The organism is Elusimicrobiota bacterium (genome assembly GCA_041658405.1).
Taxonomy (GTDB): domain Bacteria; phylum Elusimicrobiota; class UBA5214; order JBBAAG01; family JBBAAG01; genus JBBAAG01.
This window is the reverse complement of sequence record JBBAAG010000014.1, coordinates 1-46,212: the sequence shown is the minus strand read 5'-3', so window position 1 is coordinate 46,212 and position 46,212 is coordinate 1. Positions and strand designations below refer to the sequence as shown.

Here is a 46,212-nt window from a genome sequence, read left to right as displayed (position 1 = left end):
AAGCGTTGTTGCTACACTGATTGAATCTCTGAAAGATGCGAGGTGGCAGGTACGCGCAGCTGTGATCAATACCCTGGGAACGTTCTCGGATTATGAGGATACCTGCGGGATTATTGTTAAGTCGTTAGAGAAAATGATTAATGATGAAGCCAGTGAAGTACGGCTCGCTACGATTACTAACCTCGCGAATTTTTATAGTTCTAAGTACACAAAAAAAATTACTGAAATTCTTAAACTAAAAACTGAGGACCCGTTACCCGTTGTAGCGCTGGTAGCGAAGAAACTTGAGAAAGCGTATAACCAAAAGGCGGTGTTATTAAGCAGGAACTCGTCAAAACTCGCTGCCATAGGGTTTGTGATAACTACAGTGCTCGCGGGGATCGGGATTTCAGCTGCGTCATATCTTTTCCTCGCAAGTAAACAAGCAGGGAAGGAAAATGTTGCCACTGTAAAACGGCTGGAGTTACTTTCAAAATACGCGAATCTCGCTGCTACAAATATGAATGCTGATCTTGAGAGAATGTCTAGGTCTCCCCAGGATATGCTGACGAAGTACCTTTTTGATGATGCGGTTAAGGGGTTTAAGGCAAATCTCGGGGGTTCTGATGAACAGTCAAAACTGCGGATGGTGTATTATTACACCGCTGCCTGTAAAGCGTTCCAGAGTAATATGGATGAAGCTGAGAACTATATGGATACTGCCAAGGGTTTGAAGTAACTTAACCGCGGATATATGTGAAAAAAAACACAGTTGACTAAACCACAGGGAATGGCTATACTTAATCTTAAATATTATAAATTTCAAGTTAGGTTTTTTTTGTGAGAAGGAGGTGGGGAAAAGGTAATATCAGAAACGTGTAGTCAGGTGGGTTAGTTTAGTGTAGTTGTAGTAGTATAGTTAAGTAAATATGGTATACAGTAGAAAGAACATAAAAAAGGAGTGAAAGAAGCTAAGATGAAAAAAGCACTATTGGCAGCAGTAGGGTTAGCGTTAGTAGTGACAGCTTTTGGTTGCGGCGGGACAAAGATTAATGTAAAAGAAACACCGAAACAGGAACGCGGGATACCGAACTGGGTACCGCTGCCCGGTGCAGTAACTATCCCGGATCCGCAGATACAGTCCGGTAAGGTTATGCAGGGTGTTGGTATGGCAGAAAAACGTGCGTCATTCCAGGCACAGATGCAAACCGCAGCGGTCCGTGCAAAAGCTGACCTCGCGGGTAATATTAAGACAAAAGTTGAAAGCGTTGTGAAGAACACGTTTGGTGACTGGCAGGAACAAGGCGGAGTTAACCCGTCAGAGAACGTCAGTACCGCGATTGACCGTACAGAAGGGTTAATCAAGAACTTAGTGGATACCGAAATATCGGGACCGTTTGTGCAGCAGACTTATATCGATAAAGATACAGGGCAAATATGGATCCGTGTACTTCTTTCTGCCGATATGGTAGAACGCTGGACAAAAGAAAAACTAAGGGCACAGAAGGAAATCCGTGCGTTAATGGTAGACGCGAAGGCTGATATGATAGCTGATAAGCTTGATAAAGATATTGAAAAATCGCGTGAAGCTGAGAAGGCAACGAATGATGATATCTATAAGATGATGGGCGTTGGCGCAGGACAGTAAGGTATAGTAAAATTGTAATAAACCAATTAATCCTCCCCTCGTTATGCGGGGGGAGGATTTTGGTAAAATATAATAAATACTGTGGCTTAGGATATAATTGTACGTACTGAAATATTTTCTTTTTTATCGTGGAAACATTTGAGTAGGTATAGTTAAGTTTATTTACAGAACTTTTTATTTAAGGAGGAGTTTGAGAAATGTTAAAAAAGTTGTGGGTTTTAGTATTGTCAATGGTTGCGGGGACTGTATTATTATCATCCTGCGGGCCCTCACGCCCGGTACCGGAGTGGATGACAAAACTGCAGAATAAGCCGGATATAATCGAAGGTAAAGGTTTTGCTGTGGTGAATAGTGATTCCGAGAAAAAAGCTGCACGCGATATGGCATTCGCTGATGCAATGCAGAAACTGTTTATGGCAGCGGAAGCACAGGCCGAAGGCGTTATAGAAACGCGTACATCGTTCTCACGTGAGATCGGCGGGGATGATAAGGGTAAAGCACCGGCGGGTAAGGGTTTGGAAGAACTTGATAACCTTAATATGGTAAGTTATAAGAATGAAATGAAACAGCGCGTATTCTCTGAAGAATATTTTGACCGCGGAAATAAGGAGTATTGGGTATACATTTACCTTCCCGCAGCTAAGTTTTCGCAGGTAATGAATGAAGGACGGTTGAAGGCTATCAAAGCAATGCCACCGGAGAAAAAGGCTGAGTATAAAGAAATTGAAAGCAGTCTTGAAGCTGACTTACAGAAGTATAAGGATACACAGGCTAAGTAAGTAAAGCGGAAGTAGGAGATACATGATAATATGAAAAAAATAGTGGCAGTATTTACGTCAGTAGCGTTCATTCTTGCGCTCAGCGGGATGCTTACGTTGTCATACGCTGCGGATAAAATGTTGGAAGGCGCGGTGACTAAGGTTACGGGGAAGGTTAGTGTTAGACACTCAAAGGTTAAAACATGGGAGCCGGTAGAAGTTAATATGCCGGTAAAAGCTGGGGATACTATTGTCACCACCCCGGAGAGCGAAGTTGAAATTATTATGGATGACGGTACGGTTTTACGGTTGGAACAACGCACCGCGATTGTTATTGAAGAATCTTCAATCAACAAAACTACGGGTAAGAAAAGTGTGGATATCAACCTAAAAAGCGGGAAGTTATTGAATAATATTGAGAAACTTATTAAACGCGAGTCTAAGTACCGCGTAAAAACGCCAACCGCAGTTATAGGTGTCCGCGGGACGGAATTCGCAACGGAAGTTTCTACCTCCAATAAGACCACAGTGGCGGTATACGGCGGGACCGTAGCGGTTAAGGCGTCGGAGTCTGAGGATGAAGATGATGACGCGGAGATCGCGGTTGGGACTGAACAGGAAACTTCAATTGAAGCCGGGCAGAAGAAGCCGGCAGAGCCTACGGGGCTTAGTGAAGAATCAAAGAATTATTATGCGGATAAAGTCGCTGAGTTTGAGAAACGCGTACAGGCAAACCGTGAACGGTTAGAAGAAATTATTGCTGCAAAACAGGCGTATATCGAGAATAAAGTAAAAGAAAAATCGCAGAAAATAGAAGACCGTAAGAAAAAGTTTGAAGATATGCAGAAGAAAATGGAACAAGGGACTGAAGAGTAAGGGTTTCATTAATTAATAGGCTATAATAGTGCGGGGTGGGAAATACTTTTAAGTTTAACTGCCTCGCACTATGTTTTTATGGTTTAAGGAGTAACACAGCGGTATGCACGAACTAGGTATGGCAAAAGGGTTGTGGGAGAGTATCAAAGTTGCAACGGAAAAAAATAAGTTGTCAAAGGTTACGAAGATAAAACTCGCAGTCGGGCAGTTTTCGGGGATTGACCCGCATTTTTTGGAGCATAGCTTGAAGGATCATGTCCTGACAGGGACTATAGCGGCAACTGCGGTGATTGAAATATTTGTTGACCCCGTGAAGCTTAGATGTAAATCCTGTGGGAAAGTATGGGGGGATACCGGTAAGGCTGTGATGCCGGTGGTTAGCTGTACTGCATGTAAGTCGTATGATATTGAGATAATGTCCGGGAAAGATGTGGTGGTAACAAGTATAGAAGGTGTTTGACTTTACCTCGGGGATTTGGTATAAAAATACAACATATTTGGTGGGTTATTGATTAAGGGAGGATTTTTACACAAGATGTCTAAAATTAATGAAATTATTGCACGTGAAATTCTGGATTCCCGCGGGAATCCTACGGTTGAAGTTGATATAATCCTGGAAGACGGGTGTATCGGCCGTGCGGCGGTACCTTCCGGTGCGTCAACGGGTGAGCATGAAGCGCTTGAACTACGGGATGGCGATAAAGCTCGGTACCTTGGGAAAGGCGTGAGTAAGGCTGTTAATAACGTTAATAAAGTCATTGCGCCGGCACTTAAAGGGCAGGATGCACGGGAACAGGAAAGTATTGACCGCAGGATGATTGAGATGGATGGTACTGAGAATAAGGGCGTCCTCGGGGCGAATGCTATACTCGGAGTATCACTCGCAGCGGCACGTGCATCAGCAAATTCGATTAAGATTCCGTTGTATAAGTACCTTAAGTCATTGTATAAAATTGAGGGTGAAGGCGGGATTTTGCCGGTGCCATTAATGAATATTGTTAACGGCGGTGCGCATGCGGATAATAAGCTTGATATCCAGGAATTTATGATTGTACCTGCCGGAGCAGGCACGTTTGCGGATGCGTTACGTATGGGCGCGGAAGTGTTTCATAACCTAAAAAAGATATTGAAGGCAAAGAAGCAGTCAGTGAATGTAGGAGATGAAGGCGGGTTTGCGCCGAACCTGCACTCAACGGATGAAGCTTTGGATACTATCATTGAAGCTATTAAAGCAGCGGGGTATGAACCCGGTAAACATGTTATGATTGCGTTGGATGTAGCTTCCAGCGGGCTGTACAATGATGGTTCTTATACAATTGAAGGTAAGAAGCTGGATATTGACCAGATGATTGAGATGTACTCAAAACTTAGGTCTAAGTATCCGGTGGTATCTATAGAAGACGGGTTAGCGGAAGATGATTGGGATGGATGGAAAAAACTTACCGCCAAACTCGGGGATAAACTGCAGTTAGTCGGTGATGACTTGTTTGTAACCAACGTTAAACGGTTACAGCGCGGGATTAACGAAAAGTCGGCAAATTCTATATTGATTAAGGTAAACCAAATCGGTTCGTTGAGCGAGACTGTTGCCTCAATCAAGCTTGCGCATGCGAATGGGTTCACATCAGTGATTAGCCATCGTTCAGGTGAGACCGAAGACAGTTTTATCGCGGATCTATCCGTAGCGATGAACACCGGCCAGATTAAGACCGGGTCGTTGTCACGGAGTGAACGCCTGGCGAAGTATAACCAGTTGTTAAGGATTGAAGAAGAACTCGGCCGTGATGCGCGGTATGGCGGGATTACGGCGTTTAAGAAGGCGTAAGAGTAGATAATGGCAATAAAAGGCAGGACACAGTTTTCAGCAGGGGTTTATATTATATTCGCGATTGCTGTGTTCATAGCAATATTTTCCGCACCGGCTGTACGTACAATTATAGCGCATCGCCAGAGGTTGCCGGTCCTGCGGGTGGAGTATAGTAAGCTTGAACAAGAAAATATTGCATTACGGCAGAAAATGTGTGATTTACAGAATAACGGTTTTGTGATTGAGTGCCATGCGCGGGAGCTTGGGTTAGTGAAACCCGGTGAAAAAGTTTACCGCGTATCAGTTGAAACGAATTAATAAAAGGGAAACAAATCTTATTGCCACTGTGGCGGAATTGGCAGACGCACGGGACTTAAAATCCCGCGATCTTCATCGGTCGTATCGGTTCGACTCCGATCAGTGGCAATTTAAGCTAACCGCAGATACTTCAGTATTTTTTGGAGGAAAGACAACTTCCTGGAATGTTTTATAACAATAACGTTTTTATGCAGGTTTTCTTCTGCCCAGCCTGTGATCCCCGGTGCGAGCCGTGTAACGACCCTAACCTTATTCTCGCTTAGTTCAACAGTTTCAATCTTTATGGTGACCGGTTGGAGTACGCCCTGGCTGCGGCCTCCGAGTAAGTGCGCAACATACTGCGCGATATCACGGCCGTCAGTGAAGATACACATAACCTGGTCCCCGGGGACGAGTTTGTCTGCGCGTGTACCGGTTTGGTCATCACTGATGAGTTCAAGTTGAATATTCAGTCCCTGGCCATTATGCACAGTTGAATCACGGGGATGTTCATTCACACTTTTTTGCCAGTACTTGTACTGGTTAAGGTTTAAAGCTTCCCGGGAAAACTGGCTGTCTACCTGCTCACATTTTAGCTGTGGTTGAAGTATACCCGTGAGTATGCTTTCCATCCATTTAGTCCCGCGGTATTCCTGCCGAAGGTATGTATAAATTTCATTATTCCCCGGGTCAGTCAGTGATGCGTGGGTGTACTTCTCAAACTCCTGGGTTACTGCCTGCATACTGCCTTCCTGTAAACGGTAGGAGTATAGTTGTTTCTCAAACTCGTACCAGTGCGCGTTAAGTTGTGTTTCATAAACCAGCGGGTTATAGGAGATCACCGAGCGGATACGTACAGGTACTTTCTCACGGAGGTCAAATATTATTATGAGTAAACCGTATAACGATTGAGGTTTAATTATAAACTTACTCTTGATAACAATAATATGGTTTGATATATTACCGACCAAATGTAACGCTTTCTCAACGTCATACTTAGCGATCTCCAACGCAAGAAGCGCTTCTTTCGGGTCGCACTTAGTTTCTTCTACTATTAAATGAATTTTTTCGTTCATATATAAATACTACACAATACCCACTAGTTATTTAAGGGTTTTATTATACATCAAAAAAATGTTTTTGTCTATCACGCTCGGGGATGTGTTTTTTCATAAACTTTACGGATACGTTCGACGCTAATATGCGTATACACCTGTGTGGTTGAAAGGTTTACATGCCCAAGCATTTCCTGTACTGCGCGGAGGTCGCACCCGGCGTTAAGTAAATGCGTAGCAAAACTGTGCCTTAATACATGCGGCGATATTTTTTTGTGTAAACATATTTTGGTGATGTACTTATCAATAATTTTGCGGATAAACCGCGTGGAGATACGTTGTCCCCGTAAATTGATAAACATTGCGGGTTCGTTTTGTATGCCCCGTTGGGTAAGGATTTTTTCGCGGACTGCGGAATACTTCTTCACCGCGGTTACTGCCATATCGCCTACGGGAACGATACGTTCTTTTGAACGTTTACCCCAAACCTTCATCGTGCCGGACCATAGGTTTAAGGATGTCATATTCAACCCTACAAGTTCGCTTACCCGTATCCCTGTAGAGTATAACAGTTCAATTATTGCGCGGTCACGCGATCCGATATCCGTAGAAGTATCCGGCGCGTCTATCAACAGGTTAACTTCGCTTACTTCCAGGAATTTCGGGAGTAACTGCTTACGTTTTGGGGTGGGGAGGTACATAAACGGGTTGGATTTAACAATATTTTCTTTTACGAGATACCGGAAGAACGAACGTAATGCCGCGAGTTTACGTAATACAGATGAACGTTCATACTGTTTTTGTTGGAGTACCGCCAGGTATGTACGGATAAGCAGGCGGTCAATATCTTCCATCCCGCGGTTATTTATCCGGAGGTAGTCAATGAACTGTGTGATATCTTCTTCGTAAGCTGTGATACTAGCGGGTGAAAAATTTTTTTCAGCACGAATATATAACAAAAAATATTTTAGGTGGTTATTTTCGCCCATCAGTCCTACTTTGCCGCTTTCTTACTTTTACGGCCTTTCTTTTTAGTAGTAGTGGTAGTGGCAGCCGCTTCAGGTGTTGTTGTGGTTGCAATAACAGCAGAGGGGTCTGTGTATTTTTTTAGGTTACGGCATTTAGGGAATGCTGAACATGTAAGGAATTTACCTTTTTTGTTTTCCCTTAACCACATCATTGACCCGCATTTTTCGCATTTAATATCGGTCTTAGTTTTAATTTTTTTGTTGCCGTCCCTGTCTAGCGCAAAACGGTTCTGGCATTTAGGATATCCTGTGCAGCGTAAAGACTTGCCAAAACGGTACTCCATGATTTCCATTGGCAATCCGCAAACATCACATTTTTCGTTTGTCGGTATGGGTACCCGTTTATTGCCGTTAGCGTCCATCGCAATAGCGTACCTGCATGCGGGAAAGTTTTTGCAGCTCATAAACTTGCCATACTTACCGTCACGGATAACCATCATACTCCCGCATTTCGGGCATTTTTCGTTAGTTTCCGTAGGCGCTACTACTATTCTTTCTTGCTTGCTGGCTAATGCAATATCCAAAGCTTTACTGAAAGGCTTGTAGAAACGTTTTAGTACCGTTGTCCATTCGTCTTTACCTTCGGCTATACTGTCAAGGTCTTGTTCCATATTGGCGGTAAAGTTTATATCTACGATATCAGGGAAGGATGCTTCCATTAGTTTATTAACCTCTTCCCCAAGCCCGGTCACGTGGAACGCGCGTTTGAGTAATTCGCAGTACTTCCGGTCAATTATTGTTGAGATAATAGTTGCGTAGGTTGATGGCCTGCCAATACCGTTTTTTTCTAGTTCCTTAATTATACTTGCTTCATTATACCGCGGTGGCGGTTCCGTAAAATGTTGTTCCGGTAATAACTGTTTTTGTTTCAGTACCTGTGATTTAACCAGTACAGGCAGTTTTTTGTTGAACTTATCCTTTTTCCCGGTTTTAGCCGTATCTTCCGTGGATTCATCCGCGGATTTATCGGTTTCTTCATTATCCTCATCAGCTTCAACATTATAAACTTTAAGAAACCCTGCAAATTTGACAACCTGTCCCGTTGCACGGAACATACCGTCTTTTACACCTGATGTTTTGTTGTAAACACCGATATTGACGGCAGTAGTGTCAAATATCGCTTCCTTCATCTGTGACGCGACAAAGCGTTGCCATATTAGATTATATAGTTTGTACTGGTCCGGCGATAACCGCGCCTTAATTTTTTCGGGTTCATAATTAACCGAAGTCGGGCGGATAGCTTCATGCGCTTCCTGCGCGGTCTTAGATTTTGTTTGGTAAAGCACCGGGCGGTCAGGTAAATATTCGATACCAACATTTTTTGTGATATACCCTCTAACTTCGTCAATCGCAACTGTTGCGGTAGTAACTGAATCCGTGCGGTGATAGGTGATCAACCCGACACGTTCTGATTCAAGGCTGATACCTTCGTATAATTCCTGTGCGATCTTCATCGTGCGCCGTGACTGAAACCCGATCTTGCGTGACGCTTCCTGCTGAAGTGTGGAGGTAATAAACGGCGGTGCCGGGCGTTTAGTTTTTTCTTTGGCGGTTACTTCGTCAACCACAAATTTACCCGGGGAAAGTTTATCAACCGCAGACTTTGCCTGTTGTTCAGTTTTTATATCAAATTTTTCTATTTTATTTGATTCATACTCCACAAGGTCAGCGGTGAACCCCGTAATGTCTTGTTTCTCAGGCTGGGTTCCTGTCAGGAGGTCAGCTTTTATGGTCCAGTATTCTTCCGGTTTGAACTCACGGATTTCTTTCTCGCGGTTCGCAAGTAAGCGTAATGCAACGGATTGTACACGCCCGGCGGACCGCGCGCCTTTTATCCGCTGCCACAGGACCGGCGATATTTTGTAGCCTACAATACGGTCAAGTATACGCCGTGCCTGCTGAGCGTTGACAAGGTTATAATCAATCGCACGGGGAGTTTTTAGTGCGTCAATAATCGCGGATTTTGTTATTTCATGAAATGTTATGCGTTTAATACGGTCTTCCGAGATATTAAGTTCTTCTTTTAAATGCCACGCTATGGATTCGCCTTCACGGTCATAATCTGTTGCAAGCACTACGGTTTCGGCTTTTGATGCGAGTTCCCTCAGGGTGGGAATCATTTTTTTTGCGCGTTCCACTTGTTCGTAGGTAGGTTTAAAATCATTCGCGATATCCACCCCAAGCTCGCTTTTCGGGAGGTCGCGTACGTGGCCAAATGAAGATTTTACGGTATAATCTTTCGGCAGAAATTTTGAGATCGTTTTTTCTTTTGTCGGTGATTCTACGATTACTAGCTTCATAATCAAATCTACTCCATGCTTCCTACTTTTAAATACATCTTACCGGCTAACGTTTTTACTAACCCTTTTATTTCCAGCTGTAACAATACCTGTGATATATGGCTGACCGAAAAATTTGTGTTTTCAATCATCGAATCCAATGCCACTGGTTCAACAGGCAATATATTATACACCAATTTTTCGTCTTCTGCTAAATTGTTTATTATACAAAAAACATTTTGGTTATTTTTCCTTAATGTTTCTGCTGTTAAACCCGCGAGGCGTTCACGCAACGGCATTAGTTCGTCAATAATGTCGGTGATTGATTCCACAAGCTTCGCGCCTTGTTTTATAAGCATATGCGGCCCTTGTGAACATTTGGAGAATACATTACCCGGGACAGCAAAGACTTCTTTACCTTGCTCACTGGCAAGCCTGGCGGTTATCAGTGCACCGCTTTTTAAGCCTGCTTCGATCACCACTACCCCCAGGCATAGCCCTGAGATTAACCTGTTCCGCCGGGGAAAACTTGATTTATCAGGCGGATACTTAAGCGGGTACTCGCTTATCAGTGCACCGGACTCTATGATTTTATCCTCAAGTTTTTTGTTCTCCGGAGGGTAGTGGTGGTATAAACCGTTGCCAAGGACAGCGATTGTTTTACCTCCGGCGTTAAGCGTAGCGCAGTGTACCCGGGTATCAATCCCGCGGGCAAGGCCGCTGACAGTGGTAACCCCTAGTTCGGCTAAGGCTGTGGATAACCGTTCCGCAACCATATTGCCGTAGCTCGTAGGTGCGCGTGTACCCACCACGGCTACAGGGATATCGTTCTGCGCGGGGATGCTTCCCCTGATATACATAACAGTTGGCGGGTCGGAGATATACCTCAGCATCAAAGGGTATTCATCGTCATATACCGTTATTATCTTAACCCCGAGCGCCTGTGCTAGTTTTAGTTCTGTATTCACACTGTCTAAGTCAGCGCTGGCTATGCGCTGTGCAAGGATTTTACCGATGTCTTCTACGTTACAGAGTTCTGAAGTTGTTGCTTTGAATACCCGCTGGAGGTTACCATTAAAAAAATCGTGTAATCTGCGGATCCGTGTTGTTCCTATATCCGGTATCATATTTAGCATGATACACGCATGTTTATTGTCATCCAAGCCCATAGAAAAAAGCCTCCCAATCCAGTATTAATAAACCAAAATGAATATTTAACTAATTATGTTATGAATAGAGTACAGAATTACTTATTAAGCATTTCTAACCGTTTACCCGACATCGTTGCGCGCCAGGTACCGGTGTCAACTTCAATGATTTCGTGGTAAACCGCTGCAGCTTCGTCTACACGGTCAAGTTTTTGGTAACAATCCGCAATCCTGAACTTCACAGTTTTTGCTTGTTCAGGGTTGTCATCCGGGAAGTATTCCAGGTACTTCTTGTATGCACCCAGTGCGAATTCCCATTGGCTGCTAATATAAAATGACCAGCATAGAAGGGTCTGTAGTTTTGCCATAACAGGGTATTCTTCATGATGTTCGTCTATGATAGTTTGAAAATTTCCTTGCATCAATCCCCAGTATAGGCCGTACATAATCCCCGCGATGATAAGTACAACGGTTAAGAATCCGCGCATGTGTTTATTTTATCAACCTCACAAGGTCACCGATTTCCAGTGGTGTGTAAATAATGCTAACCCTTGCGGTGGAAACGTCGTCTTCAACATCTGAGCTTATCTCCAGAACGCCGGTTTTAAGGTATGCCGTGCCTATATCTTTACCGGTATCTTCACTTATGACTGATTTTGAGATACGGTAAACTATACATTTTAACCCGGCCTTAGCGCCCTTATTTTTTCCGAAGTTGAGATATACAATATCGCCCTGTGAAATCAGGAACTTATCGTCCTGGGAGCCTACGATTTTACCGTCAATATTAATTTTTTCGGGTACTATAAAACTGTCGGTGGTATACTTATCCCCTGAATTGATTGAGGATTTATCGGTAGTACGGAGTTCCATAGTGGCGGCCGGTTTTTCTTCTTCCTGTTCAGTTTCAACCTGTCCTTCAGCTATTTTTTCGCCTTTATCAGTATTATCATTCGCAGGGGAGTTAACTTTTTCCTGTGGCTGTGCCGCTGATGATGCAGCGGAATTTGTGTCTGCAGCAGCGGGAGTTGATGAAGACGGTGTTTCCTGCATCTGCGCAGGCTGTGAGGGTTCTGTTATTGCTGCGAGGGTAGATGCATCGGGGAGTAAGATAGTATCACCCGGGAAAATGAGGTTTGGGTTTTTTATTCCCGGATTAGCAGTCCATATTTTTTTCCACTCAAACCCTGTCCCGTATTTATCCGTAGCGATTTTCCAGAGTGAATCACCGGTGTTTACTGTATAACTACTCTCTTCCGAAAACAACATCCCGGTACCTATGAATAGTACCAGAGTAATAATTAAAATGTGTTTTAATGAGTTAAGTTTGCGCATTATAGTTCTCCACGCCTCCTTTAATTATTGCAGGGGTCATTTTTGGTTACTTTAACTTACCGCCGATGATTGTCAGCATACGCACTGCATCCGCATGCTCAGGCGTTTTAGTTATAACCTCTGCAAACATAATGCTCGCATTAACATAATCCCCTGACTCAAAATATTCTACACCTTTATTGTATATATCGTCAATAGTTTCTTTATATACTGCAGAACTAATACTGTAGTTAATCCCTGCACGATGCATCATTGTACCGTTGACGGTAGTGTTTACGGTGTAGTCCAGCACAAAATTACGGATCCTTAAACTACCCCCAGCTGCATAAGTGGTATAGCCGTCATATAGTTTCAGGCCGAATCTAATCAATAGTTTTTCCGATACACGGTTCTCGCATCCGGCGCTATACCATTCGTTATTACTGTTAACTCCTTTATGGTACGCAATGGTTGTCACGCAGTCCGGTAAAAAGGGTATGGCCTGTAACCCTACTGCCGCTCTCAGTAATGTTGGCGGTGATTCTTTGATAGTGTCATAACTGTAGTCATTAAACCCTGCATTGTTCAAAGTTATACCCAAAGAAAATATTGGGAATATTTGAGTGAATATACAGTTAATCCCGGTATCAGCAAGCAGTGTATTTACCGTACAACACTGTGCAAGTGTGCTTTCCACATATTTTAGTGTTATCCCCGTAGATATAAGAGCAGTACTAACCCTTAGAAGCTTGGGGGATAATGTTAACGCCGTAACACCGCTGGATTCCGCGTTAACACTGTCTTCAAATACTGTTTTCCCGGTTTTATCAAGTTTGGTGTAGTGAATCTCTCCGGCGGAGTACCCTGTTTTCCAGAAGATAAAAGTTGTTCCGTTATAAGCAAGTGTGCGGGTAAGCTTTATTGAGTAACCATAAGAATCACTTAATCCGCGGAGATATGTCGAGGAAAGTTCTGTGACAATATCATTATTAACCGTATTTACTGCCGGGGTTAATTCCACAGGAAAGGATGTGCGTGTGGTTTGGGATACACAGGAGTCCATTAATGCAACAGTTTTAGGGTCGTGGGTTAATAATACAAATTGTAACCCTGCTGTCTCCGCAGCGTTTAGCATTTTAGAGAGTATGAGTATATTTATCAGCACAAAAATGAACGTAAAAAGTTTATTCATTGTATAACCACTACCTTACAGTTACATACCTCGGTTTTTTGAGGGAGAAGAAGTACCTGTACAAAATACGTGCCGCTGGGGACAACTACCCCGCTGTTTTTTTGTTCGCCATCCCAGGTTAAGGTTGTACCGTACCCGGTGTTGAGTACCCCGCTTTGTTTGTTGTATACGATATTACCCATGAGGTCGTAAATGCTGAACTCAAACTTTTCTTCTGTATTCCCGCCTGAGATATTAACAATAAAATATTCATCTCTGTGAGGATAAAATATGTTGTTGTATATATTAACTATTCGTTTATCCGGGAAAAATAGTAATGGCGAAGAAATAAATTCTGTGGTTTCACCCGACGGAGTAGAAGTGCGCAGGGTTACGATGATTTCCCGTGTAAGCAGGTATGTATTTAAAAGTGTGTTTAATAGCATCCGAAGTTCAACCTTGCCTTCAGGTGAGATTGTGTAACTAAAACTTAGTTCAGGGTCAATAACTCTGTTCTCCTGATCTACTGCCGTAATGCTGATAACCTCACTACCCGGCACTGTTGTGCAGTAGAGGTATACCTCTTTTACTGACGGGTAATATTGTTGTTTTTCAGTATACAACCGCGGGTCTATACTGACAGGAGTGCCTTTAGTTATTATGAACAACGCAGTGTTTACCGGTAAGACTGTTTTTTTAGTCATAACTCCGCAGGAAGTGTATGTATTAAGAACCCCGGAAACACGGTTACCTTTTCCACTGGGGGGTGAATAATAATTGTCAAACGTTGGTTGGGTAAGTATAACTTCCGCCAGAGCAATACAAAGTGTTGAGTTATGAATCAGGATACCCGCAAAAATATGTAGTATCATTTTGTTTCTCATCTAGATAACACCTCCGGCAAATAGTTTGCGGTCCAGACTGCGGTACTGTATAGCTTCCGCAACGTCCTGGGTTTGGATGTCAGTATGCGTATTTAAATCCGCGATTGTCCTTGCTACTTTGAGTATACGGTCATACGCACGGGCGGAAAGGCCAAGTTTTTCAATTGCGCTGCGTAACAAAAGATGGCTGGCGGTGTTGAGTACACAAAAATGCTTGATCTCGCGTGATGACATATGCGCATTAGCGTGGATATGCTGATACCCCTTAAACCTGGCAGTTTGTATTTCACGTGTAGCGACTACGCGTTTACGTATGGTATCTGAAGGTTCACTAACAAAAATCCGTGCGGTAAGTTCGTCAATCTTTAATGCAGGAACTTCAACGTGTATATCTATGCGGTCCATCAACGGGCCCGAGATTTTACTTAAGTACTTCTCAATCTGGAACGGCGTACACGCGCATTCGCGTAACGGATGCCCGTAGTACCCGCAGGGACACGGGTTCATTGCGCAGGCAAGGGTAAACCTTGCGGGGTAGGTTATACTGGCAGCTGCACGAGAGATTGTTACTACACAATCTTCCAGTGGCTGTCGCAAAACTTCAAGGACATCACGCCTGAATTCCGGGAGTTCATCAAGGAATAATACTCCGTGATGCGCAAGTGAAACCTCACCTGGGCGCGGGAATATTCCGCCGCCGATAAGCGCGGTGTTACTTATTGAATGATGCGGTGACCTGAACGGCCGGGTACCGTTTAATGCTGTTTTTTTACCAAGTATACCCGCAACGGAATGTATCTTCGTACTTTCCACAGCTTCTTCTAAGGTCAGATCCGGTAAGATTGTGGCTAACCGTTTAGCCAGCATAGTTTTCCCGGCACCCGGAGGGCCGATAAGTAAAATATTATGCGCGCCCGCTGCAGCGACTTCCAATGCGCGTTTTGCGAACTCCTGCCCTTTGACATCCGCAAAGTCGTAAATATACTGTTGTTTGTCAGAGAATAATGTTTGTAGATTAACGGAGTACGGGGTTACCGATGTTTTGTCATTCAAAAAATTTACGGTTTGTTCCAGGCTTATAACCGGGATAATATCAATATCTTTTACGACTGACGCTTCAACTTTATTGTTCTCCGGGAGAATAATGCCTTGAAACCCGTTTTCCCGTGCTTTTAACGCTATCGGCAGAATACCGTGTACTTCCCTGACTTTACCGTCCAACGAAAGTTCACCGATAAGGATGTAGTCGTTAAGCGCGGATGAGTTAATTTGTTCAGTTGCGGAAAGTATCCCTATCGCTATGGGTAGATCATATGCCGCGCCTGCTTTACGGATATCCGCGGGGGCTAGGTTCACGGTGATACGTTTTATAGGGAAGTCGTATCCTGTATTACGTAATGCAGAAGTTACGCGGTCACGCGATTCTTTTACTGCGGTGTCAGGTAAGCCTACTATCGAGAATGAAGGTAATCCCGTGGAGATGTCTAGTTCAACCTTTACCATGCATCCGTCGATACCAACCACTGTGCTTGTGTAAACATGCGATAACATCGTATTTGTCACTCCAATCCAACCCAAAAAGCTGCGTATTAATCCGATTTTCAAAAAAAATTATAGCACAGTTATGAACAAAAAATCAATCCAGGGTGTCAATCACAAGTTTTGGCTTCGGTAATTTAACAAATTCTACCTTAGCTTCTTTAAATAATGCGATGAACTGTTTATCCGCGTACTCCCCGCAGGAAACGAACCGCATAATTTTTGCGTTGACCAGCATCTTCGCGCAAAGTATACAGGGTGAATGCGTGCAGTATAATGTTCCTCCGGAGATATCCGTCCCGTAGGTAGCGGCTTGGATGATGGCGTTCTGTTCCGCATGTATTGCCCTGCATATTTCGTGACGCTGGCCTGACGGGATGTTCAGTGCGTTACGCAGGCATCCGAGTTCCATACAATCCTTAACCCCTGCTGCAGCACCGTTGTATCCTGTGGTTAGTACCCGGCGGTTACGTACAATAACTGCGCCGACATGATGGCGTACACATGTGCTGCGTTCCGCTACGAGTAACGCAAGTTTTAAGAAGTATTCATCCCAGCTTAAACGTTTATACGTTTTGTTCCTACTTTTGTTTATTGACATACCGTTCCACGCCTTCCAAAAAAATGTTTATACGTTTATGGAATGAGTCTAGTGTTGTATTGTTTAATATTATTATGTCAGCTTCCTGTATACACTTTCCTAACTGCTGTCCCGCTGCAGTACTCGAATTTTCTGTTTGTTCATTTTTGATGAATGCTTTATAAGTAAGGGTATCACCCGCGCGGGACCGCGTAACTATGCGGTTATACCGTATTTCCGCTGCAGCGTCAATACCTAATAATACAAACGCCGGGTTTATGCGTAAACGTTGTATCTCGCCGGTATTGCGGATGCTGTCCACCACAAATTTGCCGGTTGGTACAGTGTTAAGTTTGGGTTCAAGTTTAACAACTAAAACATCCGGGCCGTAGGTATCCCGGAGTTCACGCCCGGTTTTTACGAGGTTTGCCCTTGAATTATCCAACCCGCGTGCTGCAGCTTCTTCTCTTACAACATCGGATAATGAGTATATAACATACCCTTTGGCCTTCAAATATTCTGTAGCAGCGCCTTTACCAGCGCCATTGGAGCCTGTAATACCGATAATCATATTTGCCTTAATCTATTTTCATTACTTCACTAGAGCTCAATCACCGAAGTTGTTTATAATGATATTCTTGAGCTCGTCTTTTGTCAACTCTTTTTTTAGGTATGCGAGATAGACCCCGCGGTTAGTTTTTTTTCTCCAGGAAAGATATGTCACCATATCCTGGCTCGGCGATGCGACGGTATTCCGGCAGCCATAATATTTTTCATTAACGATATTAGCTTCCTTGTGTGAGGAAATTGAAGACATGTATACGCCTTTATTCTCAAAATAATCGCGGTTATACACCTTTTTTTTACCGCTGCGCCAGCTGCCAAGGTATACAATATTATCGGAATCATGCGTAAAGGTCGGGAATAAATTAAAGTAATCGTCGGATACGACAATACTTTCTTTCCTGGTTTTTAGGTTCATCACAAAAATACCGGGATTATCAAACGAGTCAATCTTACCGTCATTATTAGTATCTCTCCTGCGGGAGAGGTATAGTATTGTCTTGCCGTCGGGTGAAAAATGCGGGAACCGTGAATCATAGTTATGGTTTACCAGCTGATGTTCCTCATTTTTTTCCATATCAAAAATATAAATCCCGGAATTGTCCTGTATACTGATTATATCGTCATGGTTAGAATCTTCTCTCCAGCTGGTGTACAATATATTCTTACCTTCGGGACACCATGTGGGGTATGTGTTGTTGAACCGTTCCGGCGATATTCTTTTAGTATTACCAGTTTCCAGGTTCCAGACATAGATCCCCAGGATCTCAGATCCCGGACGCCAGCCTGAGAATAACAAGTGCCTGTTATCAGGAGATAATGTCGGGTGTTTGAAACACCATTCCCCGGAAATATATAAGCTTTCTTTTCCTGAACTTGTTTCTATTACACATAGTTCAGGGTTGTCCATATGGTTAATCATACCGTCATGGTTAGTATCTCTTCTTGCGGAGAGGCAGACTATTTTGGTTCCATCCGGGGAAAAGGAGGGCGCTGAGTTATGGTACTTGTCACTCACAAGTTCTGTTTCTTTGTTTGCATACAGGTCGTACATATACAATCCCGCACGGTCGTTGTTGTCAATAAGATTGTCGCCGTTGGTGTCGTTACGGATTGAGGTATAGACAATCTTGGTGCCGTCCGGTGAAAATACAGGTGAATTGTTGAGGTACTTATCACTGGCAATCATACGATGGTTTGTTAGTTCAAGTATTGCATCAATATTGTCTTTATCGAGATTAAGCTCAATTGCATTTAACAATATGTTTTTACAGGAACTAATATCGTTTTTTTTGAAGTATATTTTTGCTATTTCAATGATAGCGTCGACGTTCTTAGGTTCTTTTGTGTGGATTTCCGCAAAAAACTGTAGTGCTTCATCCATTTTGTTTGACTTGATGAGGTCAATACCCTGTCCGATCTTATTGCTTCTAAATAGTGCACACATTGTATATTTACTTTTCCTTCATTTTCATATTGTATTTTTTTAAAATTATATGATATACACATCTTTTTAAACCTTTTAATATATTATTCTAATAATTGCTTAAAATGTCAATAATATATTAATGTGAATATCTTCACAACCACTAGACTTGTACTTTCTAGTTAAACTTTAATTAAAGCGCAGCGTAAATACACTGAAGGCTGGTATTTGTGTTTTTTAATTAAATGTTGTGTAGATTGACAGATAATGATAGATATCTTAAAATAATACCGAACTAAAGAATTGATGAAAGGTGTTAACAAATGTCTAGCCCAAAAAACTTGAATGATGAAAAACTTGTCCAACAGAGTAACAAACCAAAAGAAGATTCCATGAAACTACACCCGTTCTACCGCGGGAAGACAGAAGTTGTTCCAAAATGCTGTATCCGTGATATCAACGACTTTGCTATCTGGTACACCCCTGGTGTTGCGGAACCGTGTATGGCAATAAACCGTGATCCTAAACTCGCGTATGAATTCACTAATAAGTGGAATACTATAGCAGTGGTATCCGACGGTACACGTGTACTCGGGCTTGGGAATATTGGCCCTCTGGCAGCAATACCGGTGATGGAAGGTAAGGCGTTAATCTTTAAGTACCTCGGGGGTGTTGATGCAGTACCGATATGCCTGGGTACTGAAGATAAGGAGTTGTTTATCCAAACTGTTAAACTTCTGCAGCCATCCTTCGGCGGGTTTAATTTAGAAGATATATCGCAGCCAAAATGTTTTGATATCCTTTATCGCCTGCGTAATGAGTGTACGGTACCGGTTTGGCATGATGACCAGCAGGGTACTGCTTTGGTAACCTTAGCAGGGTTAATCAATGCGTTAAAGGTTGTAGGGAAAAAAATGTCTGACGTAAAAATTACGCTTATCGGTGCGGGTTCCGCAAATGTTTGTATTGCTCGGTTATTAATGTTCTACGGCGCAAATGCCGGTAAGATGATGGTATGCGACAGTAAAGGAATCCTTAACCGTAAACGCGCTGATATTAAAGGAAGGTATCCTGAGAAATGGGAACTCTGTGAGAAAACTAATAAGGAAAATGTGTCGGGCAGTATTGCGGATGCAATGGCCGGTACGGATGTTGTGATTTCGTTATCCACTCCGGGCCCTGACGTAATAAAACCTGAATGGGTAGAAAAAATGAGTAAAGACGCAATTCTCTTCGCTTGCGCAAACCCGACCCCCGAAATCTGGCCGTGGGTTGCGAAGGAAGCCGGTGCGCGTGTTGTTGCGACAGGACGCAGTGATTTCCCTAACCAGGTAAATAATTCGTTAGGCTTCCCTGCGGTTTTCCGTGGAGTTTTGGATGTACAGGCGCAATACATAACTGATGAAATGTGTATCACCGCGGCGGAAGGGTTGGCTAGGTATGCAGAAAAAAGCGGGATTTCAGAAAACAGGTTGCTTCCTACGATGGACGAATGGGAAGTTATTCCAATAGTTGCAACGGATGTCGGAATGAAAGCGATTGAACAAAAAGTCGCAATGAAGACGCTTACCCGTGATGCGTTATACAAAACCGCGTATGACATCATTGCGCGCGCACGGAAGGAAACGCAGTTATTGATGAGTTCCGGGATAATTCCTGCAGCGCCTAAATAAGATAGAGTTTAATGTTTGATATACCGGATGAACTATTACACAGTTTTGTAAAGAAACACAAAAAGTTTGCGATATTTGAAACCAGGAAGTATGATCAGAATAATCGCAGGTCATACTTTTTCCTGGATCCTGTGCATACGATTAAAATCAACCAGCTAGGTGAGATTGAGAAACGGATTAATGAAATTGAGAGTTGGGTTGGCCGCGGATACTACGCTGCTGGATATTTCTCGTACGAACTTGGTTATGGATTGGATTATCCTCAAGGGTTGACACAAAAACCTTTGGTATCGACCTGTGTGAAAGTGCCTTTAGCTGTGTTTACAATATATCGTACACCAATGATATTTAATCACGTAACCGGGCGGTGGGTGAATAATGGTGGTAAACACTTACCGGGTGGTTATACCGGTGATACAACAGAATCCCGGGGTGTACTTAGTAAACAAAAACCCGGGATTACTCCCGCAGTTTATGAGCGTAATATCAATAAAATTAAGGAGTACATCGCGGCAGGTGAGACGTATCAGGTAAATTATACTTTCCGTACAAAGTTTGAATTCAACGGTGAACCTTCCTCTTTATACAATACGTTAAGGGGTACACAGAAAGTAGCGTATTCCGCTTATATCTCCGACGGGGATACACATATCCTTTCATTCTCACCAGAATTATATTTTAGGAAAACCGGGTGTAATATCGTAATGAAGCCTATGAAGGGGACAATCCGCCGCGGGGTTGATACAGCGGAAGACTGTGTGCTTGCGGATGAGCTGCATAACAGTAAAAAAAACCGTGCGGAAAACCTTATGATCGTCGATCTTTTACGTAATGACCTCGGGCGTATCGCCGTAACCGGCAGTGTTAAAGTAACAAAATTATTTGAGGTTGAACGTTATGAAACGTTATACCAAATGACTTCAACAATTACCGCAAAACTTAAACCCCGGACCAGCCTCTATAGAATAATGCATACGCTTTACCCATCGGGTTCCGTCACGGGTTCTCCAAAAATACGGACAATGGAAATTATAAGTTCACTGGAAAATACACCCCGAGGTGTGTATACAGGCGCGGTTGGCTTTATCACCCCAAGAGGTGATGCTGTATTCAATGTTGCAATCCGCACAGCTGTTTTGAAGAAAAAGAAAAGTAAAAAGGATTCTTACGATAGTGAATTAGGGATTGGCAGCGGTATTATCTGGGATTCTGCGGGGAAGGATGAACACTCGGAGTGTATGCTGAAAGCGCAGTTTGTGTATGATAAAGTCAAACCGTTTAAACTTATTGAAACATTTCTTTGGTCTGCTGAAGAACACGGGTATTTTTTGTATGCGTACCACCTTAACCGTCTTGAAAAATCAGCGCAGTATTTCGGGTACAGGATTAACCTTCAAACTGTTAACGCGGTATTACGAAAAAACTCCGGCGGGTTCGATAAAACAAAGAAGTACCGTGTACGCATGTTGGTATCTCCTTCAGGTAAAGTTGAACTTGAGAACTATATATTAGAAACCACTCCTGCCGGGGAAATAGTTTTTACCTCAAATAAAGTTGTGGTATCAAAAACACGGACAAGGCCGGAGGATAAGTTTTTGTATCACAAAACTACGAACCGTGAACTCTACGACCGTGAACATAAGTACTGTGCTGAAAAAGGGTATCTGGGTGTCATATATTTTAATACCCATGGAGAAGTAACGGAATTTGGGCGTGCAAACCTTGCAATCCTGAAAAACGGGAAGTACTATACTCCGCCGTTGAACTGCGGGGTATTACCCGGTGTTTACCGCCGGTATTTTTTGAAGAACAACAGGAATGCGTACGAAAAAGTGTTAACCTGCCGTGACCTCGTGAATGCTGATAAAATCTTTATGCTAAACTCTGTTATTGGGATGGTAGAAGTTAAACTTTGTAACGCTAATAAAAAATGAAATCATACTTTAGCCCAGTACTTATTCTGATAACCGTGTGCCTTAAATTATCATTTCCTGTAGAGGGGATGGGATTAACACAAAATCCTGATTTCGAAATCGGTACCGCTACGGGATGGTATAAATCATCAATTTCTACATGGACAGTTGTAAGTTCAACTGACGGGTATAAAACTAGATCCGGAACTTATGCATTACAGGTGTTTGATATTAAGACTGGATATGTTTATCAGGTATACACCGCAACTGCGGGGAAGTATTATAATGTTTCAGGATGGATCCAGGATGATGATACTAACGGTTCAGCACGCGTTATGGTGTATTGGCGTAACTTAAACGGGTCTACTATATCATCAGAATCCACAGCATATACCGTTGATGCAAGTGAATACCAGGAATGCAGGCTAACCCGTATCCATGCACCCGCAGGAACAGTTGATGCGCGGGTAGAGGTGTATTTTAATACACAGGATACAGGAGCAGTGTTTTATATTGATGATATTGTATTCACAGAATATGATACATTGAATGAAAGTATTAACTACTCAAGTATCAGCAGTTTTGAAATTATTGATAAAACATTTTATCCGTATACCTCAAGCAATAACTGCAGGATAGCCTATAATTTGCCTTCAGGGAAGGTTATTAAAGAAATGGTTATCTATGACATAACAGGTATTGCGGTACGTAAATATACAAGTTTTGTTAATCCGCAAAACGGGTATATTACCTGGGATGGTTATGATGAGAATAATAATGTGCTCCCAATGGGTGTATACATAATTGCAGGAGTGACTTCCGAAAATGGCGGCCCTGAAAAAAAAGAGTTTAAGACTGTAACGTTAATGAAGTAATAAAAAACAAAATATTATGTTTACTAGGACAAAAATTAGTGCTTTAGCATTTATAGTACTACTATTCCCGGGTAAGACATTCGCGGTGTTTGAGTACACACCCCGCACGGTATACGGTGCTTATACGTTAAACACAACAGCTGTGTCCTCCCGCGGGGTAACTGCTCTGTTCTCTAACCCAGCAGGGCTTGCGGTATTGCCTAGATTAAACATTGAAGCCGGGTATTCCCAGCTTTATAGTATCCCTGACTTAGGGAACAATATTATTGGCATAACACTGCCGTTTGATGCAAACTCCTGTGCCGGTATTGGTTACTCGTCGTTATACCAACACATCGGGTATACAGAATCGATGTGCATGTTTTCATATGCGCGGGCAGTATCGCCGGGATTAATGTTTGGTACTACTCTCAGGATAATGAGTGTTACAGGTAATAATTTACTGGTAAGTTCATTTTTAGCGGATTTTGGGTTGCAAAACAGGTTAACACAAAACCTTTCAGTCGGAATACATATTCTTAACCCGTTTGGGGTAAGGATCGGTACTTTTTATGAGTTAATCCCGCAGGAATTGCGTACTGGCGCGATGTGGCAGGTGTCGGATACGGTTGCGGTATTAACAGAACTCAGTAAAGTACAGAACCGCGATCCTGTATTTTCCGCAGCGGTTGAGTATGTGGTAATCGCGAGTATAAACCTGTACGCAGGTATCCGCACAAACCCTGCACAGGCATCGCTTGGCGCGCGGTTTTCATGGTCATCAACTTACTATTTTGATTATGCTTATATTTATCATGAAACAATGACGGGGTATCATACAATAGGCGTGGGGATAAAATTTACGCCGGTATCGTTATTAATCCAGGAGTCTGTAGTAGAGAAAAAGAAGAAGCATAAAGTTAAACTTAAGCCTGAAAAACCTGACCTCAATACAATTACAGTCGAGGAATTATCCGAGATTGAAGGTATCGGGAAAATAACGGCCGAACGTATTGTGGAATACCGTATAGCTTCCGGAGGGTACAAAAACATTGAGGGCCTAAAAAATATCCCGCGTTTACTTCCTGTAACATATGATGTATTGAAGAAAAGTTTAACCATAAAACCCGTACCTGAGACAGAACCACTGGAATCGGACTCACTGGTACCCGGGGTAATAGAAGAAGAAAAATTGGTTATTGAGAAGGTAAATATAAACACTGCAATGGTTGATGAGTTGGAAGCTATAGGTTTGGATAATCAACAGGCACAGAATGTTGTGCGTTACCGCAAACGTAATGGTAAGTATGAGGATATATACAACCTTATAAAAGTACCGGGGATTGATAAGAACGTATTTGATTTAATCAAAGGGAAAATCAGGGTTGAATAATTTTAGGGTAGTACTGATAACTTTATTAATAATGACAACGGTTAAGGCGTTATACGCCGGGATTGAAATCCAGTCATCCACAGTTACTGTGTTGGAGATAGAGTATGACGATACGTTATCTAATGCCGGGATGGATACCGAAGAACTGGAAAATTATCTGTATAATCCTCTTAATATAAATAGCTGTACTGTTGAGGATCTTATGGTATTTCCCTGGTTATCAAAATGGGTGGCTATTGATATCATAAAGTACCGCACAAAAAACGGGTACTTCAAAACCTTATCTGAGATCCGCAAGGTTAAATCTTTGGATAAGGATACGTACGAAAAAATACGTGTGTACATCGTAGCTCGGGATCCCTGGACAAAAACCAGGGGTAATGTGCAAGTTAGGTTGAAACTTGATAAGCCTGACACAAAAGAATATATTAACGCTCCATGGCCGTATCATAACCCGGAGTATGTGTATAACAAGTTTAATCTTTACCTCGGTGATTATCTGGAAACTGGGTACACATTACGCCGTGACCTTGGCACTGCCGGAGGGTATCAGGGCGCGCCGGAGTTTAATCTTGAAAATGCGTATAGGTACTTTTTATCTAAATACTGGATACAGGTGAGTAATCTCTGGTTTGTGCAGCGCGCTGTGGCGGGGAATTATAAAGTTCAGTTTAACCAGGGATTAGTGTTCTACGGGTCCGGAATGCTAGGTATCTCACGCCCGGTAGTGGTTAATTCTAAAGGTATCTCCCGTGATACCGGGTCAAATCCTAATACTAACTATCACGGTATAGCAGTGGATACTAAATTCAAAAAGTTGCTGGTTACACTTTTATACTCAGATAAGCTTTATGATGTTACTCTAAGTACCAACGGGTATGTAAAAACAAAACTGCCGTCGATCTCAGCGAATATGGGTTATATCGCAGATACAGTTAATCCCGGGACGGGGTATAGGAAGCTAAGGGAACAGCTTATAGGGGGACGCGTTGGGTATGCTTTGTTTGGAGGAGAAACCGGGGTTATCGGGTATACAGCGAATTATTCACCTGAACTTCGCACGGTACTTGACACAGGAGAGTATGAATTCCAGGGTACGGTGAATACAGTTACGGGTATATACGCAAACTACCGGTTTTTTGATAAACTAGGATTGTATACGGAATACGCGTTATGCTCAGGTAACGGTGATGCTTGGATTGTTCAAACGGAATATAACCTCGGGAATATTGTTATCTACAACAACTTTCATGGGTACTCAAAAAATTATTATAACTTCCATGGCGGCGCGATTGGCGAAGAGGAAACTAATAAAAATGAGCAGGGAGCTGTTCTGGCAATGCAATACAAAATTAAGGGTACAGAAATGTTTTGTTATTATGGATACTACCACCACCCGTTACCGGAAGATACGGTTGAGCCTAAAACCACAAATGTTTTGTCATGGGAATACAAACAGTTATTGACAACAAAACTTACGTTGTTTTTCAGTGAGAAAGATGAGTTTTCTACTGAAAATTTTAAGCTCACACCGCCTTCTGTAAAATATATTGACCAGCCTGTGCATTCATCTAAAACACGGGTGCAGATGGACTGGTCAGCTGGTGCAAAAACAACGGTACGTGTTAAACTTGAACAAAAACGTAAGAATATCAACGGGGATAAGTTTAACTGTAAATATTACGGATATCTTTACTTAGCCGGGTTAAAACATGAACTCATGCCGGGCTTACAGCTTGATACCAGGGCAGTTTTTTTTGATGGCCCGCAGGATGAAATTTATCTTAGTGACGTTGAGCCTTTGTGGGATAGAATATATTCTTCATACCTATTCAATCCATTGGGTAAGGGTATAAGGTATTATGTTGTGCTCAAACAAAAAGCGTCGGAGAATGTTTCAGTCTGGGTTGCGTATGAGAATACAGAATATATCGATATTGATGATGCGGATAGTTTGGTTAAGTATCCAAAACATGCGTTTAAACTACAGGTGTCATATAAATGGTGAATAAAATTGTGTGTACACAAAAACCAGGGATTTCAATCTTGCTGGCTATACTTTTAACCGCAGATATTTATGCGGGCAGCCAGCTTTCCCGTAACTTAACCGGTGAACCTTTATTATCGTATAACGCTGCATGCACAGGAGTTGGGAATAGTGTGAGGTATAGTATTGACGATGCAACTATGTTTTTAGTAAACCCCGGGGTGTTAGGTTTTATGGAAGCACGCGCTGTTGCAGCGTTTAATCTCGGAGTTTTGCCTACAGATGAACGCGTGATTACCGTTGATGAACCGGTATACCATAATTTTGGGATTACGCAATTCCCTGCGGCAGTAGCTCTGGCGTACGCTATAATACCGTCGCGGTTATCCATTGGTATAGGTACTGCGGTTATACGTGACAATAGTTACTTTCATGAACGCTATCTGTACTCACCCACAGCAGTGGGGGTACGGGTAAAATCACAAAAAGTGTCGCAACACGGTGCGGTTGATAAATATACCGCCGGTATCGGGTGGGCACCCGTTAAGTTTTTGTCTACAGGTTTGAATATAAACATGCTGAATTATTACACAAACACTACTGATTTAACATCGGATTATTTATTGAACAGAGAATACATAGTTAACAGTAAAGCTGATGCTACAGGATATGGTTTAGACTTAAGCGCAGGTTTTATGGTTAATGATATTAGAATAGGACTAATATTTTCTTCTGATAGTACACTCACAGGTACTCAGGAGGTGATGTATAGCACTTCAACATCAAAACTGTCAACGGAAATCAGGAAATACGTACCGGCAGAAACGTGCCTGGTGTATGAGCATAAGTTTAGTGATATACATACTGTTATTTTTAATCTTAGATGGGTGAATAATTCAGTGCTCACGGGAAATAGGAATACACTGATTTTGACCGCGGGAGGTGAGTGCAAGCCACAGGATACTGATTATGCTGTGCGTTACGGGTTCTTTTATACGCCATTCTATGCTGATGATGCGTATAGCACGGCTGGAGTAACAACCGGGGCAGTGTATAGGGTTAGTGATAATTTTGGTGTTGACTTAGCAATTCAGTACGCTAAACGTAACTACATAGGTGACGGTACTTTTTTTGGTGATACACAACAAATAGATGAAACACTTACAAAATGTGTGGTAGGAATCTCGATAAAGTATTAGTATATATTGATACAAATTTGGTGAAAGAGGAATTTACTTACAGAATGTTGAATTTTAAAAACAGTGTGAGTTCTAAAGTATATGTATTATCCGGGATGATGCTGATATGTTGTTTTAATACACACCTGTCAGCAGCTGAAAATGTGGCAGGGAGTAATATGAAAAAAGCTGAAAACAGTACTAAAAATGCAATTTCGTCGTATGTTAATGCATGGAAGAACGCGGAACGTACACCACAGGGGCGTGAAGTGCATCCGTGTGTGTATCTCACCCCGGAAGATGTTAAATTAGCGAAGGAACGCGTGCAGAAGTATGCATGGGCAAAAAAGTTGTCTACAACCACGGTAAAGAATGCGGAACAATGGATAAACCGTGATTTTGAATGGTACAAATCCGTAATGCCGGGTAAAGGCGCATGTTTCGCATACGGTGCAACAGGATGCCCGATCTGTGGAAAATCATGGGGTACCTGGGGCGGTGCGAAGTGTAGTTTTGACACTCCGGGGAAGGTTAAATGCCAGGGCGGGCATATTTTGCCTGATGCTGAGCATACGGATACGGGAACAGGGTATGTCGGGAAAGATGGAAGGATACATTATTTTGTTGGGTCATATAACGCATGGGTGGTTGAAACTTTGCAATACAGCGCGTTACATAACCTTTCACTGGCGTATACTCTTACGGATGATGAAAAGTATGCGGAAACCGCAGCACAGATTTTTGATTTAATTGCTGAAATTTATCCTTCCTGCGATAAAGGTTCCTGGGATTATCCAAGTAAACCCCCAAGCGGGCGGTTATCCCGTCCATGGTATCAGGTAGCACGTGTGTTAGTAGTATTTATTGACTGGTATGACAAAATTTATAATAGCCCTGCGTTGGATAAACCTTCAGTAGTGCCTTCGCTTACCCGGAGGCAAAATATTGAGAAAAATATTATATTAAACGCAGCGGAGTATTGTTATGTCGAATCATTGAAAGGGCGGTTGACAAACGGTACCGCGGATTATGTCCGCGGGGCAATGGCAGCCGGGTGTTTGTTAGGAATACCGTTGTATATAGACTGGGCGTATACCGGCCCGTATGGTATCAATACTATGATTGATAACAATATAGACCGTGATGGCAGGTATTATGAAACATCAACAATTTATGAACATCATACCCGCGAGTTGTATACCACTTTTGCGGAGCCGTTGTTTAATTACCGCAGTAAAAAATATCCTGATGGTATAAATTTATATAATAATGCTAAGTTTCAAAATATATATCTTGTTCCCGACGCTATGATTAATTGTACAGGTAAAACACCACAGTTCGGTGACTCATCACCGGATATACGTAAGTCAGGTAATATAAAAACATTGTTCTCTGGGACTGATTACCGTCATGCAGAATATTTTTCTTCACGTGTAACTGATCAGGAGGGTAGGAAACCGTTTAATTGGCTGCTTACAGAAATGACCGGAGGTAAACTTGATGACTACCGTTTAAAAAGTGTAACGGCTTACGACCCGTGGATACTGTTTCACGGGATTGATTCTGCGGAGTTAAAAGTAGTTGAACCGGACAAGGTTATCCCTGAAAAAGTTAATAAGTCCGTATTCTTCGGGCAAAAAGGGTTTGTGTTTTTGCGTAATGGCAACAGTTTGGATCCGTTATCACAGGCTGTAATGTTGCGGTTCGGGCCGGCTTTAAACCACAGTAATTTTGATGACCTTAATCTTTCATATTATGCGTTGGGGTACGAGCTGGGGTATGATCTGGGTTACGGATGGGGCAGTACTCACGCGTATGTCGGATGGTCAAAACAAACCGCAAGCCATAATCTTGTGCTGGTAAACGAAAAATCTATGAACCCGATCACCCAAGCTACTGGAGGTAGTTTGTACCAGTTTGCTGACTTCCCCGGGCTTGCAATGGCAGAAGTTTCAAGTGAGAATTGTTATAAAGAACAGGGGGTAACACAGTACCGCAGGTTAGCTGCACTTGCGGGTGAGGGTAAGAATAAGTATTTGCTTGATATCTTCCGTGTTAACGGCGGGAAACAGCATGATTATGTATTCCACAGCCTTACGACTACTGCAACATTTGAAAACATAGAATTCGGGGTGGAAGAAGATACAGGTTCGCTTGCCGGGAAAGAGTATAACTGGGGTAATATGGTCCTCAACGACGGTGATCTTGACGGGTATCCAAACAAACCGTACTGGGTTGCGCCTCCGGGGAATGGATTAGGGTTTGTGATGAACCCAAAACGTGTTGTGATACATGACGGTTTATGGAAAGCTACCTGGCATCTACCGGACAATAATTCGTTTATTAAACTTTCAATGCTGCCACAAAAAGGGTGTGAGATTATCACTGCAGTAGCGCCGGGGATATATAGTTCACTCCCGAAATCAAGGTACGTGTATGTACGAAGGAAGACGGAAGTAGGTTCTGCTGCTACGGACTTGCGCAGTGTATTCATCGGGATATATGAACCGTTAACCGGTGCAGCAACTGCGCAGTGTATTCTTAATATAACACAACTTGAGAATAAAGATGTGAACGAACCAATCCTCCCAGCAGGTGTGTGTGTGCAGCTGGAGGATGGTATAGAGGATTACTTTTTGACTTCCGGGGAGTACAATAAACCTTATGAGTTTTTAGATAAGGGGAGTAAGTATTTGTTGACAGGTACCTTCGCGTATATCAGGATGAAAGATAAACTTCCTCAAAAAATGTGTATGTTCGGTACAAAAGAAGTTAGTTTCGGGACAACAAAAATTGTTGCGGATAATTCGTGTTTCACAGGTAAGATTGTGGCGGTTGATACACAGAACCGTGCGGTTATAACAACTGAAAAAGTGCCTTTAGGTGATGTATTGAAGGGACAGGTTGTTATGTTCACTAATCCCGGATACAGCAGGAATACGGTGTATTATATTGGGTCGGTAGAAAAGCTTCCATCGGGTGAAACGTTGATAAAATTAAACTGCGCATCGTTGGTACTGGGTACGGGGATACTGGAATCCGACCCTGTGAACTCCCGGGAGTTTACGAGTTTACTGACCCACGAGTACGCGCGGAGTAATAGTAGGCCGGGTACACAGTTTTTTAGCGGCAAACTTATCAGATGCGGGGATGTTTCCACAAAAATTGTTGAAACAAAATTCGGGCAGTTGATGGATTATAAGGTGGAAGATACAAACGGGTTAAAACAAGGTGACCGGTTTGAAATTCTTGACCTTCAACCCGGTGATGAATTTGTTATCCCTGTAAAAACATCAGTGGTATTTAAGGATAAAGATAATATCGGTATTTATTCTACCACAAAAGTTAATATACTAATAAACAGTAAAGTAGTTGCTAAGAATTAAATATTATAAATATTTGCTGTAAGGAGAATAAATTATGGTTTCAAAGCACAAAGCACAGGTGATGCCTGTGTTGGTATGGGTAATAACAATTATCATGTTTTCGTTGACCGTGAGTTTACAGGCGGAGGATGTTCAAGTGTCATCTGCAAGCGTTAAACCAGCTACTACGACTTATGTTTTGAATTATACTGACCATTATGATAACCGGTTGAATATGTTTATCAAAGAAAATGTGCAGATACAAAAAAAACTTACTGAAGGTGATACTGTATGGGCGGAACAGGTTGTTTTACTGGGTGACTCTATCACCGAAGGGTTTAACGTATCACTGTATTTCCCGGGACAGACGTTTGTCAACCGCGGGATTGCCGGGGATCGCAGCGGGATGGTGGACGGGCGAGGGTTGATGAATAGGTTGACAACAATTGCGCTTGCACCAAACCCGTCACATTTTTTTGTTATGATAGGAGTCAACGATCTCGGGAGTTCGGTGGATTCCGAAAAAATTATTTCTAATTACCAGGAGATTGTTAATACTCTGCAGGCATTGTATCCTAAGACTATAATAGTAGTAGAATCATTATTACCCTGCCGCGGGAGATATGCGAAGTTAAATCAAAAGATTGTTGATACTAATTCAAAACTGCGTGTATTTGCGAAAGAAATGGAGCTTGAGTATATTGACCTGTATAGCTTGTATAAAGATGACAACGGTGAACTCAAGGAAGAAGTTACCCGTGACGGTATACATTTAAAAAAAGAGTTTTATACCCCATGGGTTGAAGAGATTAATAAGAGGTTGGGTGTAAATCCTAAATAAAAAGTATTTGATGCTAATAAAACTGTTCTGCATAATTATTTTAACCTTAAGTTCTGTTGTATGTTCTGTTGCACAGGATGTTCTGCCATTTGAAAACAGCAGGTATACCAACGTTAACGGCATTGATTTGCATTACCGTTTATGGAAAACTGTTGATGGAGGGAAAGGTAATGTATTATTTGTGCATGGTTTTATGGGTTCAACATTCAGTTGGCGAAAAAATGCGGGGATTGTAAACGCTGCGGGGTATAATGTTGTTGCTGTAGACCTGCCGGCTTATGGGTATAGTTCAAAAAAAACTGGGTTTGATCACTCAATCAAGAAACGCGCAGAATTGTTATGGGGTTTACTGAAAAAACTTGAATCTCAGGGAGTGGTGCCTTATCCGGGATGGAATCTTGTCGGGCATTCGATGGGTGGAAAAGTTGTTGCTGAGATGGCTGTACAGAAGCCGGAGTTAACTTCAAAACTTGTGTTAGTTGATCCTGCTATGTTTGAAAGAAAAAAGAATAGTTTTGGTAGTGGCGAAATGTTGAAACGTAAAGACGTACGTGAAAATTTTGAGAGAATCATTGTTGAAAAATTCGTTAATAAAAAAGGTATCCAGCAGTTTCTTGATTCTGCATACGGACAAAAAGCGTCTCATGAAGAGGTTGAAGGGTTCCTAACACCATTACTCGTTCCCGGGACAATAGAAGCTATTCTTGATTCGTTTATCACAGCTGCGAGTGATGAAGATGTAAAGGTTGAGAATATCAAAGCACAGGCGTTGATTATCTGGGGTGCTGAGGATTCATGGGTAAAGATTGATATAGGAAAAAAACTGTTAAAAAGAATCAATGGTTCTACTTTGTATGTAATCAAAAAAGCAGGGCATTGTTCCCCTGAAACTAATTCTGAGGAGTTTAATAAAACATTGATATCTTTTTTAGGTCAATAAACAACTGCAATTTTGAACGTCTGGCGTTCTTTACCGGTACTGTATTTCTTTTCAATCAAAACAATGTATCCGCCTGAACTTACTAATGAACCATTCTGGTTGTCTCCGTTCCAGGTGATATAGTTAGAACCTTTTAAACCGTCAATGTCCCACTGTCGGATAATTTGTCCGGAAACAGTAAAGATCGTAACGAGTACCCGCGTATTTTTTTGCAGGTGAAAACGTATCTGTGTCCCGCCTTTATCCGGTGAAAACGGGTTTGGGTAATTCATTGATTGTGTGGTAAGCGCGCTAGCGCTGAGGTCGATACTTTCACTTTCGCCTTTATGCCCGACATCATCCGCACATTTTATGCGTACGGTATTATTAGTGCCAAGTTCGAGGTACGAATTACCTTCCCATTTACCGTTAATAAAATCATCGGTTGTTTGCGGAGAAATTTTACCGGAAGTTATCTCAAGTTTTGTTTTTGAAACAAAACCCGGGATGGTATTATTATAAAAATCTTTTGCATAAATGGTTAATGGTACTACCTGGTCAGCATTCGCGGTCAACGGCGTAATTATTTGGAAATGATGAAGGTTTTCCGGGATTACTGATATGTAATACGAAGTTTCGTTAGTGAGATCGGTGTATTGAGTATCTGTTATACGCAGTTTCTGGTTACCCGCTGAATGAAAGATTATCTTGTTTTCAAATTTGAGGTAGCCATTCTGCAGAGTAGTTGTCGCTGGGAGTTGGGCATAGAGGTCACTCGAGGTTATCTGTATGCTTCCGCGGTAGAGTGAGTACACGCTGTTATACGGGTCATAAATTGTAACTTCCGCAGAGACAGGTATGCCGGCAATTACACTCGCAGGAGTGCCCGTGAGGACAAACCGGAATGAAGATAATGCAAAAACGTTAATCCCTTCCTGCAAGCCGGTGGTTGATAGCGTGTCGCTGATAATAAGATAGCGTTCACCCGGGGTCTTTACTGGAGTGTTAAAAATTATGCTGCTGGAAAAAACATGTTTTCCGCGGTCAGTAAAACTGAACGTATAAGTTGACGGTAAAACCGCGGAAGTGTCATTCGTTTCAAACCAAACCGAACGGTTGTATGCAGTGTCAATGTTGTCAAATGAATCCCTGGCTTCTACAGTAACGTCAAATGCAGAACCTGTATTTATAAGTGAAGGAATACCGTAGATAACAAGTTTAGTCGCAGGTTTGGGATATACGGTGACTGTCTGTTCAGCATTGATCGAAGGATAATCTTCAAGTAACGCACGGAATTTATGCGTGCCTGCTGTAAGAAATACAATACTGGTTGCGAGACTGCCGTTATCAGATTCTGTGAAAGTGTAGGTAGAAGGAATAATTGCCTGTGTATCTTCGCAGGTAAAGAGCATATTTCCGGTGAAGTTTGTTACTAAGTTGTTGTTATTGTCAAGGATAGTGATATCGGTATTCAATCCTTCCCCTGCAAATGTATATGTGCTGATTGCAATGTTTAACCGTGTGAGTGATACTATAGAGGCTTGTACAGTCTGGCCCGAAAGGCCCGAGGTTATACGGTTACCTGCAGAATCACCGCAGGAGATCCAAAAACGATATGTTTTGCCTGAAATTAAGTTGTCAAGTGTCAGTGTTTGTTTATCTCCCGGTACCGTAGATGTGGGTATAACGATTTCGTAGTCACAGATCGAGTATCCCTGAGATAAATTTGTTGAGTAACGTATAATAAAATCACCGGAGGTTAGGTCATAGACTGTACCATCATCACCGGGAGAAGTCCAGGTTAACATAATACTTCCGCTCTTTACTCCCGGGATTCCAACAAAATCATTTATTTTTGCGGGGGGAATAAGGTCTACCATTTTTGTGGTTACCGTATTTGAAAAAACTGACCAGTTATTCAATGTTTTGTCTGATAACCTTATCGCAAAATAGTAAGTTGTTCTTAACGCTAACCCTGTTAAATCATAAGTAATACTTGTCTCATGAGTAATACCGTATGCTATCCACTGTATAGTAGTATAGTTGCCAAAACCTGGATCTTCTGGGTTAAAATTGAATGTCGCGTATTTTACCTGGTATACCCCGGTAGATATGGTGCCGGTATAACCGTTATCTCCCGTTGGAGTCCATGAAAGCTGGACCGATGTGCTGAAGGTAAGGTCTACCGCCAAATTCTCAATCCTCGCAGGTGGTGTTCTGTCAGCTTGTGCCCAGGTCGTTGCTGTATTAGATAATGATGACCAGTTGTATGAATCATCGCGTGTACGCAACGCTAGATAGTATGTTGCGCGTTCAGTAAGGCCTGTCACAATAAGTTTTGCAGTTGTTCTGGAGTTGACGGAAGTAGAAAATTGGATTTTATAAGCGTTCAGTGGTTCATTATCCGCTGAGGATACTGAATAATATAAATTCAACGCTCCGTTTGATATATCACCCGAATAATTGTTGTCACCCGTATATGTCCACTCTAATTGTATAGACCCTTCGTTTTCAGTCTGCGTAGCTATGAGGGTTGTTATTGCTGATGGAGGTATTAAATCAATCTGAGCGTAAGTTGTTGCACGGTTTGATAAGTCGGACATTACACCGGAATCATCTGTTATACGTATCCAGAAGTAGTAGGTTACACCGGAGGATAAGGTTGTGATACTGATTGACTGTGATGAACCTGCTGCCATATTTGTGCTTATATTAACTTTACCTTCACATGTATCCCATTGCTTGGAGTTAGATGAAGTATATCGTACCACAATTGAGCCGTTCCAGATATTGCCCGATGTTCCATCATCTCCAGTTGTAGCCCATGATAGTTGTATGGAACCTTCGTTAATCCCTTTGTCTGCAGTAAGTGAAGTTATTGCAGCTGGGGGGCTTATATCAGCAATTGCGCTGGGGAATGTGCTGACAACTGAACTATAAACACTTGCCATTCCGTTGACATCAACAGTTTTTGTGCGGTACCAGTAAGTGGTATCGTTAACCAAGCCGGTATCCTGATGTGTTGTTCCCGGAGATAAAAAAGTTGTTATCACACTGAATCCATCATCACCGGAAGTGTTTGAACGTTCGATTATATGAGAGTATATAGATGAGTCCTGTTGTTCAATCCATGAAAGTATGATATACGTATTCCCGGGAGATGCTTGGAAACTGAGTATTGGTTCCGGGGGGGTTGTATCAAGTGTGTAGACAATGCTTTCAGTATTTGGGATACTTGTATGGTTGTAGGAATCAAATGCGGATAATTGATAAAAATATGTGGTATTAAAAATCAGGCCGGTGTCTACATACGCATTACTGCTTAATGCTATGACAAACGTTTTATCCGTCAACCCGCAACTGTATGTACTGCGATAGATGTTGTATCCCAACAGGTCTGGTTCAGGATTCTGTGTCCAGTACAGTGAAACTGCCTGCCCTGTACCAGTGTTGAGGACAGTCAAGCCGGTAGGCGTTACCGGGGGATAGTCTTGTGCATAACTCTCTGTTGTGTTTGAGACTGGAGAATAGTTGTTGAGTTCATCTTTTGTTTTTAACCAAAAATAATGAGGTATGCCTTTTGATAGTCCGGTAATGATAAACGATGCCGGTGTATTTATTGTAGCAGTGGTTGTAATATTGATTACATAATTACTCGCCCAGGTGTCATTGGGATTAGTTGAATGTTTTATTGTATACACACAATTAGTGAGCGAACGTGAAGAAATTGTTCCGTCATTACCCGGTGTTGTCCATGATAATTTTATTGATTGTTCTTCCTGTCCTTCGGTTGCGGTAAGGTCGGTTACAGTATTAGGTGATGCGTTGTCAAACATAAAAGTAATTGTTGTAAAATTTAGTTCATAATTATCGCCTACATCCAATACCTGTGTTTCAAACCGGTAATTGTGCCCTGCGGAAAGTGTTGCTAACGCGGTATTATATGATCCTGTGTATGTTACAGGAGCGTCTGCAATAGCGTTAGTTACCCAGTATGAGCTTATTACCCATGCGGAACCGGCCCAGTATTTATCAGGGTTTTCGGTTGTATCTGTTAGACGATAATTTATGGATTTTAGGCCGATACCGTTGGTATCCGCAGCTGTACCGGAAATTACCGGGGGGGTTGAGAACGCGTTACCGCTGGAAGGGCTTGTTATCCTTGATACCGGTGGTGCGCTGTCGTAGGTTATCTCATAAACTCTTCCTGAATTATCACCGCAATATATGCGTTTACGATTGTCACTCCTCGTAGTGCCAATGTCTAAACATTTGAGTGAGCTGTCAGAAACGTAAATCCCAGAGATGGCGCTCCACCCGCTGCCGCTTGTGTATGTCCTCTCGTATATCCTTCCGTTTTTTGATGTTACATACATACGATTAATACCGTCACTGCGGCCTTGTGCAATCTTTAAGTCGGTAAGTAAGGCACCGCTGAAAGATAGAGTAGTGTAGTTTGACGACGAAGTCGGCCATCGATTAAACGTACTACTATACTGTGTTTCATATAGTGTAGAAGAACTGCGGCAGATGTATAGTTTGAGGCTACCCGTGACATTTGAAGTTGTTATTGCAACAACGTCATCATGGCTGGTTGAAGAATAATCTATTACAATTTCATCGCGATAATCGTACTGGTCGTCATGTTGATCCCATTCATAGCTATATTCCTTTACTAACCCGTCATACCCGCCATACAATCGTTCTACGTTGTCGTTATGCCGTGCTTTGGCAGTCATTACACACGTGGCATTGTGTACACCGCCTTCTACAGGTTTTGCACGGGAATAATCAGTTCTTGTCCATGCACTACTGGCGTTATCGTAAAGGTATTCATATAATCCACCGCCGTTATTGGCGGAGTACATATATTCTGTTGTTGTGTTATGCCCGTTTCCACAAAAGATTTTATTGGCATTACCTGCATACGGTGATGGGGGGAGTAAAGTTTGGTTACCATCAACTATCTCGTAAAGCCCGCCGGGTTTGCCAATTCCGCAATACAGGCGCGGGATACTGTCAGAATTACGCGCTTTCCATATTCCTAAACTACTGACTGATGCTGACATTGAACCGGAGTATGATGAAACAAAATTGTTGCCATTCCAGGAGAATCCAACATATTTAAAGTTTCTTGTCCCGATATTTATGTAATTATATCCCGTATAAAGTGTCCCTAAAGATATATCGTTGACTACTTGCCAGTTTGAGTTTTCTAGTATCTTTTTTACGTACCACCCGGCATTGGCTGAGGATAAACTTATAAGTACCGCCAATGATGTTAAGATAGAGATAACCGATATGCGATTGTTATACTTCATTGTTCCTGTACCCCGAGGATAGTGTTAATTTTATTAAGTAACCGTTTTGCGTTTTCGTTCAACGGGTCCATCTGCAATATTTTTTCTACCACTTTTTTTGCGTCCTGGTATTGGCCTTTCATATATGCGTTTGCTGCTTCATAGTATAACTTATCCACGGTTTTGGTATCAACAGTCTGGCGTTTTTCTTTCGCACGGAACTGGCAGCGGTTAAGGTAATCTTTTGCCTGGATATTTGCGGGGTTGTAGTATAATGACTCTTCAAACTGCGAGATTGCGTCAGCTAACTGGTTCTTGTTATACAATGTAACCCCTGCGGCGTAATGTGTATCAGCAAGGTCGCGGATCACGGATTTCGCGTCACTGATTTTTTCTTTTAATAACAAATTATTTGGCTGCGCATTTAATGCTTTCTCCCATGTCTTGATTGCAGAGAAATATTTTTTGCTGTCATACAGTTTTGAACCTTCAAGCAAAAGGCCTTGTACGTTTTTATCACGTGACCTTGCGAGTTCTTCTGTGGACATCCGTGCCTGGATACGTTTGATTGCTTCCGGAGCTTTAGTATCATTGGGGGATAATGATAATAATTTGTTCCACGCATCAATTGATTCTATGAGTTTGCCTTGTTTTTCCAGGATTTCTGCTGCTTGTGACATGCTGGTTAATTGATACAAAAACTTTTGTTGACGGTCACCTTCAAGTTTTTGTTCTAATAACTGTTTAGCTTCATTTGCGTCTGCGTAGTCAGGTTCTAGTAATAATGCTTTATTCCATTCATCGATTGCCTGCAGGTATTTGCCGTTTTGCATAAATTGCCGGCCGATTGTGTATGACCGTTCCGCAAGGTCGTGTATATACTTTCTAAACCTTTCTTCAGGGTTCGCGAACTTAAAAGTAAGTGATAGTTGGTGTATCGAACTAAGCATGTGCTGGGTATAGGCATAATCCAGTTTGATTAATTTCCAGAGGAAGCCCATACCAAATGATACGCTCTCCTGTGACTTATCGTAACCCGTACGCAGAAAAAGTGTATTGTATAGCGAATACTCAGCGCCGGTATTATAAGTCAGAGGTATACCTGAGGTAAATGCGGCATCGCAGAGAAGGACAAGTTTATCGATATCCTTTGAGATAACTGCCGGGATTTCATAACTTACCCCCGCGCGGGTAACTATCTGTGCGGTTTCTTTGAATTCCCTGAATTTTTGTGTCGGAGGAATGATGTTATAAAATTGAATACCGAAATTACATCTGTTCAATACCGGAGATTTTACAAATACGGTATTTCCGGGTACTACTAATCCGATATCACCTCCTATGGTTGAGGATGAGTAAGTATCAATATTTTCCTGTAAATACTTGATATTTAGCCCGGTATATATTTTACCGATCATTTTTGAGTACCCTGCGGTTAGGCATTGTTGGATAATACTGAATGTAACAGGTGTGTCATACAAAGTTTCACGGCGTTCAAACCCGGGGATTGTATTGTTTAAATATCCGATTGTAAATGTTCCGATTTCTTTTGTGGGTATGGCAACTGCCGCAGCGCTATAACTTATATTTTCCCAAAAAGGGATGTACATCGCGCATAATTGTATGCCATTGATTCCGGCAGTACCCGCAGAATTCCAGCCGATGGATTCTATATCTTCAGCTAAACCGGTAAACGTGTTACCCATACCGCGTGGCCGGGAAGAAAAACCTGTATAACTGTAATCGTTGGAATAAGATGTATAACACCATAGTGCCGGTGTTATAGTTAGGGCAAATAACACTATTAATGTTAATACTACCGTTTTTTTCATTGTCTGAATACAACTTCTTGTCTAGTATTATTATACACCATATATGACATAAATATGCAATAAAATGTTCCAGAGATGCATTTTGTTGGTATTATGACGTTGACATTGGAAATACATTAATGTAATATTTATAACTTAGTTTTTAAAGGTATTGAAAAAAATTATGTTTGAGAGGAGTAAATAACTAATGGCTGAAATATTGCTAAAAGCGTCAACACGTGAATTAACGACAAAGGGTGGATTAAGGCAGATGAGGCTGCAAGGAGAGATCCCTGCAATTCTTTACGGTGGGGAGGCTGCACCGCAAAACCTGGCAGTGAACAGCATTGAGTTTATGAAATTACGCAGAACGACAAGCGGAAACGCGTTGATTAAGCTTAATATCAGTGAAAAGGAATCAAAGATTGTTCTTGTTAAAGATATCCAGAGACATCCTACTACAGAGAAGGTTGTACACATAGATTTTTATGAAGTATCAATGAAGAAAGAGCTGGAACTTGAAGTACCGATAAAAGCGCTTGGCGCAACGGATACCCCAGGCCTTAAAGAGGGAGGGGTATTGGAACAGGTTCTATGGCATTTAAAGATTAAATGTTTACCGACAAATATCCCTGATCAAATAGAAGTTGATATCTCACAGATGAAGATTAATGATACTATCCATGTATCCGACCTTAAGATACCAGAAGGCGTGAAAGTGTTGATTGAACCTGAACAAACTGTAATCCACATAGTTCTTCCCAAGGTTGAAGAACCTACACCGGAAGAAGTGGCAGCGGCAGCTGCTGCTGCGCCAGCAGAACCTGAAGTCATTGGTAAAGGTAAGAAGGAAGAAGAAGGTGTGGAAGGCGAAGAGGCTGCTACTCCTGCAGCGGGTGCAGCTGCAAAGGGTGCCGCAGGGGATAAAGTAGCTAAGGATAAGCCTAAGGAAAAAGCGCCGGCTGAAGATAAAAAAGCTAAGTAGTAACGGGGTAGCAGTTGGATACACTCGACTGGCTATTTCTAGGGCTTGGCAATCCGGAAGATAAGTATTTCAATACCCGGCATAATGTCGGGTGGTTGGTTATAGATAAACTCGCAGCGTTGTGGGGTATTAAACTTAATAACTACAACACAGCGCTTGCGTGTTATCCTTCAAGAATTTCCGCTACCGAAAAAAACGTGGCGAATTTACCAAGAATAGTTATTGCTAAACCGTTGACTTATGTGAATGATTCCGGCCTTGCTGCGAAGATACTTATTGATAAATACAATATCACGGCTAATCAGATGGTGGTTATATACGACGATTTTGCGTTACCCCTGGGACAGATTAGGATCAGGCCAAAAGGTTCATCCGGGGGACATAACGGGTTGAATTCTATTATTGAAACTTTGGGAAATACGGATTTTGTCAGGATTAGGTTGGGTATCGGGCCGGTACCCGAAGGACGGGTGACTAAAGATTTTGTTTTGTCACGGTTTGAAAAAGAAGAATTGCCTAAGGTAGAGGAAATGGTTAACTGCGCAACTGAGGCTGTGAAACTAGTGTTATTTTCCGGGTTGGATAAAGCAATGAATGCGTATAACAAAAAGGTTGAACCTGAAAGTTTATAATATTATCATTGCGTCGCCAAAACTGTAGAACCTGTACTTTTGTTTAACTGCATGAGCATAAATCCTTTGGGCTTCATCGATGCCTGTGATTGAGCATATGAGTATAAATAACGTGGATTTTGGCAGGTGGAAGTTTGTAATAATCTTTTTTGTGATACCGAATTTATAACCGGGGTAAATGTATTTATTAGTCCAGCCTTCATTTTTACCGGTTTCTTTATAAGTTTCTAGTGTCCGCATAACAGTGGTTCCCACAGCGATGATATTATTCATTTCTTGGGTAATAGCGGTATTAAGTATTTCAGCCGTATTTGTGTTGATAGAATAATATTCGTCTAGCATTTTGTGGGATTCAATCATTTCACTTGTCACGGGACGGAATGTGCCAATTCCTACGTGTAAAGTGATATTTGCCAGGATGTTATCCCCGGATTTTAGAGTGCCCAGTAATTCACGTGTAAAATGTAATCCTGCGGTTGGCGCGGCGATTGCCCCGGGTGATTCTGCGTATACAGTCTGGTATCTTTCCTGGTCGATGAGTTTTGTCTTTATATATGGAGGGACAGGCATCTCGCCATAGGTTTCGAATACTTTGAACATAGTAACATCTTTCTTTGGGGTATACCGGATAATGAAAGAGTTTAGTTCGGTGTTGCGTTCAATAATTGTTACGGTACCGGTGTCTCCAGGTAAAGTAAGGGCCATCCCTGTCTTTATCCGTGAAGAAGGTTTTATCAGGACGTTGTATAACTCATCTTTATGATGGTTTATATAGAGTAATTCAATTTTCCCGCCGGTAGGTTTATTGACGTACATCCTTGCGGGGATGACTTTTGTGTTATTGAAAACAATTAGGTTTCCTCTGCCGATTACGTTAGGGAGTACAGAAAAAACTGTATCTTCAATCTTTTGTGTGTTTGTGTGATAAACCAGTAACCTTGAATTATCCCGTTTTTCTGCGGGAGATTGGGCTATTAGTTCCGGAGGTAAATAAAAATTGAATGATTCTAACTTCAACGGTTCAACTTCTTAATTAATTTTTTATGGATTTCTTTATGTATAACTACCCAAAACTGGCGATGGATGACTACCGGGACTTCCACTTCCCTGACTTCCGAACAGATTGAGATTGTTTTTGTGTATGTATGATAATACATCGCGCAACACGGGCATTGTTCAATATGGCGTTGTAATAAGATCAGTGCTGAAGTGTTTATGGCACAATCATCACAGTAGTTGTGTATTAGTTTAAGCCAGTGCTGGCACTTTTTCGGGTGTTTATTTTTCATTGTAAGGGCTTTCCTGTTTTTTGTACAAAGTAGTGGGATAACCGTTTCCGCACAAAACTTCTTGCGCGGTGTAATCTTGACTTTATTGCGGGGATTGAAAGTTTAAGTATACCGCTGACTTCCTTGTTTGACATACCCTGCATGTCATGAAGGATTATCACTGTACGGTATTCCGAAGGTAACCTTCTGATTGTACGTGATAAAATATCGCGGAGTTCACTATTTTCCGCGGTTGCTTCAGGGTTGAATGACCAGTCCGGGATGTTGTTATATAATGCGTCTGTACTATCGTCTTCGGTAGAATCCAGTGATTCAACAGTTCTGTTCTTATGTTTACGTATTTTCATTAAACAGTTATTCATTGCTATACGGTAAAGCCAGGTAGAAAAACTTGATTTTCCTTTGAACTTGGGTAATGAGCGGTATGCTTGAAGAAAAGTTTCCTGCAGGACATCTGCCGCATCATCCGTGTTCCCAAGAATTTTATACGCTAAATCATAGATTTTATGTTCATACTTTTTTACAAGATGTTCAAACGCTCTACCGTCGTTATTGATAGCGCGGTGGATATACTTCGTATCTTCAGTATTTTGTATTCCGCTGTTTTCTTTTGTGTTCATACGGCGTATTATATCACATTTTGTCCGGTGCAGTAATACCAAGGAGGCTGAATCCCTGACAAAGGACGGATTGTACGGCCTTCATCAGGAGTAATCTTGCTGAGGATATGTTTTTGTCATCAACCACTACGCGGTGGGAGTCATAATATTTGTGGAACAATCCCGCAAGGGTGTAAAGGTATGAAGTAAGAAAATGCGCGGTGTTGTGTTCTACACAGGAAAGTACTGTGTCGTTAAAGAAACATAGTTTACGGAGTAACTGCTGTTCTATATCATCTTTTAAGAGCTCAACAACTTCTGTGTTTGGTGTAATATTCTGTTTTATAGCTTCACGTTCAATCCCGCAGATACGTGTATGAGCGTATTGTATGTAGTAAACCGGGTTTTCCAGTGACTGTTTTTTTGCTAGGTCAAGGTCAAAGTCTAGGTGCGTATCCGGTGTGCGTAATAATAAAAAATATCGGGTTGCATCAATACCAACCTCCTTCATTACTTCAGCAAAGGTTATAAATTCACCCGCGCGGGTTGACATCACTACCGGCTGTCCCTGCCGCGATAATCTTACTAGCTGGTATAGGATAATGGTCAATACTTCTTTTGGGTAGCCCATTAAGTTCATCACGGCGTTGAGCCTTGGCGCATAGCCATGGTGGTCAGCTCCCCAGATATCAATGAGTTTGGTGTACCCGCGGTCAAGTTTGTTTTGGTGATACGCAATATCACTAGCGAAGTATGTGGGGTTACCGTCTGAACGTACTAACACGCGGTCTTTATCGTCATTACTCAACGTACTCTTGAACCATAACGCGTTGTCCTGCTGATATGCCAATCCTTTTTGTGTTAATATCTCGCAGGTTTGTTTCACCACGCCTTTTTCGTATAAGGTTGTTTCCGAAAACCAGTTCTTAAACTCAATTCTTGCAGTAGCGAGGTCTGTTTTTATGTTGTTAAGAATATTTTCAATTGCGTACTTCCTAAAAAATACGGTGTCTTCCGGATTAATTCCGGGTTTATCAATCAACGTTTTTGCAAGGTCAGTGATATACTCTCCGCGGTAACCGTCAGTTGCTACAGCATCCTTCTCTGCAGTAATTACAGGGAGGTTCATGAGTTCACGGTATTTTGTTTTTACGGATAAACCCAGGAGGTTCATCTGTCTTCCGGCATCGTTTATATAGTATTCAGTATCAACTTTATACCCAAGATATTCCATTGCTCTGGCAAGGAAGTCGCCAAGTACAGCCCCGCGGCCATGTCCTATATGCAGCGGGCCGGTAGGATTTGCTGATATAAATTCAAGTAGTACCTTTGTGTTGTTCCCGTAGGTTATACCCTTGAATTCTTTGCCTTCAAAAATATCTTTGGCTGTATCATATAAAATCCTGTCAATGAGTCTGAAGTTGATGAATCCCGGGGGAGAAAAAGTTACTTCCGCATAGTCAGTCAGTAACTCAGTAAGTTTTGGGATAAAAAGTTCGGTGATCATCTTCGGGTTTTGTTTAACCTTTTTCGCGAGAACTAAACCAATATTTGTTGCCAGGTCGGCGTTTATACCTTGCGGGGGCGGTTCAACCGTAAACTGTATTTCTTTAAGGTTAAGCCCGAACTTAGCATTCCATCCCTGTTGGGTGTTTAGCTCAGCTAGGATATGTTCTAGATGTTCGTATATTTTCGGGATAATCATTGGTTTTATTAACTTTTCTTTTTTTTCACTGCTTTTTTCCAGGTTACAGGTTTTGCGTCAGTCCACAGACGTTCAAGTTTATAGAACTCGCGTGCGTCAGGATGGAATAAGTGTACGATGATACCTCCGCAATCAATTGCCTGCCACTGATTTTTCTTACCCCCGTCGGTATGTAACACTTTTATCCCTGTTTCTTCAAGTTCGTCAATCACAGCCTCGCGTAACATTCTTAAGTGCGTGTCCGATGTGCCGGTTGCAATAATAAAAAAGTCCGCTACTGCGCTGATCTTACGCAGGTCAAGGATCTTAACCTGTTTTGCTTTACGCTTATGCAGATTTTCCGCTAACGTTTTTGCAAGCTTAAGGTAATTCTTCATTTCGTGGTATTAACTCCTTACAATCTTCACCTAGTATTATAGTAATATCAATCATTGGGGATGTTTCTATACGTGTAACTACCTGCGAGCCCGGAAGTAATGACGCTACCCGCTGAGCTTGCCTGTAATTTGATACGCTGCCAATACGGTCAAACACAATAGTTCGGCTGTTGACCATGCCGTAGTTTCCCCACTTAAGGACATCGACTCCGTGTTGTCTCAGGAAACGCGTTACCTGCAAAGCAAACCCAGGACGGTCAGTTGCATTAAAAACTTCTACCCGCGGAGCGTGGGAGGATATGTTTTCCGTTACGTTTGCCGGGGAAGATAGTATTGTCCCGAGTACTGAAAGTTCAGCAAGATCGGGAATCCAGTAACTTGTTAATGGCCTCCCGGGGAGTTGTAGTGCGTGAAAATTATTTAACGGCATATTTTTTATTTCCAACCCCAGGACCAATATATCCCAAAAAGTAAGGTTGGTATTGATATTGTCAAGGAAAGTTTTTAGTATCATCGGCGCTTTGAATAAAATCAGCGGGTTCGCGAACTTTTGTTTTGTGAGTTCCTTCAAAAAAGATTGTTGCCGCAGGATTCTGCCGTTATCGCCAATCTGGTCTCTGTACCGTACGTACTCCAAAGCGTCATCGCCGTTAAGGAGGTATTCACCGGGGTTAAAGTCAATGTTTAACCCGCCGTGTTTGTCTTCATACTTCATTGGTTCTGTTATGCGTATACGTATCCCGCCTAATGCGTTGATTAATGTTTTGAAGCCGCGATAATCAAATTGTAAATAAAAAGGTACCGTAAATTGTTGTGCTGCGAGGACGTATGTGGAGGTAGACATTTTTGTGCCTGCGTTTGAATAACTTGAAAGTCCGATTGAGAATAAATTTTCTAACTGCGCTTTGAGTTCCATACACGCAAAATTAATGTTTTTGGTGTCACTGTAGTGATGCGAAAATATTTCGTTTAATCGTTTGATCTTGAACCCCGGGAGTTCTATATGCGTATCTCTGGGAACTGATAATAGTTTAGGTA

38 protein-coding genes and 1 tRNA gene are annotated in these 46,212 nt (G+C 42.0%); 19 read left to right on the top strand and 20 right to left on the bottom strand.

Going from position 1 to position 46,212, the window contains the following annotated elements; all coding sequences use genetic code 11:
- The 8 genes from WC955_04340 to WC955_04305 form a co-directional block, all read left to right on the top strand.
- Positions 1 to 718: HEAT repeat domain-containing protein (locus WC955_04340; GenBank protein ID MFA5858274.1), on the top strand; the 718-nt coding region annotated here is incomplete at its 5' end.
- Positions 719 to 955: 237 nt separating this feature from the next.
- Positions 956 to 1,627, top strand: a complete 672-nt coding sequence (locus WC955_04335) for a hypothetical protein (protein ID MFA5858273.1) — start codon at positions 956 to 958, stop codon at positions 1,625 to 1,627.
- A gap of 197 nt (positions 1,628 to 1,824) precedes the next feature.
- Positions 1,825 to 2,406 carry a hypothetical protein gene (locus WC955_04330; protein ID MFA5858272.1) on the top strand — a complete coding sequence of 194 codons (582 nt, stop codon included), beginning with the start codon at positions 1,825 to 1,827 and terminating at the stop codon, positions 2,404 to 2,406.
- A 30-nt stretch (positions 2,407 to 2,436) separates the two neighbouring features.
- On the top strand, positions 2,437 to 3,261 hold the full coding sequence (locus tag WC955_04325) for a FecR family protein (protein MFA5858271.1): 825 nt from the start codon (positions 2,437 to 2,439) through the stop codon (positions 3,259 to 3,261).
- 103 nt (positions 3,262 to 3,364) lie between these two features.
- Positions 3,365 to 3,721, top strand: coding sequence for a hydrogenase maturation nickel metallochaperone HypA (locus WC955_04320; protein ID MFA5858270.1), 357 nt, complete (start codon positions 3,365 to 3,367; stop codon positions 3,719 to 3,721).
- A 75-nt stretch (positions 3,722 to 3,796) separates the two neighbouring features.
- Positions 3,797 to 5,086: a phosphopyruvate hydratase gene (gene eno / locus WC955_04315; GenBank protein MFA5858269.1), complete on the top strand. Its 1,290-nt coding sequence runs from the start codon at positions 3,797 to 3,799 to the stop codon at positions 5,084 to 5,086.
- A 9-nt stretch (positions 5,087 to 5,095) separates the two neighbouring features.
- Positions 5,096 to 5,386 carry a septum formation initiator family protein gene (locus WC955_04310; GenBank protein ID MFA5858268.1) on the top strand — a complete coding sequence of 97 codons (291 nt, stop codon included), beginning with the start codon at positions 5,096 to 5,098 and terminating at the stop codon, positions 5,384 to 5,386.
- A 22-nt stretch (positions 5,387 to 5,408) separates the two neighbouring features.
- Positions 5,409 to 5,494: transfer RNA gene (locus WC955_04305), tRNA-Leu, on the top strand.
- Positions 5,495 to 5,496: 2 nt separating this feature from the next.
- On the opposite strand, the gene WC955_04300 is transcribed toward WC955_04305, so the two are convergent.
- The 12 genes from WC955_04300 to WC955_04245 all read right to left on the bottom strand — a co-directional run bounded on the left by WC955_04300 (position 5,497) and on the right by WC955_04245 (position 18,374).
- Complete coding sequence (locus tag WC955_04300) at positions 5,497 to 6,441, bottom strand: hypothetical protein (protein MFA5858267.1); 945 nt, start codon at positions 6,439 to 6,441, stop codon at positions 5,497 to 5,499.
- A gap of 71 nt (positions 6,442 to 6,512) precedes the next feature.
- Positions 6,513 to 7,409 (bottom strand): site-specific tyrosine recombinase/integron integrase, encoded by an 897-nt coding sequence (xerA, locus tag WC955_04295; protein MFA5858266.1) that lies wholly within the window; start codon positions 7,407 to 7,409, stop codon positions 6,513 to 6,515.
- A gap of 5 nt (positions 7,410 to 7,414) precedes the next feature.
- Positions 7,415 to 9,748: a type I DNA topoisomerase gene (gene topA / locus WC955_04290; protein MFA5858265.1), complete on the bottom strand. Its 2,334-nt coding sequence runs from the start codon at positions 9,746 to 9,748 to the stop codon at positions 7,415 to 7,417.
- Between the two features lie 8 nt (positions 9,749 to 9,756).
- Positions 9,757 to 10,896, bottom strand: a complete 1,140-nt coding sequence (gene dprA, locus WC955_04285; protein ID MFA5858264.1) for a DNA-processing protein DprA — start codon at positions 10,894 to 10,896, stop codon at positions 9,757 to 9,759.
- A gap of 77 nt (positions 10,897 to 10,973) precedes the next feature.
- Positions 10,974 to 11,363: a tetratricopeptide repeat protein gene (locus tag WC955_04280; protein MFA5858263.1), complete on the bottom strand. Its 390-nt coding sequence runs from the start codon at positions 11,361 to 11,363 to the stop codon at positions 10,974 to 10,976.
- Positions 11,364 to 11,367: 4 nt separating this feature from the next.
- Complete coding sequence (locus WC955_04275; protein ID MFA5858262.1) at positions 11,368 to 12,210, bottom strand: LysM peptidoglycan-binding domain-containing protein; 843 nt, start codon at positions 12,208 to 12,210, stop codon at positions 11,368 to 11,370.
- Positions 12,211 to 12,256: 46 nt separating this feature from the next.
- A complete protein-coding gene (locus WC955_04270; protein MFA5858261.1) occupies positions 12,257 to 13,381 on the bottom strand; it encodes a hypothetical protein in 1,125 nt (374 codons plus the stop codon).
- Positions 13,378 to 14,244 carry a hypothetical protein gene (locus WC955_04265; protein MFA5858260.1) on the bottom strand — a complete coding sequence of 289 codons (867 nt, stop codon included), beginning with the start codon at positions 14,242 to 14,244 and terminating at the stop codon, positions 13,378 to 13,380. Before WC955_04265 ends, WC955_04270 begins: the two co-directional genes overlap by 4 nt.
- Positions 14,245 to 15,795: a YifB family Mg chelatase-like AAA ATPase gene (locus WC955_04260; GenBank protein MFA5858259.1), complete on the bottom strand. Its 1,551-nt coding sequence runs from the start codon at positions 15,793 to 15,795 to the stop codon at positions 14,245 to 14,247. It lies immediately after the preceding gene.
- An 85-nt stretch (positions 15,796 to 15,880) separates the two neighbouring features.
- Positions 15,881 to 16,384: a dCMP deaminase family protein gene (locus WC955_04255; protein ID MFA5858258.1), complete on the bottom strand. Its 504-nt coding sequence runs from the start codon at positions 16,382 to 16,384 to the stop codon at positions 15,881 to 15,883.
- Positions 16,365 to 16,934: an AAA family ATPase gene (locus WC955_04250; protein MFA5858257.1), complete on the bottom strand. Its 570-nt coding sequence runs from the start codon at positions 16,932 to 16,934 to the stop codon at positions 16,365 to 16,367. The genes WC955_04255 and WC955_04250 overlap by 20 nt, the downstream gene beginning before the upstream one ends.
- Positions 16,935 to 16,970: 36 nt before the next feature.
- Positions 16,971 to 18,374 carry a tetratricopeptide repeat protein gene (locus WC955_04245; protein ID MFA5858256.1) on the bottom strand — a complete coding sequence of 468 codons (1,404 nt, stop codon included), beginning with the start codon at positions 18,372 to 18,374 and terminating at the stop codon, positions 16,971 to 16,973.
- Positions 18,375 to 18,676: 302 nt separating this feature from the next.
- Between WC955_04245 and WC955_04240 the strand changes: the two genes are divergently transcribed.
- From WC955_04240 to WC955_04200, 9 genes are all read left to right on the top strand, one after another.
- Positions 18,677 to 20,026 (top strand): NADP-dependent malic enzyme, encoded by a 1,350-nt coding sequence (locus WC955_04240; protein ID MFA5858255.1) that lies wholly within the window; start codon positions 18,677 to 18,679, stop codon positions 20,024 to 20,026.
- 11 nt (positions 20,027 to 20,037) lie between these two features.
- On the top strand, positions 20,038 to 21,960 hold the full coding sequence (pabB, locus tag WC955_04235; protein ID MFA5858254.1) for an aminodeoxychorismate synthase component I: 1,923 nt from the start codon (positions 20,038 to 20,040) through the stop codon (positions 21,958 to 21,960).
- 68 nt (positions 21,961 to 22,028) lie between these two features.
- Positions 22,029 to 22,814: a hypothetical protein gene (locus WC955_04230; GenBank protein MFA5858253.1), complete on the top strand. Its 786-nt coding sequence runs from the start codon at positions 22,029 to 22,031 to the stop codon at positions 22,812 to 22,814.
- Between the two features lie 16 nt (positions 22,815 to 22,830).
- Entirely contained in the window at positions 22,831 to 24,186 is a 1,356-nt protein-coding gene (locus WC955_04225) for a helix-hairpin-helix domain-containing protein (protein MFA5858252.1), read from the top strand.
- Complete coding sequence (locus tag WC955_04220; GenBank protein MFA5858251.1) at positions 24,179 to 26,194, top strand: helix-hairpin-helix domain-containing protein; 2,016 nt, start codon at positions 24,179 to 24,181, stop codon at positions 26,192 to 26,194. Before WC955_04225 ends, WC955_04220 begins: the two co-directional genes overlap by 8 nt.
- Positions 26,188 to 27,372: a hypothetical protein gene (locus WC955_04215; protein ID MFA5858250.1), complete on the top strand. Its 1,185-nt coding sequence runs from the start codon at positions 26,188 to 26,190 to the stop codon at positions 27,370 to 27,372. The genes WC955_04220 and WC955_04215 overlap by 7 nt, the downstream gene beginning before the upstream one ends.
- Positions 27,373 to 27,416: 44 nt before the next feature.
- Positions 27,417 to 30,737 carry a hypothetical protein gene (locus WC955_04210; protein MFA5858249.1) on the top strand — a complete coding sequence of 1,107 codons (3,321 nt, stop codon included), beginning with the start codon at positions 27,417 to 27,419 and terminating at the stop codon, positions 30,735 to 30,737.
- Positions 30,738 to 30,771: 34 nt separating this feature from the next.
- Positions 30,772 to 31,557, top strand: coding sequence for a GDSL-type esterase/lipase family protein (locus WC955_04205; GenBank protein MFA5858248.1), 786 nt, complete (start codon positions 30,772 to 30,774; stop codon positions 31,555 to 31,557).
- 10 nt (positions 31,558 to 31,567) lie between these two features.
- Positions 31,568 to 32,497 (top strand): alpha/beta hydrolase, encoded by a 930-nt coding sequence (locus WC955_04200; GenBank protein MFA5858247.1) that lies wholly within the window; start codon positions 31,568 to 31,570, stop codon positions 32,495 to 32,497.
- On the opposite strand, the gene WC955_04195 is transcribed toward WC955_04200, so the two are convergent.
- Together WC955_04195 and WC955_04190 are read right to left on the bottom strand one after the other, a co-directional pair.
- Positions 32,491 to 37,797: a hypothetical protein gene (locus WC955_04195; GenBank protein ID MFA5858246.1), complete on the bottom strand. Its 5,307-nt coding sequence runs from the start codon at positions 37,795 to 37,797 to the stop codon at positions 32,491 to 32,493. The two genes, WC955_04200 and WC955_04195, sit on opposite strands and share 7 nt — an antisense overlap.
- Positions 37,794 to 39,608 carry a PorV/PorQ family protein gene (locus WC955_04190; GenBank protein MFA5858245.1) on the bottom strand — a complete coding sequence of 605 codons (1,815 nt, stop codon included), beginning with the start codon at positions 39,606 to 39,608 and terminating at the stop codon, positions 37,794 to 37,796. Before WC955_04190 ends, WC955_04195 begins: the two co-directional genes overlap by 4 nt.
- Positions 39,609 to 39,795: 187 nt before the next feature.
- Between WC955_04190 and WC955_04185 the strand changes: the two genes are divergently transcribed.
- Positions 39,796 to 40,572 (top strand): 50S ribosomal protein L25, encoded by a 777-nt coding sequence (locus WC955_04185; protein ID MFA5858244.1) that lies wholly within the window; start codon positions 39,796 to 39,798, stop codon positions 40,570 to 40,572.
- 14 nt (positions 40,573 to 40,586) lie between these two features.
- Complete coding sequence (gene pth / locus WC955_04180) at positions 40,587 to 41,204, top strand: aminoacyl-tRNA hydrolase (GenBank protein ID MFA5858243.1); 618 nt, start codon at positions 40,587 to 40,589, stop codon at positions 41,202 to 41,204.
- On the opposite strand, the gene queA is transcribed toward pth, so the two are convergent.
- The 6 genes from queA to WC955_04150 form a co-directional block, all read right to left on the bottom strand.
- On the bottom strand, positions 41,199 to 42,221 hold the full coding sequence (gene queA / locus WC955_04175; protein MFA5858242.1) for a tRNA preQ1(34) S-adenosylmethionine ribosyltransferase-isomerase QueA: 1,023 nt from the start codon (positions 42,219 to 42,221) through the stop codon (positions 41,199 to 41,201). The two genes, pth and queA, sit on opposite strands and share 6 nt — an antisense overlap.
- Positions 42,218 to 42,493 carry a hypothetical protein gene (locus WC955_04170; GenBank protein ID MFA5858241.1) on the bottom strand — a complete coding sequence of 92 codons (276 nt, stop codon included), beginning with the start codon at positions 42,491 to 42,493 and terminating at the stop codon, positions 42,218 to 42,220. The genes queA and WC955_04170 overlap by 4 nt, the downstream gene beginning before the upstream one ends.
- Positions 42,490 to 43,113 carry a sigma-70 family RNA polymerase sigma factor gene (locus WC955_04165; GenBank protein ID MFA5858240.1) on the bottom strand — a complete coding sequence of 208 codons (624 nt, stop codon included), beginning with the start codon at positions 43,111 to 43,113 and terminating at the stop codon, positions 42,490 to 42,492. Before WC955_04165 ends, WC955_04170 begins: the two co-directional genes overlap by 4 nt.
- Positions 43,114 to 43,126: 13 nt before the next feature.
- On the bottom strand, positions 43,127 to 44,797 hold the full coding sequence (argS, locus tag WC955_04160) for an arginine--tRNA ligase (protein ID MFA5858239.1): 1,671 nt from the start codon (positions 44,795 to 44,797) through the stop codon (positions 43,127 to 43,129).
- Between the two features lie 8 nt (positions 44,798 to 44,805).
- Entirely contained in the window at positions 44,806 to 45,174 is a 369-nt protein-coding gene (rsfS, locus tag WC955_04155) for a ribosome silencing factor (protein ID MFA5858238.1), read from the bottom strand.
- The coding region (locus WC955_04150; protein ID MFA5858237.1) for an LCP family protein at positions 45,158 to 46,212 on the bottom strand (1,055 nt) is incomplete at its 5' end. The genes rsfS and WC955_04150, both read right to left, overlap by 17 nt.

Coding starts and splice junctions, on each gene's coding strand:
- WC955_04250 (MFA5858257.1), bottom strand. CDS start 16,934: ATGATTATCGGTATTACAGGCTCCAATGGCGCTGGTAAAGGCGCTGCT.
- WC955_04325 (MFA5858271.1), top strand. CDS start 2,437: ATGAAAAAAATAGTGGCAGTATTTACGTCAGTAGCGTTCATTCTTGCG.
- WC955_04280 (MFA5858263.1), bottom strand. CDS start 11,363: ATGCGCGGATTCTTAACCGTTGTACTTATCATCGCGGGGATTATGTAC.
- WC955_04205 (MFA5858248.1), top strand. CDS start 30,772: ATGGTTTCAAAGCACAAAGCACAGGTGATGCCTGTGTTGGTATGGGTA.
- WC955_04260 (MFA5858259.1), bottom strand. CDS start 15,795: ATGTTATCGCATGTTTACACAAGCACAGTGGTTGGTATCGACGGATGC.
- WC955_04165 (MFA5858240.1), bottom strand. CDS start 43,113: ATGAACACAAAAGAAAACAGCGGAATACAAAATACTGAAGATACGAAG.
- WC955_04275 (MFA5858262.1), bottom strand. CDS start 12,210: ATGCGCAAACTTAACTCATTAAAACACATTTTAATTATTACTCTGGTA.
- WC955_04245 (MFA5858256.1), bottom strand. CDS start 18,374: ATGTGTGCACTATTTAGAAGCAATAAGATCGGACAGGGTATTGACCTC.
- WC955_04185 (MFA5858244.1), top strand. CDS start 39,796: ATGGCTGAAATATTGCTAAAAGCGTCAACACGTGAATTAACGACAAAG.
- WC955_04195 (MFA5858246.1), bottom strand. CDS start 37,797: ATGAAGTATAACAATCGCATATCGGTTATCTCTATCTTAACATCATTG.
- WC955_04335 (MFA5858273.1), top strand. CDS start 956: ATGAAAAAAGCACTATTGGCAGCAGTAGGGTTAGCGTTAGTAGTGACA.
- WC955_04270 (MFA5858261.1), bottom strand. CDS start 13,381: ATGAATAAACTTTTTACGTTCATTTTTGTGCTGATAAATATACTCATA.
- WC955_04255 (MFA5858258.1), bottom strand. CDS start 16,384: ATGTCAATAAACAAAAGTAGGAACAAAACGTATAAACGTTTAAGCTGG.
- WC955_04230 (MFA5858253.1), top strand. CDS start 22,029: ATGGGATTAACACAAAATCCTGATTTCGAAATCGGTACCGCTACGGGA.
- WC955_04225 (MFA5858252.1), top strand. CDS start 22,831: ATGTTTACTAGGACAAAAATTAGTGCTTTAGCATTTATAGTACTACTA.
- WC955_04215 (MFA5858250.1), top strand. CDS start 26,188: ATGGTGAATAAAATTGTGTGTACACAAAAACCAGGGATTTCAATCTTG.
- pabB (MFA5858254.1), top strand. CDS start 20,038: ATGTTTGATATACCGGATGAACTATTACACAGTTTTGTAAAGAAACAC.
- WC955_04210 (MFA5858249.1), top strand. CDS start 27,417: ATGTTGAATTTTAAAAACAGTGTGAGTTCTAAAGTATATGTATTATCC.
- dprA (MFA5858264.1), bottom strand. CDS start 10,896: ATGGGCTTGGATGACAATAAACATGCGTGTATCATGCTAAATATGATA.
- WC955_04240 (MFA5858255.1), top strand. CDS start 18,677: ATGTCTAGCCCAAAAAACTTGAATGATGAAAAACTTGTCCAACAGAGT.
- xerA (MFA5858266.1), bottom strand. CDS start 7,409: ATGGGCGAAAATAACCACCTAAAATATTTTTTGTTATATATTCGTGCT.
- argS (MFA5858239.1), bottom strand. CDS start 44,797: ATGATTATCCCGAAAATATACGAACATCTAGAACATATCCTAGCTGAG.
- WC955_04330 (MFA5858272.1), top strand. CDS start 1,825: ATGTTAAAAAAGTTGTGGGTTTTAGTATTGTCAATGGTTGCGGGGACT.
- topA (MFA5858265.1), bottom strand. CDS start 9,748: ATGAAGCTAGTAATCGTAGAATCACCGACAAAAGAAAAAACGATCTCA.
- WC955_04170 (MFA5858241.1), bottom strand. CDS start 42,493: ATGAAAAATAAACACCCGAAAAAGTGCCAGCACTGGCTTAAACTAATA.
- WC955_04200 (MFA5858247.1), top strand. CDS start 31,568: ATGCTAATAAAACTGTTCTGCATAATTATTTTAACCTTAAGTTCTGTT.
- WC955_04300 (MFA5858267.1), bottom strand. CDS start 6,441: ATGAACGAAAAAATTCATTTAATAGTAGAAGAAACTAAGTGCGACCCG.
- eno (MFA5858269.1), top strand. CDS start 3,797: ATGTCTAAAATTAATGAAATTATTGCACGTGAAATTCTGGATTCCCGC.
- WC955_04310 (MFA5858268.1), top strand. CDS start 5,096: ATGGCAATAAAAGGCAGGACACAGTTTTCAGCAGGGGTTTATATTATA.
- WC955_04265 (MFA5858260.1), bottom strand. CDS start 14,244: ATGAGAAACAAAATGATACTACATATTTTTGCGGGTATCCTGATTCAT.
- WC955_04320 (MFA5858270.1), top strand. CDS start 3,365: ATGCACGAACTAGGTATGGCAAAAGGGTTGTGGGAGAGTATCAAAGTT.
- rsfS (MFA5858238.1), bottom strand. CDS start 45,174: ATGAAGAATTACCTTAAGCTTGCAAAAACGTTAGCGGAAAATCTGCAT.
- WC955_04190 (MFA5858245.1), bottom strand. CDS start 39,608: ATGAAAAAAACGGTAGTATTAACATTAATAGTGTTATTTGCCCTAACT.